This window comes from Pseudomonas sp. H1h (assembly GCF_000633255.1).
Taxonomy (GTDB): Bacteria; Pseudomonadota; Gammaproteobacteria; order Pseudomonadales; family Pseudomonadaceae; genus Aquipseudomonas.
Genome location: NZ_AYMJ01000031.1, coordinates 1 through 57,671, shown reverse-complemented (window position 1 = coordinate 57,671; position 57,671 = coordinate 1). Strand labels below are relative to the sequence as shown.

The 57,671-nt window shown below is 60.6% G+C and carries 36 protein-coding genes (1 of these 36 running past the window's edge); 20 read left to right on the top strand and 16 right to left on the bottom strand.

The genetic code is table 11. The features are described 5' to 3' along the window. Both U862_RS30950 and purU read right to left on the bottom strand, forming a co-directional pair. On the bottom strand, window positions 1–17 hold the start of the coding sequence (locus U862_RS30950) for a hypothetical protein (RefSeq protein WP_177327369.1). 160 nt of this gene lie to the left of the window's left edge; the window shows 17 of its 177 coding nt (coding positions 1–17); it begins with the start codon at window positions 15–17; its stop codon lies off the left edge, out of view. Window positions 18–104: 87 nt separating this feature from the next. Then, window positions 105–953 carry a formyltetrahydrofolate deformylase gene (gene purU, locus U862_RS0124165; RefSeq protein ID WP_025112763.1) on the bottom strand — a complete coding sequence of 283 codons (849 nt, stop codon included), beginning with the start codon at window positions 951–953 and terminating at the stop codon, window positions 105–107. 339 nt (window positions 954–1,292) lie between these two features. Between purU and mvaT the strand changes: the two genes are divergently transcribed. Then, window positions 1,293–1,670, top strand: a complete 378-nt coding sequence (gene mvaT / locus U862_RS0124160) for a histone-like nucleoid-structuring protein MvaT (protein ID WP_003227581.1) — start codon at window positions 1,293–1,295, stop codon at window positions 1,668–1,670. A 103-nt stretch (window positions 1,671–1,773) separates the two neighbouring features. Here mvaT and sbcB read toward each other — a convergent pair whose 3' ends face one another. Further along, window positions 1,774–3,204 (bottom strand): exodeoxyribonuclease I, encoded by a 1,431-nt coding sequence (gene sbcB, locus U862_RS0124155; protein ID WP_025112762.1) that lies wholly within the window; start codon window positions 3,202–3,204, stop codon window positions 1,774–1,776. Between the two features lie 181 nt (window positions 3,205–3,385). Between sbcB and U862_RS0124150 the strand changes: the two genes are divergently transcribed. From U862_RS0124150 to U862_RS0124125, 6 genes are read left to right on the top strand one after another with little or no spacing between them, the layout of a single operon-like run. Beyond that, a complete protein-coding gene (locus U862_RS0124150) occupies window positions 3,386–4,111 on the top strand; it encodes an RDD family protein (RefSeq protein WP_025112761.1) in 726 nt (241 codons plus the stop codon). Beyond that, entirely contained in the window at window positions 4,108–5,085 is a 978-nt protein-coding gene (locus tag U862_RS0124145; RefSeq protein ID WP_025112760.1) for a stage II sporulation protein M, read from the top strand. The genes U862_RS0124150 and U862_RS0124145 overlap by 4 nt, the downstream gene beginning before the upstream one ends. Then, window positions 5,072–6,619: a DUF4129 domain-containing protein gene (locus tag U862_RS0124140; protein WP_025112759.1), complete on the top strand. Its 1,548-nt coding sequence runs from the start codon at window positions 5,072–5,074 to the stop codon at window positions 6,617–6,619. Before U862_RS0124145 ends, U862_RS0124140 begins: the two co-directional genes overlap by 14 nt. Continuing rightward, entirely contained in the window at window positions 6,616–7,779 is a 1,164-nt protein-coding gene (locus tag U862_RS0124135; RefSeq protein ID WP_025112758.1) for a DUF4350 domain-containing protein, read from the top strand. The genes U862_RS0124140 and U862_RS0124135 overlap by 4 nt, the downstream gene beginning before the upstream one ends. Beyond that, window positions 7,776–8,777 (top strand): MoxR family ATPase, encoded by a 1,002-nt coding sequence (locus U862_RS0124130; protein ID WP_025112757.1) that lies wholly within the window; start codon window positions 7,776–7,778, stop codon window positions 8,775–8,777. Before U862_RS0124135 ends, U862_RS0124130 begins: the two co-directional genes overlap by 4 nt. After that, a complete protein-coding gene (locus tag U862_RS0124125; RefSeq protein ID WP_025112756.1) occupies window positions 8,774–10,105 on the top strand; it encodes a DUF58 domain-containing protein in 1,332 nt (443 codons plus the stop codon). The genes U862_RS0124130 and U862_RS0124125 overlap by 4 nt, the downstream gene beginning before the upstream one ends. 17 nt (window positions 10,106–10,122) lie before the next feature. On the opposite strand, the gene U862_RS0124120 is transcribed toward U862_RS0124125, so the two are convergent. From U862_RS0124120 to U862_RS0124090, 6 genes are all read right to left on the bottom strand, one after another. Beyond that, window positions 10,123–14,430: a hypothetical protein gene (locus tag U862_RS0124120; protein WP_025112755.1), complete on the bottom strand. Its 4,308-nt coding sequence runs from the start codon at window positions 14,428–14,430 to the stop codon at window positions 10,123–10,125. Then, window positions 14,423–18,490, bottom strand: a complete 4,068-nt coding sequence (locus tag U862_RS0124115; RefSeq protein ID WP_025112754.1) for a neuraminidase-like domain-containing protein — start codon at window positions 18,488–18,490, stop codon at window positions 14,423–14,425. The genes U862_RS0124120 and U862_RS0124115 overlap by 8 nt, the downstream gene beginning before the upstream one ends. Window positions 18,491–18,536: 46 nt before the next feature. After that, the gene (locus U862_RS0124110; RefSeq protein ID WP_025112753.1) at window positions 18,537–22,163 is read right to left on the bottom strand and encodes a Tc toxin subunit A; all 3,627 of its coding nucleotides are present in this window, start codon (window positions 22,161–22,163) and stop codon (window positions 18,537–18,539) included. Continuing rightward, window positions 22,160–25,519 (bottom strand): hypothetical protein, encoded by a 3,360-nt coding sequence (locus U862_RS0124105; RefSeq protein WP_157836084.1) that lies wholly within the window; start codon window positions 25,517–25,519, stop codon window positions 22,160–22,162. Before U862_RS0124105 ends, U862_RS0124110 begins: the two co-directional genes overlap by 4 nt. Before the next feature lie 636 nt (window positions 25,520–26,155). Then, entirely contained in the window at window positions 26,156–26,515 is a 360-nt protein-coding gene (locus U862_RS0124095) for a PilZ domain-containing protein (protein ID WP_025112749.1), read from the bottom strand. A 229-nt stretch (window positions 26,516–26,744) separates the two neighbouring features. After that, entirely contained in the window at window positions 26,745–27,131 is a 387-nt protein-coding gene (locus U862_RS0124090) for a tol-pal system YbgF family protein (RefSeq protein WP_025112748.1), read from the bottom strand. A gap of 188 nt (window positions 27,132–27,319) precedes the next feature. Here U862_RS0124090 and pyk point away from each other — a divergent pair, with 188 nt between their 5' ends. Together pyk and U862_RS0124080 are read left to right on the top strand one after the other, a co-directional pair. Then, complete coding sequence (gene pyk / locus U862_RS0124085) at window positions 27,320–28,771, top strand: pyruvate kinase (RefSeq protein WP_025112747.1); 1,452 nt, start codon at window positions 27,320–27,322, stop codon at window positions 28,769–28,771. A 197-nt stretch (window positions 28,772–28,968) separates the two neighbouring features. Beyond that, the gene (locus tag U862_RS0124080) at window positions 28,969–30,282 is read left to right on the top strand and encodes a hypothetical protein (RefSeq protein ID WP_025112746.1); all 1,314 of its coding nucleotides are present in this window, start codon (window positions 28,969–28,971) and stop codon (window positions 30,280–30,282) included. Between the two features lie 92 nt (window positions 30,283–30,374). On the opposite strand, the gene U862_RS0124075 is transcribed toward U862_RS0124080, so the two are convergent. The 3 genes from U862_RS0124075 to U862_RS0124065 are packed head-to-tail and all read right to left on the bottom strand — an operon-like array spanning window position 30,375 to window position 33,188. Further along, entirely contained in the window at window positions 30,375–31,124 is a 750-nt protein-coding gene (locus tag U862_RS0124075; RefSeq protein ID WP_025112745.1) for an enoyl-CoA hydratase-related protein, read from the bottom strand. A gap of 29 nt (window positions 31,125–31,153) precedes the next feature. After that, window positions 31,154–32,089 (bottom strand): iron-sulfur-binding ferredoxin reductase, encoded by a 936-nt coding sequence (locus U862_RS0124070; protein ID WP_025112744.1) that lies wholly within the window; start codon window positions 32,087–32,089, stop codon window positions 31,154–31,156. After that, window positions 32,082–33,188 carry a diguanylate cyclase gene (locus tag U862_RS0124065; RefSeq protein ID WP_025112743.1) on the bottom strand — a complete coding sequence of 369 codons (1,107 nt, stop codon included), beginning with the start codon at window positions 33,186–33,188 and terminating at the stop codon, window positions 32,082–32,084. The genes U862_RS0124070 and U862_RS0124065 overlap by 8 nt, the downstream gene beginning before the upstream one ends. 519 nt (window positions 33,189–33,707) lie before the next feature. Between U862_RS0124065 and U862_RS0124060 the strand changes: the two genes are divergently transcribed. The 8 genes from U862_RS0124060 to U862_RS0124025 all read left to right on the top strand — a co-directional run bounded on the left by U862_RS0124060 (window position 33,708) and on the right by U862_RS0124025 (window position 53,118). Further along, window positions 33,708–35,231: a fumarate hydratase gene (locus tag U862_RS0124060; RefSeq protein ID WP_025112742.1), complete on the top strand. Its 1,524-nt coding sequence runs from the start codon at window positions 33,708–33,710 to the stop codon at window positions 35,229–35,231. Between the two features lie 179 nt (window positions 35,232–35,410). Next, window positions 35,411–39,919, top strand: a complete 4,509-nt coding sequence (locus U862_RS0124055; RefSeq protein WP_025112741.1) for a SpvB/TcaC N-terminal domain-containing protein — start codon at window positions 35,411–35,413, stop codon at window positions 39,917–39,919. Next, window positions 39,916–42,687 (top strand): RHS repeat-associated core domain-containing protein, encoded by a 2,772-nt coding sequence (locus U862_RS0124050; protein WP_025112740.1) that lies wholly within the window; start codon window positions 39,916–39,918, stop codon window positions 42,685–42,687. The genes U862_RS0124055 and U862_RS0124050 overlap by 4 nt, the downstream gene beginning before the upstream one ends. 27 nt (window positions 42,688–42,714) lie before the next feature. Beyond that, window positions 42,715–45,438 carry an RHS repeat domain-containing protein gene (locus tag U862_RS0124045; protein WP_025112739.1) on the top strand — a complete coding sequence of 908 codons (2,724 nt, stop codon included), beginning with the start codon at window positions 42,715–42,717 and terminating at the stop codon, window positions 45,436–45,438. A 32-nt stretch (window positions 45,439–45,470) separates the two neighbouring features. After that, the gene (locus tag U862_RS0124040; protein WP_025112738.1) at window positions 45,471–48,311 is read left to right on the top strand and encodes an RHS repeat-associated core domain-containing protein; all 2,841 of its coding nucleotides are present in this window, start codon (window positions 45,471–45,473) and stop codon (window positions 48,309–48,311) included. Between the two features lie 78 nt (window positions 48,312–48,389). Then, entirely contained in the window at window positions 48,390–50,150 is a 1,761-nt protein-coding gene (locus U862_RS0124035; protein WP_025112737.1) for an ATP-binding protein, read from the top strand. Continuing rightward, window positions 50,150–51,481, top strand: coding sequence for a sigma-54 dependent transcriptional regulator (locus tag U862_RS0124030; protein ID WP_025112736.1), 1,332 nt, complete (start codon window positions 50,150–50,152; stop codon window positions 51,479–51,481). The genes U862_RS0124035 and U862_RS0124030 overlap by 1 nt, the downstream gene beginning before the upstream one ends. Window positions 51,482–51,798: 317 nt before the next feature. Continuing rightward, complete coding sequence (locus U862_RS0124025) at window positions 51,799–53,118, top strand: MFS transporter (protein ID WP_025112735.1); 1,320 nt, start codon at window positions 51,799–51,801, stop codon at window positions 53,116–53,118. Window positions 53,119–53,259: 141 nt separating this feature from the next. On the opposite strand, the gene U862_RS0124020 is transcribed toward U862_RS0124025, so the two are convergent. Beyond that, on the bottom strand, window positions 53,260–54,018 hold the full coding sequence (locus U862_RS0124020) for a membrane protein (protein WP_025112734.1): 759 nt from the start codon (window positions 54,016–54,018) through the stop codon (window positions 53,260–53,262). A 341-nt stretch (window positions 54,019–54,359) separates the two neighbouring features. Between U862_RS0124020 and U862_RS0124015 the strand changes: the two genes are divergently transcribed. Together U862_RS0124015 and U862_RS0124010 are read left to right on the top strand one after the other, a co-directional pair. After that, a complete protein-coding gene (locus U862_RS0124015; protein ID WP_025112733.1) occupies window positions 54,360–54,635 on the top strand; it encodes a hypothetical protein in 276 nt (91 codons plus the stop codon). A gap of 260 nt (window positions 54,636–54,895) precedes the next feature. After that, complete coding sequence (locus tag U862_RS0124010; RefSeq protein WP_025112732.1) at window positions 54,896–55,525, top strand: flavin reductase family protein; 630 nt, start codon at window positions 54,896–54,898, stop codon at window positions 55,523–55,525. A 6-nt stretch (window positions 55,526–55,531) separates the two neighbouring features. Here the strand turns inward: U862_RS0124010 and U862_RS0124005 are convergent, their stop codons facing one another. Together U862_RS0124005 and U862_RS0124000 are read right to left on the bottom strand one after the other, a co-directional pair. Further along, window positions 55,532–55,774, bottom strand: a complete 243-nt coding sequence (locus tag U862_RS0124005) for a hypothetical protein (RefSeq protein WP_025112731.1) — start codon at window positions 55,772–55,774, stop codon at window positions 55,532–55,534. A gap of 43 nt (window positions 55,775–55,817) precedes the next feature. After that, window positions 55,818–56,171 (bottom strand): antibiotic biosynthesis monooxygenase family protein, encoded by a 354-nt coding sequence (locus tag U862_RS0124000; RefSeq protein WP_025112730.1) that lies wholly within the window; start codon window positions 56,169–56,171, stop codon window positions 55,818–55,820. A 336-nt stretch (window positions 56,172–56,507) separates the two neighbouring features. On the opposite strand from U862_RS0124000, the gene U862_RS0123995 reads away from it, so the two are divergent. Continuing rightward, the gene (locus tag U862_RS0123995) at window positions 56,508–57,437 is read left to right on the top strand and encodes an AraC family transcriptional regulator (RefSeq protein WP_025112729.1); all 930 of its coding nucleotides are present in this window, start codon (window positions 56,508–56,510) and stop codon (window positions 57,435–57,437) included. 147 nt (window positions 57,438–57,584) lie between these two features. Here U862_RS0123995 and U862_RS31235 read toward each other — a convergent pair. Next, window positions 57,585–57,671 (bottom strand): hypothetical protein (locus U862_RS31235; RefSeq protein ID WP_256214753.1); only part of this gene is annotated, 87 nt, incomplete at its 5' end.

Genomic DNA, 57,671 nt, shown 5'->3' with positions numbered 1-57,671 from the left:
TCCAGTGGATCGCTCACGGGCAGTTCCTCAAGGATTGAAACGAAAAAGGGCCTGGGACGATTGAACGCCCAGGCCCTTCATTATTCAAGCATGCGTGGGTTCGATCAGAACACCACGGTCTTGTTGCCGTGCACCAGCACGCGATCTTCGAGGTGATAACGCAGGCCACGGGCCAGCACCATTTTCTCGACGTCACGGCCGAAACGCACCATGTCTTCAATGCTGTCGCTGTGGCTGACACGCACCACGTCCTGCTCGATGATCGGACCGGCGTCCAGCTCTTCGGTGACGTAGTGGCAGGTCGCGCCGATCAGCTTCACGCCGCGCAGCGACGCCTGATGGTACGGCTTGGCGCCAACGAACGACGGCAGGAAGCTGTGGTGAATGTTGATCACCTTGTGCGCGTATTCGCGGCACAGCGACGGCGGCAGGATCTGCATGTAGCGCGCCAGCACCACCACTTCGGCGTCGTGCTGTTTGACCAGACGCGACACTTCGGCGAATGCCGGTTCCTTGTCCTGCGGATTGACCGGGACATGGTAATAAGGAATGCCGTGCCACTCGACCATGCTGCGCAGGTCATTGTGGTTGGAAATCACGCAGGAGATTTCGCAGTCGAGCTCATCACTGTGCCAACGGTGCAGCAGGTCAGCCAGGCAGTGCGATTCGCGGCTGGCCATCAGCACCACGCGTTTTTTCTGCTCGGTGTCGGTGATGCGCCAGTCCATCGAGAACTCTTCGGCGATCGGCGCAAACTTCTCGCGCAGCACTTCAATACCGAACGGCAGCGAATCGGCACGAATTTCGTGACGCATGAAGAACCAGCCATTCTGATTGTCCGAATGGTGGCTCGCTTCGGTGATCCAGCCGTTGTGGGATGCCAGAAAGTTACTGACTTTGGCAACGATGCCAACGCGGTCAGGGCAGGAAATCACCAACCGAAAGGTGCGCATGGGGGGAAAACTCCAGAACTTCGCAAAGGCGGCCATTCTAGCGACTGCGCGCGCAAACTGCAGTATTGATGACCATATCCCTCCTGGAAGGCATGATTCAGCGCTTCTCGGCGTCACGCGCACCAAGGTCACGACGCTCAGTGGCACTGCCCGGACAGATAATTGTGAATATTCGTGATGACTGCATCACATTTATTTAAATGCGCATTCAATTTACCGGTTATTTCACGCAACTAATTCAAATAAAAAAACCGGTTAAATGTTTACTTGATGAAACAGCCTGACTATTATTGCGGCACTGTCCCCTGCCATTCAACACATCCGCATAAGGTAGTTACCATGTCCTTGATCAACGAATATCGTGCCACTGAAGAAGCAATCAAAGAGCTGCAAGCCCGTTTGAAGAACCTGTCGCAAGACGACAAATTGCAAGCCGAGCTGGAATTCGAAGGCAAACTGCGCACCCTGATGGGCGAATACTCCAAATCCCTGCGCGACATCATCGCCCTGCTGGATCCAGAATCGAAAACCAAGGGCACCCGTGGCGCCGCAGTAAAAACTACTGGCACCAAGCGCGCACGCAAAGTTAAACAATACAAAAACCCGCACAACGGCGAAGTCATCGAAACCAAAGGTGGCAACCACAAGACTCTGAAAGAGTGGAAAGCCAAGTGGGGCGGTGACGTGGTTGAAGGCTGGGCTACCCTGCTGGGCTAAGCCGCCACACCGGTCGCCGATTGATTCGGCGGCCCATGAAAAACGCCAGCATATGCTGGCGTTTTTTTATGCGCGGCCTTTCATGGGCACACTATGTTCGATTTCAAAGATTCAAACGTTTGCGCAATGCCTCGACATAATTCTGCCACTCATTGAGCACTTGACCCTGTATCGGCGTAGCACTAAGCGCCCATTGCTGCGCGGCGTCGGCAAAAGAGCTCAGGGTATTAGGTGCGCCCATTTGCGGGTCGGACAAACGCTGCTGGCAGAATATTCTCCAGCGCTCTTGCTCTGCAGAATTCAACGTATCGGGAAAGTTGCGTGCGCGATATCGAAAGAGTAATTCAGGCAAACGTTCATCATCGAACGGCCAGTGCTCTTGCGCTAATTGCGCCGGATCTGCCGTCCTCACTTGCTCGCATAGACGCCGATCGCGATCACCGATAAATCCATCGTACAACTGCTGTTCCGGGTCTTCACTCGGGGTGAAGTCTTCGCTGGCATAAATCGCCGCAACTTTATCTTTCCAAACTTGTTGTGCGTCACTTAGCCGCAGCGCGCGCGCCTGATAGAGCGCCATGTTCAGGCCCAGGCGCTGCTGATCGTCGGCGCGCAACACCGACAACGGTGCCACCACCGGGCAACGATTGATGTGGATCAGTTTGAGCGGCACCGGCAGTTCGCCCTCGGCCAACTCGTCACGACGGGTGTAAAGGCGCTGGCGCAGGGTCTCGGCGTCCAGATCCAGCAAGCCTTGCGGATCAAGGTGCAGGTCACAGACGATCAGGGCATTGCGATTGCGCGGATGCCAGGCCAATGGCAGCACCACACCGACATAGTGGCGAGCCGCCGAAAAGCGCCCGGAGATGTGCACCATCGGCTGCAACAGACGAATCTGGTCCATGACCTTCTGCTTGCTGCGCAGTTGAAACAGCCAGTCATACAACTTCGGCTGTTTCTCACGGATCAACCGCGCCAGAGCGATAGTGGCGCGCACGTCCGACAGTGCTTCGTGGGCATGCCCATGGTCGATATGGTTGGCGGCCGTCAGGCGTTCGAGCTTGAGGGTGACCTTGCCTTCATCATCGGTCGGCCAGACCAGACCATCCGGGCGCAGCGCATAAGCGGCGCGCACCACATCGATCAGATCCCAGCGACTGTTGCCGCCTTGCCACTCGCGTGCGTACGGGTCGAAAAAGTTGCGGTACAAACTGTAGCGGGTCATCTCGTCGTCGAAACGCAAGGTGTTGTAACCCGCGCCGCAAGTGCCGGGCGCCGCCAGTTGCGTGTGCACCCGGGTCATGAAGTCGGCTTCGCTCAGGCCCTGCTCGGCGAGACGGCTCGGGGTGATGCCGGTGATCGCGCACGCTGCGGGATGCGGCAGGATGTCTTCGCTGGGCTGGCAGTAGAGATTGACCGGCTCGTCGATTTCATTGAGGTCGTGGTCGGTGCGAATCCCCGCGACCTGCAGCGGGCGGTCACTGCGGGGATTGATGCCGGTGGTTTCGTAGTCGTACCAGAAGATTGAAGTCACGGGCGGTTCCTGAACTGAAGATCGGCGAAGTCTAGGCGTTGAACCGCCATCGCGGCCAGCGCTCTGTCATTCAACCATCGCGCATCACACGATGTGCAATACATAGTTATGTCGTTTCCCCCCAAGAGGCTGCTAGCATCGGGCAGACTTCGCATCCCGATCAGGCCCCATCAGGTAGCCCATGCTCGAGAACACAGCAGCGCCACGGAAAGCACCGCTGAACCCGCCACTCGATACCCGCTATCAAGTGGAAACCCCGGAGGGCATCGACCTGCCGTTGCGCCCGGCCGGTCTGATGGTACGTACCCTCGCCTTTGGCATCGACCTGGGCATTCGCGGCGCGCTCATCGGTGTGCTGTTCGTGGCGCTGGCATTTCTCGGCCAGCTCGGCATGGGCCTCGGGTCGCTGCTGCTGTTTGTCATCAACTGGTGGTACATGGTGCTGTCCGAAGTGCTGCGTCAGGGCCGCTCGCCGGGCAAACAATGGATGGGCCTGCGGGTGATTCACGATAACGGCACACCGATCGGCTGGTCGGCCTCACTGCTGCGCAACCTGTTGCGATTTGTCGACCTGCTGCCGTTCGGCTATTTCCTCGGTGCCATCAGTTGCCTGCACCACCCGACCTTCAAGCGCCTGGGCGACATCGCCGCCGGCACCCTGGTGGTCTACAGCGAGCGTCCCCTGCTCCGTCCGCAACTACCTGACGCCCAACCGCGCAGCTCGCCCGTACCGCTCAATCTCAGCGAGCAACGCGCGCTGCTTGCCTTCGCCGAACGCCAGGCCGAACTGTCGCCGGCGCGGGTCAATGAACTCGCCGCCCTGCTGGCCCAGCCGCTGCACCTCTCGGCACCCAAAGCGGTCAGCGAACTCAACGGCATCGCCCGCGGCTTGTTGGGGCCGACATGAAGCAGAGTCTTTTTGAAGCCCGCTACAAGGCCGAATGGGAGCGCTTCACGCTGGCCCTCGAACGCCTCGAACACGGCAAGGACACCTCGCAGGTGGCGGGCTTTCCCAAGGCTTATCGACGTCTGTGCCAGCACCTGGCGTTGGCCCAGGAACGCGGCTACAGCAGCTTTCTGATCGACTCGCTGCAGCAACAGGTGCTGCGCGGTCACCAGCAGCTGTATCGGCACCGCAGTCGATTCGGCGCCAACCTGTTGGGGTTCATCCTCGCTGATTTCCCCCGGCTGGTGCGCGCCGAATGGCCGTTCGTGCTGGCCGCCGGCCTGTTGTTTTTCGGCAGCCTGACCGGTTTTGCGCTGCTGGTGTATGGCTATCCCGAGCTGGTATACAACCTGATCCCCGCCGAACAGGTGCGCGAGATGCAGAGCATGTACGACCCGGTGGCCGGCCACCTCGGACGCTCGGCCGAACGCGCTGCCAGTGAAGACTGGGTGATGTTCGGGTACTACGTGATGCACAACATCGGGATCGCCTTCCAGACTTTCGCCAGTGGCTTGCTGCTGGGCCTGGGCAGTGCGTTTTTCCTGCTCTACAACGGGCTGATCATCGGCGCGGTGGCCGGGCATCTGACCGAGATCGGTTTTGGTCAGACGTTCTGGTCGTTCGTGATCGGCCACGGCGCTTTCGAACTGACGGCCATTGCCCTGGCGGGAGCTGCAGGGTTGAAACTGGGCTGGGCACTGATCGCTCCCGGACGCCTGACGCGCGGCGAAGCACTGCAACACGCCGCACGCAAAAGTGTCCTGCTGGTTTGCGGGGTCATGCTGTTCCTGCTGATCGCGGCGTTCATTGAAGCGTACTGGTCATCGAAGACCGGGATCGCCCCGCGGACCAAGTACGCGGTCGGTGCATCTTTATGGATTGCGGTGGCGGTCTACCTGCTGTTTGCCGGAAGGACCCGCCATGCGCCTGAGTGATGCCAGCGTAGCAATCCGCCCGCGCAGCACGTGGGAAGCCATGGACCTGGGTGTGCTCATGAGTCAGCAGCACCGGCGCCTGCTGATGACCAGTTGGGCCATCGTCACCCTGCCGCTGTTCGCCCTGCTGACGTTGTTGCTGTGGGATTCGCCGTCACTCGCCGTGTTCATTTTCTGGTGGCTTAAACCGGCCTGCGAACGCCTGCCGCTGTACATCCTGTCCAAGGCCCTGTTCGGTGAAACACCCACACTGAAACAGGCCTTGCGCGAATTTCCTCGGCTGCTCAAGCCGCAACTGCTGGCCAGCCTGACCTGGCGTCGTCTGAGCCTGAGCCGCAGTTTTCTGCTGCCGGTGCTGCAGCTCGAAGGCCTGGACGGCACGGCCCGCCAGCAACGCCTGCAGGTGCTGCTGCAACGCAATGCCGGCGCCGCGCAATGGCTGACGATCATCGGCGTGCATCTGGAAACCGCACTGTGGATCGGCCTGATGGTGCTGTTCTACATGCTGCTGCCACAGCAGATAGAAACCGACTGGGACTGGCAGTCCTTGATCCTCGATGCCGATTCCCATTGGCGCTGGCTGGAACACCTGACCAATGCCTTTTACGCGCTGGTGCTGGTGATCTGGGAACCGGTGTATGTCGCCTGCGGTTTCAGCCTGTATCTGAATCGGCGCACCACACTCGAAGCCTGGGACATCGAGCTGGTGTTCCGCCGTTTGCGCCAGCGCCTGAACAGCAGCGTTCTGGGTTGGCTGCTGGCCGTCTGCCTTTTGCTGCCGGCGGTGCCACCCGTATGGGCCGCAACCGATCCCGCCAGCGCCCCGCAGGCGCCACGCCTGCTGCACCAACCGCTGACCAGTCAGGCTTCACACGACAGCATCAAGGCGTTGCTTGAACAACCACCGTTCAAGAACAAGGAAACCGTGACCCGTTATCGCTTCGGCGACGACCCGGCCACCCCGGCCGAGGTCACGCCCGGTGAGGCGCCACCCTGGTTGAAAACGCTGCTCGGCTGGCTCGACGGTCAACGCTTCAATGCATTGGCCACCTTGATTGAGGTGTTGCTGTGGGCGGCGTTGATCGCTGCTGTCGGCTGGCTGATCTGGCGCTATCGCGAGTTTCTGCGCACCTTCGTCAGTCGCCGGACGAAGCTGCCCGCGCGCAGCAAGCCACCCGCGCCGCAGCAGCCATTCGGCCTCGACCTGAACCCGCAATCCCTGCCCGATGACATCGCCGCCAGCGCCGAACGACTTTGGCAAGACCAGCCACGCGCCGCGTTGGGGCTGCTCTATCGCGGCTTGCTCAGCCGCCTGCTGCACGACTTTGACCTGACGTTGAAACCCGCCGATACCGAGCATCAAGTGCTGCAGCGGGTCGAACAATTGCAGCGTCCTGAACTGCTGACGTTCAGCCGTACCCTGACGCTGCACTGGCAGAACATGGCCTACGGGCATCGCGTGCCGGCGGTGCATCTGCAACAGGAGCTGTGTGATGGCTGGCGCGCCCTGTTCGGCCATGGAGTGCGCAGTTGAACCGGCGCAACGCATGGCTGATCGGCGGGCTGATCGTCGCCCTGCTCGCGGCGTTGAGTGTCTATCTGTACCTCAAGGCCAGGCCTTATCAGGAAGTGATCGATCACGGCCCTTCGCCCCAGGCCCAGGCCAACCCGTATCTGGCGGCAGAATTGTTCCTGCGCGAGCGCGGCCTTAACGTCGGCCATGCCGAAACGCTGGCAGTGCTGCCCGACATCGATCCGCGCCGGCACACCTTGCTGTTGTTTGGTGAGCGCTCACGGATGACCCCGCGCCAGGTCGATCAGGTGCTGAACTGGGCCCGCGCCGGCGGACGCCTGGTGTTCGTCGCCGAAGCGCTGTGGGATGAGCAGGCCAGACAAAGCGATGACCTGTTGCTGGACCGGGTGCAACTGCACCAGTCACTGAGCAAAAACCTCAAGGAGCCACCGGCGGAGCTGGCCGATGATCCGTACCCGAACCTGACCAAACTCTACCTGGAAGACGAGGACGCCCCGGCCTACGCCGGTTTCGACACCGCGTTTCATCTGGAAGACCCGAAGAATCTCGCGCAAGCCTGGGCCAACAGCGCCAAGGCCACGCACATGATGCAACTGGCCTACGGCCTCGGCTCGATCACCGTGGTCACCGATGCCGAGCTGTGGAAGACCTCGGCCATCAGCCAACACGACAATGCCTGGCTGCTCTGGTACCTGAGCGCCGACACCGACGTCACGCTGATTTTCAACACCGCCCACGACGGCCTGCTGACCCTGCTCTGGCGCTATTTCCCGCAAGCCATCGTTGCCCTGCTGGGACTGATCGCCCTGGGTTTGTGGCACGTCGCTGTGCGCCACGGGCCACTGCTCGCGCCCGCCCCGCGTGGCCGTCGGCAGTTGCAGGAACACCTGCGTGCCAGCGCCGATTTCATCCTGCGCCACAACGGCCAGCACATGCTGTTGCAAGCCCTGCAACAGGACGTGCTGCGCCGCGCCCGACGCCGCCATCCCGGCTTCGACCAGTTGAACGTGGCCGAGCAATGGCTGGTGCTGTCGCGCCTGACCCGCCAGCCGACCCGCGCCATCAGCCAGGCCCTGAGCCCGGTGTCGAAACAGCGCATGAGCAGCGCTGATTTCAGCCGCCAGGTGGCCCACCTGCAAACCTTGAGGAACACGCTATGACTGAACACATCGAGCCCGGCAGCGCCAGCCACTCCGCACAGCAACGCCAGCGCGCCAGCCAGCTGGCGCAAGCGGTGCGCGGTGAATTGCAGAAGGCTCTGATCGGCCAGAACGCGGTGATCGACGACGTTCTGACGGCGCTGATTGCCGGCGGCCATGTGCTGCTCGAAGGCGTCCCCGGGCTGGGCAAAACCTTGCTGGTACGGGCGCTGGCGCGGTGCTTCGGCGGTGAGTTTGCGCGCATCCAGTTCACCCCGGACCTGATGCCCAGCGACGTCACCGGCCACGCGGTGTACGACCTGCACACCGAGCAGTTCAAACTGCGCAAGGGGCCGCTGTTCACCAACCTGCTACTGGCCGACGAGATCAACCGTGCACCGGCGAAAACTCAGGCGGCATTGCTCGAAGCCATGCAGGAGCGTCAGGTCACCCTCGAAGGGCGGGCGCTGCCCATCGCCCAGCCGTTCATGGTGCTCGCCACGCAAAACCCGATCGAGCAGGAAGGCACCTATCCTTTACCGGAAGCTGAGCTCGATCGCTTCATGCTCAAGGTGCGCATGGACTATCCGGACGCCGAGCAGGAATTGAGCATGGTGCGTCAGGTCAGCCGCTCGACCCGCGCCGACATGCTCGACGTGCAGCCGCTGCGCACGGTTCTGCAAGCCAAGGATGTGCAGGCTCTGCAACGCATTGCCAGTGATCTGCCACTGGACGATCAGGTGCTCGATTACGCCGTGAGGCTGGCGCGCAGCACCCGCTCCTGGCCCGGCCTGACCCTCGGCGCCGGGCCGCGAGCGTCCATCGCGCTGGTGCGTTGTGCCCGCGCCCGTGCATTGCTGCGCGGCGGCGAGTTCGTGATCCCCGATGACATCAAGGGCTGCGCGCTCTCGGTGCTGCGCCATCGGGTACGGGTGGCGCCCGAACTGGACATCGAAGGTCTGCAGGTCGATCAAGTGCTGCAGCAACTGCTCGACCAAGTACCGGCGCCGCGCCGGTGAAACCGTCACGCCTGCTGTTGATCTGGCTGGCAGTGCTGCTGGCCATCGGTACGCTGCTGGGCACCGTGCAGGCACTCGACATCCCGACCCCTGCCAGCCTGTCGGCGATCAGTTGGGGGTTGCTGCTGGCCCTGCTGGTGCTGGCGCTGCTCGACGCCATCCGCCTGCAGCGCCTGCCCTCGCCCCTCGTACGACGGCAGATGCCCGGCAGCCTCGCACTCGGCCGTTGGAGCGAAGTTCGGCTGCAGGTCAGTCACGACTTCAATGAGCCGGTAACACTGGAGATATTCGATCATGTGCCACCGGGGCTGAATTTCGAAAACCTGCCGCTGACGGTCGAGCTGCAACCCGGCCAGTTCAGCGAGGTCGGTTATCGCCTGCGCCCGCTCAATCGCGGTCACTTCACCTTCGGGCATTGCGAAATCAACCTGCCCAGCCCGCTGGGTCTGTGGTCAGGCAAACGCCTGCTCGAGGTGAGCGACGAGATTCGCGTCTACCCGGACTTCGCCAAGCTCTACGGCGGGCAGTTGCTGGCGGTGGACAACTGGCTCAGCCAGCTCGGTGTGCGCCAGCGCCAGCGTCGCGGGCAAGGCCTGGAATTTCATCAACTGCGCGAATTTCGCGAAGGCGACAGCTTGCGCCAGATCGACTGGAAGGCAACTGCCCGGCAGCGCACGCCGATTGCCCGCGAGTACCAGGACGAGCGTGATCAGCAGATCATTTTCCTCCTCGATTGCGGCCGGCAAATGCGCAGCCAGGATGGCGAGCTGTCGCATTTCGACCATGCGCTCAACGCCTGTCTGCTGCTGAGTTACGTCGCGCTGCGTCAGGGCGATGCGGTGGGATTGAGCACCTTTGCCGGCGATCAACCGCGATATCTAGCGCCGTCAAAAGGCGCCGGGCAACTCAACGTTTTGCTTAACGCCGTCTACGATCTGGCGAGTAGCCGACGTCCGGCGGACTACCAGACAGCTGTGCAGCAGCTACTGACCCGTCAGAAACGCCGAGCACTGGTCATCCTGGTGACCAATCTGCGCGATGAAGAGCAAGGCGAACTGACCAACGCAGTCCAACACCTGAACCGTCAGCATCAAGTGCTGGTGGTCAGCCTGCGCGAAGCAACGCTCGACCAGTTGCGTCAGACCCCGGTGCAAACCCTGCCTGAAGCACTGGCCTATTGCGGCATGGTCGACTATCTAAACGCCCGGGCCGAACTTCATGAGCGTTTGGGTGCTCATGGCGCCCGAGTGCTGGATGCCCAGCCGGGCGAGTTAAGCGCAGCGTTAGTCACCCAATACCTCTGCTGGAAGAAGGCCGGTACGCTCTGAACTCATTTGCCGTGCCCTCATGGGGATTCGGTTACGCTAATGAACAATTCTTTGTAAGCCACAATTGATTGAGCAGTAATTTTATCGTGACCTGCTCGCGGGAAGATGAACTTGACGTATGCGATCCCGTTAGCGTCCGATCTCATCGAGGCAAGCGACAAATTCAAATAGAACCACGTAACCCTTCTATTGGCTAAAGGCAGTCGTGTCTGCTGGTCAATAATTCTGACTTCGACATGAGCCTCGCTACCGACAACGTTCCGCGGTGAAAGATTCGTGATGCGTTCGAACATGGGGACATCCGCTGGATCGAATACGTAAAACACCCAGGCTTTGGAGCTTCCGAGACGGACGGTCGCTACAAGTCTGTTCGGTCCCAGTTCATTCGGGCCAAGGACCAATGTCGATTTGCCATCCGCGTTCGTGGTCGTGACAGGTAACTCCTGGCCGGGGATCTGCCACACGACTCTAATCCCTTCCAACGGTTTCCCATCAGCTCGAGAAACAACCCGAACGACAGCGTTGACTGACTGCCCCAATTGGATGTCGGTATGCAAGCTGGTCAACGACTCAATCACCGGCACCAGCCCGCCATACACCAACTGCGCCACATCCCAACCAGCCATCCCCCCCCGAACCGTGGCTGACAAGATGCCATCCCCATCAGCGGAAAAGGCAAAGGTCAACCGAGCAATCCCCTCCTCATCCGTGACCGATGGCGTCAAGGCACTGCCCGCAAAATCCCACCACACCTGCACCCCCACCAATGGTAATCCGGTACGTGCAGAAACCACCTTGGCATGGGCTTGCGCCCGCTCCTCGTCTGGAGGCAATCGAGATCCTTCAGGCTCGTACAGTTCACTGATTTCCCGCGGTTCCTCAAGTGTAAACGGCAACTCAATCGACTCCAGATACGCCGCATCCTCCAACGTCGCCGTCACCACCGCCGCGCCTGGTGTCTGCGGTTTGAACCGCACACGGGCCACCCCATAAAAGTCGGTCAGGCTGGTCACCGTGCCCAGATCCACGTTGCGCCATGTCACCACCACCCCGGCGATGCCTTTACCAGTGATGGATGACACCACGGTCACCTGCTCGACGAGCTCCTGCTCCCACTCCAGCACCTGCTGAACGCTGCCACTGGCGAGGACTTTCAACACTTGCGCGCCCACGCCCAACGACATCGCGTTAGCCGGTGACAGGCGCGCCAATCGCTCAGCGCCCAGGCGTAGCGCGAAACCGCCGTCCTTCACATCATCACAGCGCAAGGAATACCGCAGGCCGAAGGCCGAGGGCCGGCGCACAGCGCCGAGCGCGGGTTCGAAGCGCAGACCCAGCTCCGCAGGGCCGCTACCGGTCAATCCCAAGGCCAGATTTTGCTCGAACAATGGACTGTCATCCTCGAACAGCACTTCGAGGACATGTGTGCCTCGGCGCCGCGGGAAGAAAGTTTGGCTGCCCCACGGCTGTTCGTCGTGCCCATCGAAACGAACCCGCACCCCCTCCCAAGGGTCACGGGCGAGAGCGATAAAAGGCAAGGCGCGCTGCTCTTCGTAGCCGTCGAACGGGCTGCGCACATTGGCTACCACCTCTTGCTGACCGGCGGTGCCCGGCGTCAAGCCAAAGCCCGACCAGCCAAGGTCATCGCTGGCAACTGTTTCGAGGCCGGCCGCCGTCTTCCACTGCACCGCCACCTGCGCCACCGCCTGGCCGGTAAATGCCGAAACCACCCTGACCCAGCTCCAGGCCTTATCCTTGCCGATGACGGCATCAACCGCAGGCTCGCGCCAGTCGTCCATTCGCAATTTATTGTGGGCGAGCTGCACAGGATTGGCGCTCAAGGACAGATTCAATGCCGGCAAAAAAAGCTCGAGCATAAAATCGCCGGAGACCTTGCTCGCAGTGAAGTCCAGCCCCCATCCAACGCCACCGTCGCTGAGTGCCTGGGAAATATCGAGCGGCGGCTCAACGCCTGCATCCAGGTCGTCGGCTGGTGTTCCCAGCCACATCAACGTTCCCTGCAACCCCACCAACGGACTCAACGCATTGGGCAAATAGCGCACGTTGTGTCTGGCACCGATGCATGGAAACAATCTCTGGCTGGCTTGTGTCGCGGTCACCTGATCCAGCATCACCGTCAACTCGTCAAACAGCTGCGTAGCGACCAGCCGACCGAACAACTCTCGGGGTGACGCCAGCACCGGGCTGCTCAACGCCAGGCTGAACAGGCTGCTGGCACTCGATGCAACCTGTGAACTGAACGTCCATTCCAGCCCCTTCGATTCCAGCTTCAAGGGCACGCCGATACCTGCGACGGTCAGCCCGTTTTCTGGCGGTTCACCACGCCATTGCAGCATTACCAGTTGATCGAGCAACGAACTGCCTGGCGTCGCTTCAATGCGCAGGGTGTGCGAATCCCCCCGCCAGCACAACAGCCCCAGCTCGACCAGATCCACTTCAGTGTTGTCGAACAAGATCCTGATCTGATTCTTCCAGGGACTGCTCGGCAGTGCCTTGACCGCAAACGGGCGCTCCATTGCCACCGCATCAGCGTGCGCCCTGACGCGGGCAGTCACCACCAGGTCGCCGCCACGAGAAGGCTGGTAAAGCACGCTGGCCCAACCACCGTTGCCCGATTGGGTCGAGATCGTGCCTTCGGGCGTCAGCCAGTCGACCAATGCATTGTTGACCGGATCGCCGTCACCACTGGTGACCACGTGCACCACTTGCACCCGCAGCAGGACGCTTTCGCGTTCATCCACCACCGGAAACTTGTTGGCCTCCTGAACATCGCCGATGCGCACCAGATTGCGTGCCAATGACATCGGCTTCCTGTCTGAAGGCAGCAGGAGCTTCGAAGATGACAATTGCAACCGGAAGCGACCATCGAGCTCGTCCCGGCAAATCAACTCCCAGGTCAGATCCACCAGGCCGACGGGTATCGGCGCTTCCAGCTCCGGGCGTACCTGCACGCCCAACTGTGCCGCAGAATCGCCTTCCCAGCGCATGGCCAACTCAGTGCCGCGCAACACCTCGGGTACTCGAACACTCACCTGATAGGTCGAACCTCGATTGGGGTATCCGGTCTTTTGCGCCCAAGGCAAGGCGTTACCCTCGACCACCGCCAGAACGTCCTTCCAGGGATCGGTCGCGAGCACCCGAACATCCAGCGTTGTAGTCTCGACCCCGCTGGCATAGTAGGGACTCGTTACCGAGGCGACGACGCTGAAGTCGCCTGCCGCCGTGGGCAGATAATCGAAATACGCCCACCCCTCAGGATCGGTGGGTGTCGTGCTCAAAACCCCCTGTCCGTCGATCGCCCAGGTCACCGTGCGCCCGGCCAGAAACTGACCGGTGTACCAAGAGGCCACTCGTACGCCCAGCCGCACTGATTGCGCCAACTCCAGCACCGGGTAATACGCAGCCTGCTGCTCCTCGCGAAACACCAGCCGGTGATGGCCCAGCGAGACCTGCACCGGATAAGGCGCAGCGGTGTACTGGTTCAGCAGTTTGACCGTGAACAGATACGGATCCTGATCACCGATCAACGGGCACTGCAGGAGCCACGGTGAATCCAGCGGTTGATCGACGCCCCAGTCAGGCGTCACGGTAACGGCGCCTTGCGGGTTGTCGTCGCTGATCAGCGCAGCCTTGGTGTAGAGCCAGGGACTGTCGGGTTCGGGAACACATTCAAGCCGATGCTGAAATCCACCGTCCGCGCCAAGGCACAGGTAGAGCGGGCCGCCGGCCGGCAATTGCTCCTCGTCCAGCTTCAGCGTCTGCAGCACCACTGGCTCAAGGTGCAGCGCCAGATGAATGCGCGTGATCAGGACCTTCAGGTGATAGTCCTCGGGATCAGCATTGGCCGGAGCGACCACCGTGACGCGGATCTTGTCCAGGCGCTGCAGCGGCAGATCGAACGGAGCGTCGTACTGAATCGGCTTGAATACCAGCGGCTGTCCGCTGGCGATCCGTGCCTGGTCCTCTGCAAGGTCGCGAGGGCTGCCCGGCGGCAACAGGATTTCGCTCAACACGGTTCCATCTTCAGCCGTGATGAGCATGCGGCCCGCGTCGGTATGCCGCGTTTCATGGAGAAAGCTCAGCACATACCTGGCGCTGGCACCCGGCTCTACAGGTACAGTGACCTGCTGCCAGGCAGAGCCAAGGTTCCCCGCAGAAAGCAGCCTGACCTGTATACCGTCATACTCCTCGCCGACGACTGCGACCTCGCGCGGGTTGGCCCCCCGCGTCCAGTCGCTCATGCCTTGGCTGAAATCGCCATTGAGTACCAGACTGTCATTGGCCTGAACGACTGGATCAAACATGATTACCGGCTCCTTTGACATCGCGTGACTGATGGGTAGTCATTGACCGCGTCACCAGGTCTTTGACGGCAAGGGTGAAGGTCGGCTCACCGGCCTTGGCCGTGTAACGGATGCGCACAATGACGTCGGTAAGCGATTCGAGCATCGAGGTTTGCCGCTCACTCTTGGGCCAGGGAAAGTGCAACTGCCAACGCGATACCGCCCCGGTGTTCTCGAACGGGTTGAGCAAGCCTTCATCCGGCTTGCCGGCGCTCATGCCGGTATCGGAAATCCCCACCGACAAGCCGATCTGCTGACCACTGCGCAGATTGAACTGAACATCAGGTGGCGCCACTGCGCCTGTCGGCTGGTGCAAGTACTCAACCGAACGCGCCGTTGCCCGGGTGGCGGTCATGCTGCCGATCTGATGCAGCGTCGCCTGTACATCCTGATAAGGGCCAACCAGCGCCGGCAGATCGACTTCCACCAGATTGATCAGCCGACAGTATTCCCCCGGATGATCGCGATCGAACGACAACTGCGTCAGCTGGAACTCCAGCGTGCCCTTGTCGATCAGGTCTGCCAGTGCCCGGCTCCAGTCGGAGAACCCCGTCTGCGGATCAACCGTGTCATCGAACAGGCGTCGCAGTGAAATGGTCTTGATCCGTTCCAGGCGACGTTCATGGCTTTGCAGGTACAGGCGATCCATGCGCAGCAGGTATTCGCGCAGATGTTCACCCGCCGTCAGCCCGTGACGGTTGTCCAGCCATACCTGCGGTAACGAATCAGCGCTTTCGTAATCACCGGTTTCTGCGCTCAACGAAGCACGGGCACTGAGGCACAGGCTGACCACTGCGTCGTAAGCCTGATAGTGCAAGGCTTTGAGTTGCCCCAGCAGCCAGCCGAACAACTCGGCGCCGGAGGCACGTTTTTTCAGGTAGTTATAGAGCGCCAACGCCTGACTGTTGGCGCGCAGGGTTTGCTCAAGACTGGTTCTGGCAGCCTGGAGCGCGAACGTTTGCGCGGTGATCTGCTCCTCGATCGCGCCGACTTCGGCCAAGGCCTGATCACGTTGCAACTCCCACTCTCGGCGACGCAAACGGTAGCTTTCGGTGAGCGCTTGTTTATCCGCGTCGATCTGCAAAACCATCGCACCGATTTCCATGCCGAAGACCACGGCATCGGCTATTTTTTCCACACGATGCCCACCGTTGGCCAAACCGAAAATGTTCGGTAGCGAGGCCACCACCGCCCCCCCCGTCTTGATCGCGTGCGTTCCCACATTCATCCATTTGGCTGTCTGCAGCTTTTCCATGACCTGATATTCGGCATCGCTCACGTTTTCGTCGTACCAGGCCTTGAACCGGTCGGCCCGTTGCTGAGCCACGGCGCGGCTCTGGCTCAACGCAGTGACATTCGCTTGCAGTTGGGCAATCGACTGTTCTTGAACGGTACGTGCGTAAACACCCAGCTCCTTGAGATGCTCCTGTTGCAACTCTTCCTGCTCGGCCCGGTCACGCTGTTCAATCAGGCGCAATACCTGGCTGCCGTACTCCTGCAGAGTCTGCACCGCCCGCAACGCCGCCTCGTAGGTGACACGCCAACGAAACGCACCCACCACCAGACGCCCGCCCATTGGCCTCGGCGTACCGACGCCGCCAGCGGCCAGGTCGCGCAACAATTGATCGGGATCGGTCGGCGGGCTGAACAATGGAACGTTCAGCGGTTTACCGTCCAGCGTCAGGTTATTGCGCAAGTTGTTCAGGCGTTGCCCCGGCCAGTCGAACAGGTCGAGCAACTGTTGATTGATGGGCAATTTGAACGGCTCATTCGCCAGCAGGCCCATCAACGGTGAAGCTGGTGCGGCCGGAGGAATGTCGGCCAGGGAAAACACCAGTTCCTGCTCAAACTGCTCGAGCGCCGGCCGTGTTGCGCTCTGTTTCAACAAGTCTTCTACCGTCTGCGTTTGCCAGTGGACCACCGCCCGAGCAGCAGGCGGCTTGCCCATCAGAAACTCGGCTTGTACGTAACACAGTTTTGCCGCCACCAATGCATCGCGGGTGAGTTGGCGGTAATACCAGTCACCCCAGGCGACCAGATTCTTCACGTATTCGGTGAACACCAGAATCTGGTAGTGCCGTGGCGCGGCGTAGGCGATTGCATCCGGATCGGTCGGCATCTTTGTTTCGTGCCCCATATTCCCCACACCCGCCAGCGGGCGGCAACGCCAATAGCGAGGTTTCTTCGGCTCGACGAAGGTTTCAATAGCCTGCGGATCGAACAGGTAATGCCACCAGTTCTGCGCTTCCAGATAGCGATCCTCGGCCCGCAGGCGGGTCGCCACCAGATGCGGCAGATGAAAAAACAGTTCCCAGAAATACAAGCCGTTGGCGCCGTCGAATGCCCCGTTCGGCTCTGTGATCGGGCCTGAGGCTGGCGGCGGCTCCGCCAGGAACTGGGTGTCCCAGTCCAGTACGGCATCCACGGAGATATTGCTACGCTGCACCAGCTCCGGGCCGAACAGTGAGTTCAGGCGCGCACGGGGTAACATTCCGGTCTGCCGAAACCCGATGAACTGCGCGGCATCCAGCGCGTTTTTTTCCAGCGCGGGCGGCACGAAACGGGTGATATCGGTCAGCGATACGGTAAAGGTCTTGCTGCCTTCAGTGGCGTTGCTCAAGGAAATTTCGAGCGGGAGGGTAAAGCCTCCTTTCGTGCGTCTGAACTCCATCCAACCGGTGGCCCACCCTCCGGCAAGGGGTTTTGATGCTTTGAGAGGGGGCGGGTCGTATTCCGTGCCATTATTGATTTCCAGCACAAACTCCTCGATCTCGGTGATGACCTCGCGCCTCGCCCGGCACAGCCCCCTGACCCACAAAAAGTCCTCTCCCTCCACTTCCGAGAACACCGCCTGCAAGGCGTAGTAGGGCGTCAGCGCTCCCGAGGTTTCACCCTTGATCGCAACCGTTGGCTGATTCTTCGGCGTCAGCGGATGTTGTACGACCAAAGCATCGGTGAAGCGATTCTCAGCCAGATGCTCAAGCCAGCTGCCGTCGTCTTCGGCCATCGGACGAAAGAGCACATCACGGGATGCAAGAACATTCAGGCCTTCGGCGTCAGTCTTGTCGTTGGTGAGCAATACGCCCAAACGGCCCTTGGGGTGAATGGCATCAGCCAAGGTCGTCGCGACCAACCGGGCACCGTCGCTGGTGTCGCTGCCCTGGTCGGCGCTATACAGGCTCAGCGGTGCCGACCATTCCGAGTTCTGACTCATGAACGCCAGATTGATGTCCAGCCGGTGCGGCGAGTGAGTCTCGTCTTTCGTGCTGCCCACCTGGTCACGCCATTCGGCCCATACCAGGCATAAACGTCCGGCCCAGAACAGCGGCCGCAGGTCCAGAACCTTGTTCCCTGCTGGAATATCCACCGGCTGCCACTCGCCCCACGCCGCCGGGTTGACCGGATTACCGGCAGATGTGAGTTCAATCTCGGTCTTGCGCCAGAAATACTGAAACGGCTGTACTCGCTGACGACCGACAAAATAGTAAGTCGCGCGCGTTGCCGAATCGCCGTCCAGAAAGGCGCTGATGACATCCAGGTTGCAGGTCTGCTCAAACACCTTGAGGTACCCTTGCAAGGCTCGTTGCACCGAATCGCCATTCAAGCGCGTCTGATTCAAGTCATTCTCAAGCGCTTTGAACAGCCGGGTCTTGCGTTGTCGCACAAAGGGATTGATGAAGTTTTCCGGGTAGACCGCGATCAACGAGAGCGCCGCCCAGTCAGGATAATTGCTGTAGAGCTCCCAGAGTTTCAGATCCGCCTGGTCAAACTCGACCCTCTCGTAGCCAGGCTCAAGCTTGCGATAGGCCGCATGAATGAATTGCTGCGCGCAGCTGGTCGCTTCGGCCACCCACGAACTTTGCACCGGGTAGTTGTCCAGCGGGTCCATGCGCAGCAATTCGAATAGATCCTGTGCCGTTTTCACGAAAGGATATTTCTCGCTGGAAACCTGGCCGATGCAGTACTCGACCAATGCTGTACGGCGTTTTTCCAACAGTTGAGCCAGATTGCGTTGAGTCATGGTCTTCTCCAGCATTCTGAAACGCACACACCATCAATGAGGACCTTCATTGGGGCGTCGACGCATTGGCAAACGTGATGGGATCAAAAAGCGTTTCAGCGTCGTTGGCCTCGCAGCGCACGCTGATCGTGAACGTGCCGCCGGACGGGCTGGACACGAACACCCGCGTAATACCCTCGCCATCGGTGGAACTTTGCTCGGGGCGGATCACTACCGAATCATCGTTGCCGCCCGCAGCGGTGGAGAACCAGCGCACCAGACGGTTACGCCCAGGGTTTCGATAGTTATCGCGCAACGTGGCGTACAGCTCGACCTCCTGTCCCAATGGAACCGGCCCCAGTGGGACCTGGGCCATCAGCGGCCCCGGGAAGAACAGCGACAGCGGGTCGTCGGTGACGCTGATCGCCGGGGCCTGCTGTGCGTCGATCAGGTCCAGCCAGAACAGCGGAATTTCCCGCCCCATGACCTTGCCGGGCAGGTACTCGACCGTTACCGTACCGTCGACTTCGGTGGCTTTTGTCTGAATCGTGCCCAGACTGGCCGACCAGTACACATTGACGCCGCTCAATGGCTTGCCGTCGGCATCCTTGAGGGACACGGTAAAGATGATTTTCTCGTCCGGCTTGTTGGCCACCACCTCGGTCTTGTCCACGACACAGGTCATGGTGACAAGCGGTTGCACAACTTCATCGGCGAAAGAAACCAGCGGCGCATGCGCATCCGAAAGGCTGAGCACAGCGCGCTCGGCGGCGATTCGATAAGCATCCTTCTCAACGGTTTCCGGCAGGTTGCCCACCAGAAAAATCGTCAAGGCGTCCATGCCGCTGTGTCGGGCGAGTACACGGATGCGCATCAACAAGTCGAGCTGGGACAGGTTCTTCAGAATCTTCAGGGTCGGGTCGATGCGGCTGACGCATTCACGTACTTCATGCACGCTCCAGTCGAAAAACGCTGCGAGCCGCACCGATGCCGCCTGCTGCGCCAACCGTAGTGCGTCACCTGTCAGAGGGCTCGGCAAGGCATTGACCTGACGCAGGTAATCCAGCAGGTTGGCGGCGGGCTGCTCACTCAATTCAAACGCCCGGCTCAGCGAACTCAGGTAATACAGCACGCGTATCGACAACAGATGCCGATCCTCCTGATCCATCCATGCCTTGTGGCCGTATTGCAGAAAGTCTTCGAGCAGCAAAGCGCTCAAGTCCAGTTTGTTGGTTACAGCGCTACGCCGCCGGACATCGACCAACAGGCTCAGCAACGGGTCTGGTTTTTCAGAGGCGCGCGCTCCGGGCCGGATGTCTTCAAGTGCATCGCGCTCGGCCCTTTCACTGACATGAAACAACAACTGATAGACGGTGAACTGCGCCCACGTCAGCATCTGTAACCCGCGTTCGGCATCAAGGCCGGTGTAAACCGCCAGACACTCCCTGGCGACCGAGACCTGCGCCTCACAGGCCTCCAACAGCACGCCCAGCATTCGCTCGACGATGATTCCCCGTACACTGACATCGTTCTCGCCAAGTCCTTCCCTGACAGCCTGATCGAGCTTTTCCCGGGCAAAATTCAGGTACTGGGACTCAGACAACTGCAGGTTGATGACCAACCCTGTGCTATCCACCAGCTCGCTCAACAATTGCAGCCAGTCCAGGCCTTCCAGCGAGGGCACGCCGGCCATCGCCAACCCGGCATTGTTGAACAGCGCGGCAGGCAGCAAATTACGGATCTGATCAAACAAGCGACGCTCGGCCTGCGTGGCAACCGCCAATGCCTGCGGCGGTGATACCTGTTGCAACATCCACAGCACGGGGAGTTCGCGGTCCTTGCACCAGGATACGCAGGAGTGCAGCGCATAAATCAGGTTGAGCACATCCGGTGTGCTCTCACTGTTACGGCGTTCCTGAATGCGCGGAGGACCTGCCAGCCCGTCGACCCAGATCTCCCCGCCTAGCAGGGTCAGCATCAACAGGCCTTCGACCGGGGTAATACCCAGCAACCGCGGCAGCTTCACCAGCCGGTAGAAACTCGAAATGATCGCCGGTGTACGCGCAAGCGTGCCGGTTTGCCCATGTGCGCGCTCGATCGCCGTCGCCAGATAGCTGTAAGTCTGTAGATCGATGTTTAAACCGCTGCACAATTGAGTGACCGTCAACTCGGGCACACCCTGCACCGGCATCGTCGCAAACGTTGCGCCGTCCAGCTTCAGCGGTTGGCGATAATTGCCCGAACTGTTGAACGTGCGGTCAAACAGTGACAACACCTCGGCGCGACCATAAATCGACATTTCATCGATGAATGCCGCAAAGTCTTCTGCCGCGCAGCCATAACGTTCACGCAGTGACTGGAACAAGCCCAGGGCATGCACCTGATGGGAGGAAATCCACCACGGGTCTGGCGGCTCAGCACCCCGTGCCTGGGCCTTGATCGCTGCTGCCAGCAACGCATCCACCTGCTCGGTGGGCAACTCCAGCCATTGATCCAGACGTAGCTTGCGATTCATTCGCTCGTAGCGGTCAATGGTGCTCGGGTCCTGCGTCAGACGATGCAGGAAGGCTGCGCCCTCGTTCTTGTAATCAATATCGAGTGCCGGACTCGCGGCGGCATTGAGATACACCGAGCCGCAGCGCTGACTCTCGTCAGCTCCCGGTTGCACGGGTTCATACACGGTGACGTTGGCCGAACGCGTCGGGGCGAACTCACGTATCGACAACAACGCCTCGATGCCCCGGGCGTCCAGCCGGGTGCGCTCGCCAAAGAACTGCACCTGATTGAGGTTCAGCCATTCCAATCCATGCGCACCGAAATTGCGCGCGTAATAGGCATCGCGGTCTTTCGCAGTTGTAGGCGCCTCGGTCAACAACTCACGCTGATAAGGCCCCAGTCGCGAAGCATGGGTAAAAGCACGCCCCGCATCGTTATCCCACGCCTCGGGCTGCAGGAAATAGGGATAGGCCAAATCCACCATGTGGGCGAAATTGCCCACCGACAGGCCATGCTGGCGGGCAACAAAATCGAGGGTGACCCAATGCTGATAGTAAGGGAGGCCGTTGGGATAGCGGGCCTGGATCAGCGCCTCTTCCAGATCCGGCTGGCCACTGCTGTTTTTCTCGATAAATGTTTCGAGCACCGGGACGATAATGTCCACCGCCGACACCGCCTGATGCACCGCGTTGAAGTCGACCAGCAGCTTTTTCAGATCCTGGCGCCGGTCGTGCAAATCCAGTTTCTCGGCGCTGCCAACGTTGTAGATCCGTTCATCGATCCAGCGTAACAATTCAATCAGATAAGCCACCGGCGAGGTGAACGACTCCAGTGCTTGCGGAGGACACAGGGTATCGAACTTCGGTTCGAATAACTGCTCGTAGCTCGGTCCCTGAACGATCGACAGCAGACCGCTTTTGCAGCGAGTGACCTGCGCCGCAGAGCCACTCAACGAGTGCTCGATGAACTGGCGCCGGATGAAAATCGCCAGACTGTTCGCAGCACGCAGAAAGGCCCGCGCATCGTCGGGGGTCATCCGGTAAGCCCTGACCAGTCCCTGCACGCCGTGCTCGACCAGAGGAAAAATCGAGCCACCGTTTTCAAGATAAGCGCAAAACCCGGTATAGGTCTGGCGTTGTTCATGGCTGAACACTTGTGTCAGCAACTGCAGCGCGGGGCGCGTCACAGGATCGGTCATGGTCGGGCTCCCGGTGGGATCGAAGTCATGTCAAAGCGCTCGCTTTCAACCCAATCGGACAAGCTCGCGCCATCCGCCCCGTCGGTGAGGGTCTGTTGGAAGCGGCACCAGTGGCCGCCTGGAAGCACGGCTTGCGTCGCCTCGCCATGCCACCCTTGAGCAGTGACGGCAAGGCTGGCGCTCAGGGCTTGCTCAGGGTCGTACCAGGTCACCACACGCCCGACGCCGACGCGGCCTTTACCGACGAAACGAAGCGGATTTTCGACCCAGCGTCCCGGCGCCGGCTCGTCAATGCCGGGCAGGTAAGTGCCGAGCATCACAGGGTGCGCGGCTGAAGCGGCAGATTCGAAGCCGTCACGCGAGGACACCGCCACCACATCGCAGGCGCCGGCGGGCTGATCCGCTTCAAGCGTCAATGACCAGGTACGATCCCCAAGCACCGGACTACGCCCGGAGAGCGCGCCCTTGCTGCCCGTCAGCGTGACCGTAACGGTATCCCCCGGGTAGCCGAATCCGGACACGACAACCGATCGACCGATATGCACGCCTTGGCCGGGGCTTTCGATGAACGGCGCTGCCGGCACCACTTTATAAATGCGTGACAGGGTGTCCTTCGATTCATGGGTCTGAAAGATTTGCCGAGCCTTCACGGTGTAGTTGCCAATCGGTAGCGTCACCTCGGCCGCCCATTTACCCTCGGCACTGACCGGTACTTTTTCGAGCAGGATCTCGCTCGGGTTTTCACGCCAGAGCGTCACCTGACCATAGGGTTCTCCGGTACCGGAAAACCTGGAGGTTCGCGCCAGTGACTGATTGTGTGCCGGCACCTCGATGACCGGCGGCAACAGCACCACAAAATAGCTGCGCACATCACTGCGCAGGGACTCCCTGCCGGCGATGGTTTGCGTGGCGTCGATCTGGTATTTGCGAAACTCGAGTTTTTCCAGTTCGATGAACCAGGCACCATGCGCCGTCAGCCGTTTCGGCTGGCCCAATGCCCGGCCGAATTGCGCGTCGCGCAGTTGCAGCGTGGCACCATTGAACCCGTTGGTACCGCGCACGATCAGGTCGTAGTGGGCATCTGCGTTTTCATTCGGTTCGGTGATCACCGGTTTCTCCGGATTGACCGAAAATGCTCGCGATGCCGGGGGCGATGCGCGCCCTGCAACGGTCTGAATCACCGTGACGGTATGTTCCCTGTCCGGCGCAAACCCAGCCTCGCGCTTGAAGGTCCAGGTGCCGCTGCTGCCACTGGGTGTGTGCTCGTTCGTACTGTCGCTGTATTTCAGGCTGAGCGTCGCGCCGGGCCAGCAGGTACCGGAGATTTTTGGTGACAGGCCGTCATTCTCGACAGCAGTGATCTGCGGTGCCAGCAGCGGCACGCTGATGGTCATTTCCACAGAGTCGGAGGCCAGAGAACCGTCTTTTTGCACCAACAGCACAACCTTGGTGGTGTTCGGCTCCCAACGTGCTGAAGCCTGTACCCGCCAGCCCTGGGCCGTTACCGGTGCCATCGGTGCAATCGGCGCGCCGGTCGTCCTGTCTGTCACATGCACCGTGGCTCCGATCACACCTTTGCCGGTCAGGATCGGCGTGTAATCGACCACGGTATAAGCCAGATCAGTCGGTGGCGGAAAACGGTCGATGTTGACGATCCGTTCAACCGCTTGCGACACCGCATCACCCAGTTTCTGCAGTACACGCACTGTGCGTGTCGAACCCGGTGCCCAGGCCTGCGACGCCCGGGTCGACCAGCCCTGCGCCGTGACGGTTGCCAGCGGGGCGACCGCGCTGTTGTCCGCCTTGTCCGTAATCTCGACCGACGCGCCAGTAACGCCCTTGCCGCTGAACGTCGGGGTGTAACTGGTAATGGTGTGGGTCACATCCGTGGGCGGCGGCAGTGTTGATGACGCCTTGAACAGGTACTCCTGCGAAGGAATCCAGCCACCCGCGTTATCGGAGACTTTCTGGACAGCCTTCAGATCGTAATCGCCGATGGGCCAGTTTTGTGAGCGGGCCGTCCAGCGCCCACCCTGCACGATCCCGCCAGACGGCGGTGTTGCGCCGGCCGGGCCTTTCACGATCGTGATCTCGACCGTGGCGCCGGTGAAGCCATCGCCGGAAAACTCGATTGTGGTAAGGGTCGGGTAGACAACACTGACTGTGGTCAAGGATGGGGGGCGGATTTTAAACAACCGCGGCATACTCCGGCCCGACTCCAGACCTCCTTTGATCTGCTTGGCAACCAGAGAAGCAGGCCCGGGGGGCAGCGTGACGGACGCGCTCCATTGCGCTCCAGTCAAAACATTGCTCTGGCCCACTTGAGCAGAACCCAAGTCTTTTAACAGAATAACTATAGCCCCTGCTTCGCCCTCGTTACCTGACACCGTAAAGGTCATTGCCTGCTGCGAGGCATTTGCAGGGGAGGTAATTGCAGGTGTGGCCGGCCGCAAGTAAACCGTCACGGGCACCTGATTTGAATACCCGATGTGCGTGCCCTGGAAACTTGAACCCGCATGAAAAACAAAGGGCCCCTCGGGTAAATCCTGGCTAAGGTTTACCTTCCATAAGCCGTTTCTGACGGTTGCTTGCCCGTAGGATCCCCCGCTCCCGCCCTCTCTGTATATCGTGACCGTTACACCGTCGTTCGGCCCGGTACCAGAGACTTCCGGTCTAAGTTCACGTATCACATCATTTGTTTTAGGGAGAGTGATCTGCGCCGGGGCGTAAACAACTGTGAAGGGATAATCTGTACGTCCCTTGTCCTGCCCCCCCCAAGGGATGTAGTACTCGACAGAGAAAATATGCGGCCCCGGAGTGAGGTCCGACGCATGTTGATAGCTCCATTTACCTGGAGCTGGCACGGTTACGCTGGAACTCGAACCGTGATCAAAAAATACTCTAACAACCGCCGACGCCCTGGCATCTTTAGTACCGCTGATAATCGGCCTGGCACCCAATTGGGCACCACTCTGGAAGGAGGTCATAAGCGGCTTGGCTGCGAGGATAAAATCCACATAACCCCAGCTCTGCCATTCACCTCTCAATTTTGCCCGGAAACCGAAACGGCCATGACCGTTAATATCGGTGGCGGGCACACTTCTGAACAACACGCCAAGGTCATTGGTATTTCCCGTATAGCCCTGACCTCCATACTGGTCTACCAACTGATATTCGTGAACGCCATGTTCACCCGCCTCAATATGAAAATACACGGGTGATACCAGCGCGTAACTCATGGGCGTCGGCTTATAAACAAGGGGCGCCGGCCGCGCTATCGATTGTTCATCTACAGTAACCGCAGGCGTAATTTCGGGGTTATTGTCAGAGCCGGATTGTTCATTATCGTCTGCCATGAGAGATCTCTCGGGTGATGCCAGGATTGATACGGCACAATGAGTTGATACCCCTGAAGCACCTGGTTGCCTACCTGTAAAATCTGACAGTACTGACGAACGGTAACGAGTATTTTGCGGCGCTTCCCCAGCTCGCCGGGAGGCTACAACGCCATTCGCCTTTACCTACAGATCAGCCAGAATCCGCTGGCTTGTGCGCTTTGCTGATGACCCGTAACGTGGTCCGTGCCGCTGCCAATCAGTGGTCGGGTTTGGTCGCCCGGGGGGTAGACGAATGTGCATAAGCGTCATCAAGTCGGGTACTCCCTATCCCCGCACTCGATGGTGGCTGTTCGCAGGGCGCCCCTCGGGCGCGCCGGTATTTCGTATGCCTCCCGGTCGACTGACCTGCTTGCAGCCGCCACCCTCGCGATGGCGATTTATCAATTGAGCGAGATGGGTTTGTTGCTGGCGGAGAAGGCGCTGGACAGTGAGCGGGCGATTGCTGCGGCCCGGGCGTTAGTGATGGGTCTTCTGTGTGACGCTTTCGCGAGCAGGCTCGCTCCCACACTGGATCTGCTTTGAACACATGATTCGTGATCAACACCGATCAACTGTGGGAGCGGGCTTGCCCGCGAAGCTTTTGGCGGTATGAAGTCAGGCCGAGGCCGGCAATGGCTGAAAACTGAAGTACTGACGCAACGCCTCAATCAGTTGCCCATACTCCGGTGGCGGACGCTGCAGGCTGAAGCCGGCGTCGTAATGCATCGGAGTCGCGTCTTCATGGCACCACAGGCAGCACGCGGTGAGGTCGATCACCTGCTGAAGGCCATCGCCGCACGGGAGCTTGAGACGCAGACTGAAATCGACACCAGTCATCATCGGCAACTGGCTGATGAGCATCAGCCCGTCCTCGGACACATTGCCCAGAAAACCGATGGGTTTGTCGGTGACGCTGTTGAACACCCGGAGGAAGTACGGCAACTGGTGCCGTTCGATTCGACGGTCGGTAAACATGCGCATTACGCCATGCAAGGCTCCATCACAGAGCCGCACCTTTGCTTCGGAACACGCCTGTATCGCAGACGTGCTCTCCCCGCTTCCGGTGGGATGGTCGCCAATACGCCATCACCTCAACAACGACCAGTCGCAGGTGTTGCCCCGTTCAGACGCCAGGCGTCTGAACGGGATCACTGGACTATAGCTCACCTTATACAGTCAGCCAGCGTTTGTATGACAACCAGCATCAGAAGCGTTGCGGACTCGGCACTGCCGCTGCACTGCGCGTCGGGTAGTGGCCCAGGCTCTGCAGGGTTTCCAGGCGCGCACGGGCGCGGAAGGCATATTCGCTGTTGGGGTAGGAGGCGATGATGAACTGGTAGGTCTGCGCCGCGTCGATGTACATTTTTTGCCGTTCCAGGCACTGACCGCGCATCATCGACACTTCCGGCCACACATAAGGGCGGGCCCGGCTGTCGCGCTCGACCTTGGACAGTTCGAGCATCACCTGCTCGCAATTGCCTCGGTCATAGGCGCTGTAGGCGTTGTTCAGATGGTGGTTCATCGCCCAACGGGTACATCCCGTGGCAGCGAGGGCGCTGAGGGCAAGGGCGGCAATGGGCAACAATCGCATGAGGGTTCTCCTGTCTTGAGCAGTGTATCGACCCGCTGCCAAAAATCTTCAGAAGCGTTTGCGCCGATTGTCGCGTTCAATAAAGAAAACAATAACGAAGCTCTTCACAAAAAGTAGTGCAAACGAACAATGACTACACCCCAAGAGCATAGTAGCCTCTGCTAGCGCTTGAACTCAGGAGTCTTTGCATGTCCGTCCGTCGTACCAAAATCGTCGCTACCCTTGGCCCGGCCAGTAACTCGCCGGAAGTTCTCGAACAGCTGATTCTGGCTGGTCTGGACGTCGCCCGTCTGAACTTCTCCCACGGCACCCCCGACGAGCACAAGGCTCGCGCGAAGCTGGTGCGTGACCTGGCTGCCAAGCACGGTCGCTTCGTCGCCCTGCTGGGTGACCTGCAAGGCCCGAAAATCCGTATCGCCAAATTTGCCAACAAGCGCATCGAGCTGAAGATCGGTGACAAGTTCACCTTCTCCACCAGCCATCCGCTGACCGAAGGCAACCAGCAAGTGGTCGGCATCGACTACCCGGATCTGGTGAAAGACTGCGGCGTGGGCGACGAGCTGCTGCTCGACGACGGCCGTGTGGTGATGCGCGTCGACACCGCTACCGCCACCGAACTGCACTGCACCGTGACCATCGGCGGCCCGCTGTCCGACCACAAAGGCATCAACCGTCGCGGTGGCGGCCTGACCGCACCGGCCCTGACTGAAAAAGACAAGGCCGACATCAAGCTCGCCGCTGAAATGGAAGTCGACTACCTCGCGGTGTCCTTCCCGCGTGACGCTGCCGACATGAACTACGCCCGTCAATTGCGAGACGAAGCCGGCGGTACTGCCTGGCTGGTGGCGAAGATCGAACGCGCCGAAGCCGTGGCCGATGATGAAACCCTCGACGGCCTGATCAAGGCGTCCGACGCAGTGATGGTTGCCCGTGGTGACCTCGGTGTGGAAATCGGCGACGCCGAACTTGTGGGCATTCAGAAGAAAATCATTCTGCACGCACGCCGCCACAACAAGGCAGTGATCGTCGCGACCCAGATGATGGAGTCGATGATCCAGAACCCGATGCCGACCCGCGCCGAAGTGTCCGACGTGGCCAACGCCGTGCTCGACTACACCGACGCCGTGATGCTCTCGGCCGAATCCGCTGCCGGTCTGTACCCGCTGGAAGCTGTTCAGGCGATGGCGCGTATCTGCGTCGGCGCTGAAAAGCACCCGACCAGCAAGACCTCCAGCCACCGTATCGGCAAGGAATTCGAGCGCTGCGACGAAAGCATCGCCCTGGCGACCATGTACACCGCCAACCACTTCCCGGGCGTGAAAGCGATCATCGCGCTGACTGAAAGCGGCTACACCCCGCTGATCATGTCGCGTATCCGCTCCTCGGTGCCGATCTACGCCTTCACCCCGCACCGCGAAGCCCAGGCTCGCGCAGCGATGTTCCGTGGCGTGTACACCGTGCCGTTCGACCCGGCGTCGCTGGCACCGAACGAAGTCAGCCAGAAAGCGATCGACGAGCTGGTCAAGCGCGGCGTCGTGGAAAAAGGCGACTGGGTGATCCTGACCAAGGGCGACAGCTACCACACCACCGGCGGCACCAACGGCATGAAAATCCTGCACGTTGGCGACAAGATGGTCTGAGTCGTCCCGCGCTGAAAAACAAAAGCCCCGCCATGAGAATGGCGGGGCTTTTGCGTTTCCAAATGGCCGTTTTCAGCGGTCACTGATGCCATTACCGCTCGTCGTAACTGTCAACTCTGACAGTAGAACCACCGTTCATTCCCGCATCCACTCACCCTGACACCAACGAGTGAATACGCTGACGAAGGAGTGACACAATGGCAATTCCGCTCACGAACCTCGCACAACTGGACAAGACCTTTGCAGAGGACGGGATTTTTACTGCGCCTCCCTCTGAAGGCATCAAAAACATTATTCCGCGGTTCCTTACGCTTGCCCCCTCCGGAGATGCTTACTTTTTATGCAGCGTACAAGACCTTGAAAACCGGAGCCTGTATGCATGTTTTCATCTAAATGAACATGGCCAGTTCGATAAAGACTTCGGAGGAAATGGCTACGTCGTGGGGTCGTTTGACGGGAGTGAAAGCTCTACAAGCAATAGTTCGCAGCAGATCCTGCTGGTGGATATCGACGGGAGCAAGAGGATTTTACTTGTCGGATTTTTTTCAGCCCCGGGGGCTGAGTGGAGGAGTTCTCTGGTACGCCTTCATTTGAATGGAGAAATGGATACGGCGTTCGGGGAGGGAGGGATAAGAATCATTGATCTGCCGCCCGACAATGCACAAGGCATCCCCGCACTTACGAGTGCTCAGACTCCACACAGCACAGACACCGGTCGCACACAACTTTCGATTTTGCCTGACAACCGCATTTTGTTGATTCAAGAAGGGAAAAATTTCGACTACATCAATGTTTTAAACAGCGATGGTTCACCCGACACAAACTTCAATGGAAGCGGTTTTTTTGAAGCCAAACCTAAAGATGCCAGAAATGTCTTTCTGTGGTCCCTCATGCGAACGGCGAAGGGCAAGTTCGTTGGCGCGGGGGTCGTCGAAACGCTCCCCATCTCTACCCAAAAGGCACTGTTCGTTCAGCTGGATGATAAAGGCGAGCTCGATACCTCATTTGGGGACGGGGGTTATGTGCTCATCGGCGGGGAATATGCTGACTATCAGATCCGTGACTTGGTCACTCAGCCCAACGAACGCATCCTGGGCATTGGCATCAGTGTCGGCGTCAGAGGTTTGTTGATCAGTCGAGAGCCGGACGGTACACCAAACATTCAATTTAATGGAGGCCAGCCGCTTGATACCATCCTGGATCAAGGAAAGACAAACTGGCTGTCGGGTAAGGTCCTCGGAAACGGCACGTTTCTAGTGGCGGGAAGGGCGGGCGACGAATTAGATCCACTCATCAGCGGTAACGTCGTAGTTGCGCGTTTTCTGAACAATGGCGCGCTGGACACTTCATTCGGTAACGGTACCGGATATTGGCGTTTCGCCGACACTACCGGTCTCGCCGTGCTGCCCCTTGCCTTTATGGAGGGTAAGGTTTTGTTCATAACCTGGACAAAAAGCAACTTCGTCAGGGTCATGCGTGGGTTGATACCAGACGCTGGCCCGGCTCAGTGAGCGCGACGGCCGAGAAACAAAAGCCCTGCCCTGTGAATGGCAGGGCTTTTTGCTTTCCAACTCAATGATTGCGGGACCGGGGCCGACCCCGGTCACCCCCGGTTGATAAACCCCATCAGTGCCGCAATTGCTTCCGGCGAGCGCAAGCGCTGGACGAACAGCTTGCCTTCCTCCTCGACCACCTTGCGCAATAAATCCCTGTCCGGCGCCTTCATCAGCTGTTTGCTGATGCGCACCGCTTCGGGTGGCAGTTTGTCGAAGCGCAGCGCCATCTCCCGCGCCTTGGCAAAGGCCGCTTCGCCGCTGGGCAATGCCTGGGTGGCAATGCCCCAGGCCGCCGCCTGTTCACCGTTGAACCCTTCACCCAGCAGCAACAACTCGGCAGCCTTGGCCTGGCCAAGCAAGCGCGGCAGGATCAGGCTGGAACCAAACTCCGGGCACAGCCCCAGGTTGACGAACGGCATGCGCAACCGCGCATCGCGGCTGACGTACACCAGATCGCAGTGCAGCAGCAACGTGGTGCCGATGCCCACCGCTGCACCGGCCACGGCGGCGATCACCGGTTTGCGGCATTCGAGCAGATTGAGCATGAAGTGGAACACCGGGCTGTCGAGGTCGCTCGGCGGTTGCTGGACGAAATCGGCGATGTCGTTGCCGGCGGTGAAGCATTCGGCGCTGCCGGTGATCAGCACGGCGTTGATTTCAGGATCGCTGTCGGCCTGCTTCAGGGCCTCGGCAAGACGACTGTACATCGCGCGGGTCAGGGCGTTTTTCTTGTCCGGGCGATTCAGGCGCAGGGTCAACAGGCCGCGTTCACGTTCTACTTGGATAGCATCGGTCATGGCAGGTCTCGCGTCTGAAAAGTCAGCGCTCAACCACGGCTCAGAAAGACGTCCGCCAGCAGTTGATTGCGCGGCAATCCGGCCAGGTACAGACGCCTGGCAAAGGCATCGACGCTGGTCGGTGAGCCGCAGACTAAGGCCAGGGTTTGCCGGGAAACAAGGCGCAGTTGCGCCAAAGCGGCGGCTGACTCGGCCGCCGTCCACAGCTCGATACTGAGGTTTTCGCGCTGCGCAGCCAGCGCCGCAAGGGGTTTGGCCAGATAGTGCTCGCGCTCGTCATGGGCCAGGTGAATGACACGGATGGCGCCCTGATGATCCTGGCGCAACGCTTCGCGCAGCACGCCGAACAATGGCCCCAACCCGGTGCCGGCCGCCAGCAGCCACAGCGGTCGGGTATGCCAGTCGGGGTCGTAATGCAGCGCGCCGCCGCGCAGCTCACCGAGACGGATCGGGTCGCCGATCTGCAGGCGCCGCGCTGCATCGCTGAATTCACCGGGCTGGCGACAGTCGAGGTGAAACTCAAGAAAGCGCTCTTCCTGCGGCAGGCTCGCCAGCGAATACGGCCTGGCGATATGGTTGATCCACAGCACCAGATGTTGCCCGGCACTGTAGCGCAGCGGTCGTTGCGGGGTCAGGCGCAAGCGCAGCACGTTGTCGCTGAGCCAGTCCAGCGCCTCGACCTCCGCCGGTCGACCGTCCGCAACCGGGTCGAAGGTGTGCACTTGCAAGTCTTCGGTCACTTGGCACTGGCAGGCCAGGCGCCAGCCCTGCTGACGCTGTTCAGCGCTCAGGGCATCCGGCCGATTGTCGACAGGCAAGCCGTTCACGCACTGCACCAGACACGCATGGCAACTGCCGGCGCGGCAGCTGTAAGGCACCGCAACGCCGTGTTGATTCAGGGCATCGAGCAGGTTGCTGCCTACTGCCACCGACCACTGCTGTTCACCCACACGAAGTTCAGGCATCCACATTCTCCCACGCGGCTGCGCAGCGATTGCGCCCGTCGCGCTTGGCCCGATACAGCGCCTGATCGGCACGCTGCAGGGCATCGTCCAGATCGTCGCCCAACTCCAGCAGGGTCATGCCCGCCGAAAGGCTGAGGTTGCGCACGTTCAGGCCCATCAGTTCGACGTCCGTGAAGGCAATGCGCAGGCGTTCGCAACAGGCGGTCAGGCGCTCGGCATCGCAGTCGGGCAGCAACACCACAAATTCCTCACCACCGTAACGCGCCAGCACATCGCCGTCACGCAGGCAGGCGCCGGCCACTCCAGCGAACGCCTGCAACACCTGATCGCCGGCAGCATGGCCGTGCAAATCGTTGATGCGTTTGAAGTGATCGAGATCAATCAGCGCCAGGCCATGGACCACGCCGGGGTCCATCGCACCGAGTTCGCGGGAAGCCAGGCGCAAAAAATGCCGACGGTTGAACAACCCGGTCAGCTCATCGGTGGCCACCAGGTCTTCGAGCTGACGCATCATGCCGCGCAGGGTGTCCTGATGCGCCTGCAGGGCAAACCGGCGCTGCCGCTGACGCTGCCGCGATACCTGGACAAACCGCGCGTAGATCACCAGCCACGCCAGCACCATCGCCAGAATGCATACCTGCAAGGCTGCCAGCGCCGGATCCGGCAGGCGGAAGTGGTAGCCATCCCAGAGGGTGATCGCACAGAAACTGAAGAACACCAGCAGCGCGCAGCGAATGAACGCACGCCGGGATAAATGAAACAGGCCGAACAGCAGGATCAGCACGTAGAACACCAGAAACGCGCCGCGGGCCTCGTCCAGATGGGCGATCAGCCAGGTCTGCCAGCCGAGCCCGAGCAGCACTTGCGCCTCGGTCAGGCTGGGATCGGCAAAACGCAGGTTGCGCCCGGACCAGAACAGCGCGAACAGCGTCGCCTGACTGATGACCACCAGGGCGCTGCCGATGGTCACACTGTTCAATGACTGCGGGTAATGACCGGTGAAAAACGCCAGCCACAGCAGCAGCAAAGCCAATCCGTAGGTGGCTGCAGCGAGGGCAAAGCGTTTGAGCAAAAGACGTTGTATGGCGTTATGGGTCAATCGTTGACTCACCGTGCGATAGGAGGCTGACCGAGTGTCCTACTCTACAGACCGGATGCCACTTTAGAGGGGCGGTCGATAAATGACCACCGATTTTCGGGCTCGAAAATTGACGTCAAAAGTGTGGCTTCAAAAGGCCCTCACTAGCCCTCTCCCCGAGGGAGAGGGAACTGACTGCATTGTTTATTTGCGATACGCCGACCTGATACATCAAGCCGGACTCAGGTTTTGAATTCGCCACAAATCGGTTCCCTTCCCCCCTCGCCACCTTGGGGGAGAGGGCTGGGGTGAGGGGGTGGGTATTGAAGTGCACACCCGATGTTCGATATTCGCCCAACCATGCGACCAACGAATGACTGCCGGCGCGTGTATGCCCTGAAGAGGCGCGGTATACTGCCGCGCCTTTTTAGCGTCGCGCCAGCAGCCCCGGCGTGCCTTGAAAGGTGCTTGCGACCGACCGATGCACCCAAGCCGCAGGCACCTTATTGAATGTTCCCGTCTTTTAGAGGAGCGCGACTCATGACCGTGATCAAGCAAGATGACCTGATTCAGAGCGTTGCCGACGCCCTGCAATTCATTTCCTACTACCACCCCGTGGACTTCATCCAGGCGATGCACGAAGCCTACCTGCGCGAAGAATCGCCAGCGGCCCGTGATTCGATCGCGCAGATCCTGATCAACTCGCGCATGTGCGCCACCGGCCACCGGCCGATCTGCCAGGACACCGGCATCGTGACCGTGTTCGTGCGCGTGGGCATGGACGTGCGTTGGGATGGCGCGACCATGAGCCTGGACGACATGATCAACGAAGGCGTGCGCCGCGCCTACAACCTGCCGGAAAACGTGCTGCGTGCCTCGATCCTCGCCGACCCGGCGGGCGCTCGTAAAAACACCAAGGACAACACCCCGGCGGTCATCCACTACTCCATCGTCCCGGGCAACACCGTGGAGGTGGACGTGGCGGCCAAGGGCGGCGGTTCCGAGAACAAGTCGAAAATGGCCATGCTCAACCCGTCCGACTCGATCGTTGACTGGGTGCTCAAGACCGTTCCGACCATGGGTGCCGGCTGGTGCCCACCGGGCATGCTCGGAATCGGTATCGGCGGCACCGCCGAGAAAGCCGCGGTCATGGCTAAAGAAGTGTTGATGGAATCCATCGACATCCACGAGCTCAAGGCCCGTGGCCCGCAGAACCGCATCGAAGAGATCCGTCTGGAGCTGTTCGAGAAGGTCAACCAGCTGGGCATCGGCGCCCAGGGCCTCGGTGGTCTGACCACCGTGCTCGACGTGAAGATCATGGACTACCCGACCCACGCCGCTTCGTTGCCGGTGTGCATGATCCCGAACTGCGCCGCCACCCGTCACGCACACTTCGTGCTCGACGGCACCGGCCCGGCCTCGCTGGAAGCACCATCGCTGGACGCCTACCCGGAAATCGTCTGGGAAGCCGGTCCGTCGGCCCGTCGCGTCAACCTCGACACCCTGACCCCGGAAGACGTGCAGAGCTGGAAGCCGGGCGAAACCGTCCTGCTCAACGGCAAGATGCTCACCGGTCGCGACGCTGCGCACAAGCGCATGGTCGAGATGCTGAACAAGGGCGAAACCCTGCCGGTAGACCTCAAGGGTCGCTTCATCTACTACGTCGGCCCGGTTGATCCGGTCGGTGACGAAGTGGTTGGCCCGGCTGGCCCGACCACCGCCACGCGGATGGACAAGTTCACCCGTCAGATCCTCGAGCAGACCGGCCTGCTGGGCATGATCGGCAAATCCGAGCGCGGCCCGACCGCGATCGAAGCGATCAAGGACAACAAGGCCGTGTACCTGATGGCCGTGGGCGGCGCCGCTTACCTGGTGGCCCAGGCCATCAAGAAGTCCAAGGTGCTGGCATTCGCCGAGCTGGGCATGGAAGCGATCTACGAGTTCGAGGTCAAGGACATGCCGGTCACCGTCGCGGTGGACAGCAACGGTGAGTCGGTACACATCACCGGCCCGGCGATCTGGCAACAGAAGATCGCCGAAAGCCTGGCGGTAGAAGTGCAGTAAGCGTTCCGCAGCTGTTGAAAAGGCCGGCCCGTCACACGACGGGCCGGCCTTTTTTCTGCCTGAGAGAAAAACTCACACCTTTGGCCCGATCGCACCTGTCAGATCTGACAGGTGCCCGCTTTCGCGATTATTGCTAGCGTCAATCCACCCGCGTCTTCACGTGTGCAATGGATATGACCATGGCTGATCAAGACCTCAGTATCACTACACCGTCCATTGCCAAGAGCTCGACGATTGCCACCATCGGCAAGAGCTGGGGGGCCGTGGGGCCGACGGGCGCGGCGTCTTTCGAGTTGCCATTGCCGCTGTCAGCCGGTCGCGGTTGGGATCCGCAACTGTCGCTGGCCTACAGCAGTCAGGCCGGCAACGGCCCGTTCGGTGTCGGCTGGAGCCTGGGCCTCGGCGCTATCAGCCGTCGCACCCACAAAGGCGTGCCGCACTACACCGCCCATGACGAGATCATCGGCCATGACGGCCAGGTGTGGATGCCGGAACTCGACGACAACCGCCAGATCCTGTCCCGCCGCGAGAATCGCTACAACAATGTGGACATCGGCCCACATGACGTGGTGCGTTACTGGCCACGTGTGGAAAGCGATTTTGCCCTGCGCGAGTACTGGCAGCCGCAGACCGGCGTACAGCCCGGATTCTGGCTGATCCACGGTGCCGATGGTTCGCTGCACCTGTATGGCAAGTCCGCTGCCGCACGCCGGGCCGATCCCGATGACCCGCTACGAGTGATCAACTGGCTGCTGTGCGAAAGCATGAACACCCACGGTGAACACATCGGTTTCGATTACAAGGCTGACGATCAGGCCGACGAACAGGCCTGCGACCCGGACCGCGACTGTCGCGCCCAGCGCTACTTGCGTGCAGTGTTCTACGGCAATGCCAGCGCCAGCCAGCACCTGTACGGCTGGACGCAGGAAAGTCCGGCCGAGGGCGACTGGCATTTTCATTTGTTGTTCGACTATGGCGAACGCAGCACTTCGCTGACCGAAATGCCCGAGTACGCCGAGAATCCCTCGCAACCCTGGAAGCCGCGACCCGACCCTTTTTCGACCTTTGGCCAGGGCTTTGAACTGGGCACCCGACGCCTGTGCCGACAGGTGTTGATGTTCCATCATTTTGCCAAAGAGCCCGACGCCACCCCGGTGCTGGTGCGCCGTCTGTTGTTTGAGTATTCGCCGGTCGCGCCGCAATCGCCATTCAGTCAACTCACGGCTGCGCACTATCAGGCGCGGGATGCCGACGGTTTCGTGGAAGACACCCCGCCGATCGAGTTCGAGCATTCGCCCTTCACCCTTGACCCGACACCGCGTCGCTTGCTCGAACTGGAGACGCAACCGGGCATCGATGACCAGCCTTACCACTGCGTCGATCTGTTCGGCGAGGGCTTGCCGGGTTTTCTCTGCCGCTATGACCAATGCTGGTATTACCGCGAGCCGTTACGTGCCAGCGCCGGGGCGGATGCAATCACCTATGACGCATGGACATCCCTGAAGCAATTGCCGGTGGCCAACCGCAACAAAGCCGCGCAGCAGCTGTTGACCGACCTGACCGGTGACGGGCGCCTGGACTGGATCATCGCGATGCCGGGCATGAGCGGTTTTCGTACGCTGAACGCGGATCGCAGCTGGGAACCGTTTACTGAGTTTGATGGATTCCCCCTCGAGTTTTTTCACAACCTGTCGCAACTGGGCGACTTCTCTGGCGATGGGCTCAATTCTCTGGCGATGATCGGCCCGCAGGCCGTGCGTTTGTATGCCAACCGTCGCGAAGCAGGGTTCAGCGCGGCGACCGAGGTTGACCACCTGCCGGTCGATGACCGCTTGCCGCTGTTGAGCAACGCTCGTCACGAACTGGTTTTCCTCGGCAACCTGCTGGGCAGCGACATGACCGAGCTGTGCCGCATCCGTCAAGACGAGATCCGCTGCTGGCCGAACCTGGGCCACGGCCGGTTCGGCAAGGGCCGACGAATCAGCGGCCCGGTGTTCTCTGACACACCATTCGATGCGGCACGGGTGCGGATCGCCGACCTCGATGGATCCGGCGCACCAGCGTTGATCTATCTGAATTCGGACGCTTTCGACATTTACCTGAACCGCGGCGGCGACGGCCTGCAGACGGAGGCGGTGCGCGTCCCGTGGCCTGCGGGCGTGCGCTACGACGGCCTGTGCCAGGTCACCTTCGCCGACCTGCAAGGCCTGGGTTGCGCCAGCCTGATACTGACCATACCGCACATGACACCGCGGCACTGGCGTTATGACTTCGTATCGGCCAAGCCCTATCTGCTGACGGCCAGCAATAACAACATGGGCTGTAGCTCACAGGTGCACTATCGCAGCTCGGCACAGGCGTGGCTCGACGAAAAATACGAGCAGCTCGCCCAAGACCCGGGCCGGATCCCGGCGTGCCATTTGCCGTTCCCCATGCAACTGGTCAGCCAGCAGTTGCAACTGGACGAAGTGACCGGCAACCGCCTGACGCAGGGATTCGAATACCGTGAGGGCAACTACGACGGTCGGGAGCGCGAGTTCCGCGGCTTCGGCCGACTGCAGCAGTTCGACAGTGAATCAGCCGCCGGTGACGACGACAGCGGTTTCACCGCGCCGGTGCGGGTGTGCACCTGGTTCCATACCGGGCAGGCCATGGAACGCTCACGCGAAGGCTATTTCAATCGCGACGCCGATGCGGTTGCGTTGGGCAACACCCTGTTCAGCCGCTATCACCCGGCAGACGAATGTGATGAACCAATGACACCACCCGACGCCGCCACCGAATACGAAATTGCCCGGGCGCTGGCCGGCTCCGTCGCCCGCAGCGAAACCTGGGCTGGCGCTGATGACCCGGCCACGGCCTGTCCCTATGCGGTAGTCGAACACCGTTATCGGGTGCGTGAAGTGCGACCGCGCGGCGACTACTCCGACACGGTGCTGCTGCCGCTGCCACTGGAGAATATCAGCTACGCCTACGAACGTCTGGCGGACGATCCGATGTGCGCCCATGACATCACACTGTGTGCCAACCCCTACGGCATGCCGACCCACACCATGACCCTCAACTACCCACGTCGGCGCAAGGTCTCGGACACCCCGCCCTACAGCGATCCGGACGAACAACAGTGGTGGCGCGACGCCCACGATGAGGCGCAGCAATCGTGGTATCTGAGCGAAACTCGCAGCCGCTACATTGACCTGGACCAGGACCCGCAACATTGGCGCCTGGGACTTCCCTGGCAGCAGCGCGGCAATGCCCTGAACCTTGCCAACGGTTCGTTGCCGGACGGCCTCACCCCTGAGCAGGTCTGCCACGAGCAACTGACGCAGCATCAGGATTCGCCCGAGTGGAATGCTCTGCGCGTGCTCACCCTGCAGTCGGTGCAGCGTTATCTCGAGAGTGCCGACCAGTCGGCGCTGCCGGATGGCGAGGCCGCTTTTGAAGCGCTGGCCGGGCCGCTGGAGATCGCGCAACTGGACAAGACTGCACTGGAGGCCTACGCCAACCTGCCACCCCCATTCGACATCCGGGTGGAGTTGAAAAATATCGGTTATACGCCGATGTCGTTTTTGTTCGAAACGACGCCCGCCGCAAACGCCGAACAGAACCTCTGGTCATCGTTTTACAACTTTGCGCAATACGCCGGAGCCGAAGGTTTCCACAGGGTGCTCGAACACCACCAGACCCCCAGTCATGGCGTGACCAAGGCGCAATACGATCCTTACAGCCTGGCGCTCATCCGCGTCGAACTGCCGGACGGCTGCACTACGCGTGTCGAATACGACTATCACGCACTGCAACCGCTGCGCATCATCGATGCCAATGACAACGTACAAGAGGCGATCTACGAGCCTTCCGGACAACCTCTGACCACCACGTTTTATGGCACTGAAAACGCTCAGGACGCAGGTTTCAGACCGCTGAGCGAATACCGGCGACCGGAAGATCATCGCCCGGACCCGGCCATCGCGGACCCGGCGCAGGCCGTGCAGAAAGCCGCCAGCACGCTGCGCAAGGACGTGTTCAGCTGGATGGGGCAATTGCCGCTGATGCTGCGCGAGGCCAGCGGCTTTTTCCGTGAATGGATCGATGCCGGTCTGGTCCTGCCCAGCGGCCATATCCGCGCCAGCGCCCGACGGCAACTGGCGCAGAACAGCGCACCGAGCACGATGCAGCAGGCACTGCAGGCGGCAATCGCCAGCAGTACGCGCGAGCCGGTGCACAGCGTCTTGCTCAGTGCCGACCGCTATCCCGATGACCCGATAGCCGCCCAGTTTCAAATTATCAAGCTCTGCTTCGATGGCTTCGGACGATCATTGCAAACCCAGCAACTGGTCGAACCCGCAGAGGCTTACGTGGTTGATGAAAACGGTGCGCTGGTCGTCGAGGGCGGCAAGCTGCTGGTGCGACACGCCGACCCGCGCTGGCGCATCAGCGAACGGGTCGAATACAACAACAAAGGCCTGCCGGTACGTCAATTCCGTCCGTTCTTTGCCGACAGTCATCACTACGTCAACGACGTCTCCCTGCGTGAACACGGGTATTTCGATCAATTGTTCTACGACGTGCTCGGCCGCCCGATCAGGCTGATCAATGCCAAAGGCTATTTTTCTCGCGAGACGTATCACCCCTGGTACCACATCAGTGAAGACTTCAACGACACCGACGAATCGGAACCACAGCCATGAACGTCCATTGGCGCACACCGGCACTGACGGCGCATGACAGCCGCGGCCTGGCGGTACGTCAGGTCGCTTACCTGCGCACCGTCGCCGCAGACACGCCAGTGTCACTGCTGAGCCGACAACAGCATGACGTCGCGGGACGCAGGGTCGCGCAATGGGATCCGCGCTTGCCGGTCGCCAATCGGGTGACGCTGTATGGGTTGAGCGGCCAGCCGCTGAAAATCGACAGTATCGACGCCGGCATGCGCCTGACCTTGCCTGGCCTTGCCGGCGAAGCGCTCGAGCGCTGGGACGCACGTGGCAACCATTGGCGTAACAGGTTCGACGAGCAGTTGCGGCCAACAACGAGCGAGAACACCACGCAGCCGGAACACGAAACCTGGCTCTACGCCGACGCCACGGCCAGTGCGGCGTTCAACCTTCGCGGACGACTGCTCGCGCTGCAGGACTCGACGGGATTGCTGCAGTTCGACAGCTTCGCACTGGCCGGCCAGCCTTTGCAGGAGACGCGCCGACTCGACGACCACGAAACCTTTCTCACCCGTCGCTCGTACAGTCCACTGGGTACCTTGCTGGAACAGATCGATGCTGGCGGACACCGGCAGCAGTTGCGCTACGACATCGCCGGACAACTGCGTTTCAGCCAGCTTCGACTGAGCAGCAACCCCGACTGGCGAACGCTGTTGCAGGACGCGCAGTACAACGCCGCCGGGCAGATCATTGAACAGCGCACCGACAATCGCGTCGTCAGTCGCTGGGGCTACGACCCGGCCGATGGTCGCCTGCACAGGCAATCCTCGGACACAGGCACGCAACCTGCCCTGCAGGATTTCGAATACCTCTTCGACCCCAGCGGCAACATCACGCGCATCATTGACCATGCGTTCAGCGTCAGCCATTTCGCCAACCAGCGGGTCGACGGTGAACGCCGGTTCAGCTACGACTCGCTATACCGGCTGCACAGTGCCAGCGGTTACGACGACGGCCCGCTGACCGACGTCCCCGGTTTGCCGCAACTCACCGATCCGCGCAACCGGCTCAATTACAGCCAGACCTACACGTACGATCCAGGCAACAACCTGACCGAGCTCATCCATGTACGTGACGGTGCCAGCCATACCCGCCAGATGGTCATCGACCCGCTCAGCAATCGCGGCGTGCGCTGGCAGCCAGGCGACCCGCCTCCGGACTTCGCCAGCCTGTTCGATCGCCACGGCAACCTCCTCGCCCTGCAACCCGGCCAGCCCCTGCTGTGGAATGTCCGAGACCAGTTGGCGCAAGTGACGCTGGTACAGCGCGATGACGGCGCCCATGACCGGGAATACTACCGTTACAGCCAGGGTGCCCGACTCTACAAACGCCATGAGCGACACACCGCGACCGTCAGCCACTTCGAGGAAGTACGCTACCTGCCGGGGCTGGAAATCCGCCGACGCGACAACGGTGAAGAACTGCACATCATCTCTATCGCGGCCGGTTCGAGCAGTGTCCGCTGTCTGCACTGGGTGGCGGGCCAGCCAACCGATGTCGAGGCCGATCAACTGCGCTATACCCTCGGCGATCACCTGGGCTCCTGCGTGATGGAACTCGATCAGCAGGCGCGCCTGATCAGTCACGAGGGGTATTACCCGTTTGGCGCTACCGCATGGATGGTCGGCCGATCGGCGCAGGAAGTCAGTTACAGAACCGTGCGCTATTCAGGCAAGGAAATGGATGTCAGCGGACTCTATGCCTACGGTGCCCGGTATTACGCGCCCTGGTTGCAGCGCTGGGTCAGCGCCGATCCGGCGGGGGATGCCGACGGGCTCAATCCGTACGGTTTTGTCGGGAACAACCCGTTGCGCTATGTCGACCCTGACGGCAACACCCGGGCAGAGGGGGTGATCATGCTGTATGCGGCGTTTATTTCAGCGGTCCAGGGACACGCCACGCAGGTGATCGGGCAAATCCACAACATTCTCCATGATGAAGGCGTGGCAAAGAATCTGGCACTGAACCTGGCAGGCGAAGTCGTCAGAGGGGTCGTCGGCTACGAGGGTGGTGTTGCGGGCAGCGGTCAAGTTGATCTCGCGTTTCCCAATGTGCCTTTCACCACGCCCTACACCACCAGTGGCGGGCTGGTTGGCGGCAACATCGGCGGCGATGTGGTCACGGCCATGGTGGACCCGGTAGCGAATAGCCTGAGGATCGGCATGGGCCCCCTGATTCCGCAGACCTCGCAGATATCCGTCAGCGCGATTGATGAGGGGCTGGGAATCAAGGGTTCCGTCAAGGAGATCAAGTCCTGGCGAGACATGAAGGATGAGCTGATTCATCCGGGGCTGAATGCGGTGTTCAACCCTTCATTCGTGATGGGCCGGCTCATGGCCTCGTGGATATCGATTATTCCCGGAGCCATCAACATGTTTGCCCGGGCGATCGAAGCCGAGGACATCAAGAACCGGCTCGACCCCGTGAAAATCCAGAAAATCGAGACCGTGCTTAGCGACTGGAAAGCGGCAGTCGAACAGCGTGCCGGCTGGGCTGAAAATGCGTTCGATGCATTGGGCACGGACACCGTTTACCCGGCTGACTCGCTGCCAAACATCAACCACATGACCTCCGCAGAGACCCTGGCGCCCATCAACCGCACTGCCCTGCGACGCCAGACCCTTTTGACGCTGTCCCATATCGAGCGCACCCAGGCCATGATGACGTTGTACAAAGAAATGGGCACGACCGACAATCAGTTCCTGCTCGCGCAGCGGCGAGCCCAGAAGAATGCTGCCTGACATGAGCCACTGCGCGGATGTGCGGATATGACATATTCCGTTCACTGGCGAACGCCTGCCCTGTCGGCTCACGACCCCAGGGGATTGCCGGCCAGGAAGGTGGCTTACCTGCGCACCGTGGCAGGCGCCGAAGTCGAATGCCAGATCACCCGTCAACGGCACGACACGAGCGGACGCCTGATCGAGCAATGGGACCCGCGCCTTGATATGCCGTGCCTGACCACGGTTTACCGGCTGAATGGCGAGGCATTGAAATTCGACAGCGTCGACGCCGGCTGGCGCCTGAGCCTGCCAGAACCTGCCAGTCAACCACTGCAGCGCTGGGATGCCCGTGGCAGCCACTGGCGCATGAGCTATGACCAGCAACTGCGCTTGATGACGGTCGAGGAAAACGGAGTCGATGTCGAGGTCCTGACTTACGCCGACGCCTCGGCCGATGCCGGGCACAATCTGCGCGGCCAGTTGCTCGAACACAATGACTGCGCCGGTATTCTGCGTACCGACAGCTATGCCCTGGCCGGTCAGCCTCAAATGGAAACACGCACCTTTCATGACGGCGAAGCGTTCACCAGCCAACGTGTGTTCAGTCCGCTGGGCGCCGTGCTGGAGCTGATGGATGCTGGTCAGCATCGACAACAATCACGTTACGGCCTGGCCGGGCAACTCAGTCAGGTTCGCCTGCAACTCAACGGACACACCGACTGGCAATCGGTATTGGTCCAGGCGCAATACAACGCAGCCAGTCAGATCATCGAACAGGTGCTCGGTAACCGGGTGCGCAGCCTCTGGACGTATGACCCGGCCGACGGTCGACTACAAACCCATAGCAGCCACAAGGACGCCGGTCCTGTGTTGCAGAACTTCGAATACGTCCACGACCGGGTCGGCAACATCCTGCGTATCCACGACCATGGCTTTCAGCCGGTCTACTTTGCCAATCAGTTGATCGACGGCCACCGCACCTTCGGCTATGACTCGCTATACCGTTTGGTCCGCGCGACCGGGCATGACGAAGCCCCGCCCTCCGACATTCCAGGACTGCCGCAGCCGAGCGATCCGAACAACCGAAGCAACTACACGCAGACCTACGAGTACAACGCCGGCGGCAGCCTGATCAAGCTGCAACATGTTCGGGCCGATGCCTGCCACACGCGCCAGATGCATATTGATCCGCAGAGCAACCGCGGGGTGCGCTGGACGCCTGGCGATCCCGATCCGGTATTCGACCGGTTGTTCGACCGTCACGGCAACCTGCAATCGCTGCAGCCGGGGCAAACCTTGCACTGGAATGCTCGTGACGAGCTGGCGAGCGTCATTCTGATCCAGCGCGAGGACGGTCGGCACGATGCCGAGCATTACCGTTACAGCCAGGGTGAGCGGGTGTTCAAGCGCCACGAAACCTTCACCGCCCATGGCGAACACTTCCAACAGGCGCGTTACTTGCCCGGGCTGCAAATCCGCTCGAACAACAACGGTGAAGTGCTGCACGTCATTCAACTGGACATTGGTATCGGCGATGTGCGGTGCCTGCATTGGGCACAGCAAAAACCCGACGAGATCCGCTACAACCTCAACGATCATCTGGGCTCCTGTACGCTGGAGCTCGATCAACAGGCGCAAGTGATCAGCCACGAAGGTTACTACCCGTTTGGCGCCACGGCGTGGATGGCCGCGCGTTCGGCAATCGAAGTGAGTTACCGGTTCATCCGCTATTCAGGCAAGGAAATGGACGTCAGCGGCCTGTACTACTACGGCGCCCGTTACTACGCCGCGTGGCTGCAGCGCTGGATCAGCGCCGATCCCGCAGGCGATGTCGACGGGCTGAATCTGTACGCGATGGTCAGCAACAATCCGTTGCGCTACATCGATAACGGCGGCACCGAACAGACGCCCAGCGAAGCGCAGCAGAAAGTCAGCGAGTTTTCCAACGTGCTGACACACATGACCCGTGAGTTGCAGAAGGTCAACTACCAGCTCTACAACCTCACGCGTACTCGCGACATCTACAAGACCGCCTTTAAAAAACTCGCGTTCACCGTGGCAACGTTTGCCGTGGCGATCAAGGCCGGGGCACTGGGTAGCACCGTCGGCGCCGGCGTCGGTAGCCTCAGCGGCCCCGCTGCCCCCTTTGTGGTGCCGGTGACATCTGCGGTGGGGGCTATTTTCACCGCAGAGGCGTCGGTCAGGATCATGGACAAGATCGGCGAAGAAACCAAGCTCGGCTATTCGATCATGCCGGATCAGGCCGCGCTCTCGGTGAAAAACCTGCAAGGCAAGGCCAAGGCTTCGCCGAACTCGTTCAGGAGCACCCTTGAAAGTTTCAATCCGCAGCACTCCGGGGGCCTGGTGAAGATCGGTCTGGAAACCACGGCCCGGGTTCTGGGCAAACACCTGAAGATTCCCTATCTGAAACAGTCACTGAACATCGCCCGCCAGATGGCCCAACTCACCGAAGCACTCAACGATTCTTTGGGGCAGGGAGACCTGGACCGTCTCAACGCGCGGCTGGATGAGTTGACCGGTTACCTCGACAGCCAGCAGGCTAGCCTCCAGGAACACTTCGACACGCTGGCTGGTGCAGCGCCGGCGCCAGTAACACTGGTCGGCATCGCCCTGATGCCGGAGCGTACCGACAACGATCTGGCACACCTGCAACAGCAAATGACGGTTGCGCGCGGCACCATCAAGCACGCCAGAGATTTGCTGGGGCGGGTATCAGCCTATCTGGCGCAAAAACAGCAGGCGGCATAACGCCGGATTCACAGAGCAACCGAGAGTGAACAATGGCAGCGTCGCTGTTTCACCACACCCCTATCCTGCGCAGCCATGACCCTCGGCAGTTGCTGGTGCGCCAGGTGGACTATCTGCGTCAGGTCGCAGGTGAGCCGGCGCAGGCCCTCGTCAGCCGGCATCAGCATGATCCCGCTGGCCGGGTGGTGACACAGCGCGACCCGCGCCGGTTCGACAATACGTCGCCGCCCAATCTGCAAACGATCTATACGCTGGATGCTCAACCGTTATGCGTCGACAGCGTGGATGCCGGCTGGCGACTTTCGTTGCCGGGCCTCGCGGGTGAAGAACGGCAACGCTGGGACCAACGCGGCAACCATTGGCGGTATGACCATGACTTGTTGCTGCGGGTGATCGCCGTCACTGAAAACTCGCAGATCGGGATCGAGCGCTACACCTATGCCGACCACAACGCGAACGCCGGGTTTAACCTGCGCGGCGCATTGACCACACAAACAGATCCGTCCGGCAACGTGGTCTTCAGCAGCTATAGCCTGCTTGGCCACGGTGTGAGGGAAACCCGCACCTTCATCGACGCAACCGACACCTTCACCACCCATCGACATTACGACCCGCAGGGCAATGTGTTGCAGCTCACCGACTCCGGCGGCCACCGGCAACAGTCGCAATACGACCTCGCAGGACAATTGCTACAACTGTCGTTACAGCTGGCGGGCGCCAGTACAGCGCAAACGGTGGTCAGCGAAACACGCTACAACGCCGAGGGTCGGCTGATCGGGCAACTGGCCGGCAACGGTGTTCGCCGCAGCCAGCATTACGATCCGGTCGACGGACGGCTGCTCCATTCACTGGCGTGCAAGGATCAGGCAGCCCCGCTCCAGGATCTGCATTATGTGTACGACCCCGCAGGCAACATCCTGCGCATCGAAGACCACAGCCTGGCCACGGTGTACTTTGCCAATCAACGGGTCGACGGCAATCGCCACTTCGTCTACGACTCGTTGTATCGGCTGATCGAAAGCCGTGGCATGGAGGGTGAAATCCCCCAGCAATCACCCGGGCTGCCACAGCCGATTTCCCCCATCGATCCCGGGCGACGCTTCAACTACAGCGAATATTACCGGTACGACGAGGGCAACAATCTTGTCGAGTTGCAGCACGTGCGTGCAGGCCATCATTTCACCCAACACATGATCATCGATCCCCACAGCAACCGGGCCGTTCGCTGCGAAAGCGGTGATCCCGATCCGGTCTTCGCCGAACACTTCGACCTGCACGGCAATCAATTGCGGCTACAACCCGGCACCCTGCCACTGGTGTGGGACAGCCGCGATCAACTGGCACGCGTGACCTTGCTGCAACACAGCAATGGCCTGCCCGACGATGAGGAAAGCTATCGCTACAGCCAGGGTGAGCGCGTCCATAAATGCTGGCTGAGCCATACCTTGTCCGCCACTCATCGTCGTGAAGTACGCTACTTGCCCGGCCTGGAAATTCACACCCGTAGCGACGGCCAGCAACTGCACGTCATCGTCCTGTCCGGCGCTCGGTGTCTGCACTGGCTCAACGGCCGACCACCCGGACTGGAAGACGACCAACTGCGTTACAGCCTCGACGATCACCTCGGCTCCTGCACGCTGGAACTGGACCACCGCGCCGGCGTCATCAGTCTGGAGCACTACTACCCGTTCGGCGGCACTGCATGGTGGGCCGCCCGTTCGGCGCTCGAAGCCAGTTACAAAACCATCCGTTACTCGGGTCAGGAGATGGACGCCAGTGGTCTCTATTATTACGGCGCCCGCTATTACGCACCGTGGCTGCAACGCTGGGTCAGTGCCGACCCGGCGGGGGATATCGATGGACTGAATCTGTATGCCTTTGTCGGTAACAATCCGGCAGGTTTCATCGACACCGACGGCCAGGCTCTGAGCGGTTTTTTTCAGCCCGAAACCCGCGAGGAACGTGACCTGAGAAAAGCGCAAAGTGCCGTGCAGAGTAGTCAACACCGAGCGCGACGGGAGTTGTCATTTCAGGTTGATCGACACTTGAACATTCTGGCCCTGTCGTTACGCCGTGGTCTGGATGCTCAACAGCAGATTCTCAATCACCGCTCGACATCTGACTTCGCCGGTTCGACTCTGCGCCGCGGTACAACGCATATCGCCGGACAGGTGGTCGCCTATGGTGGCGCAATCGCAGTGGGTATCGGCGCCCAGGCGTTGGCCATTGCCGCCCCGGGCGTAGGCAATTTAGCCGGGGTTGCGATCGGATTCGCCGCTAAAAAAACCATCAGTACGCTGTGGGACTATGCAACCGAACGCACCGGCGCCAGTGCCTCGATCAAATTCAAGGCGAGTCGGGTCTCGGCGGAAAAAATCATCAAGAAGGCCGAATACAAGACCATGTCGCCCTTGAGCTACATGGAGCAGAAGTACGCAAAAATGCTCCCCAGCACACAAAAAGGCGCCCTGAAGGGCTTGAAAGAAGGCACCAGCACCGCCATCAGTCTGGGGGCCAAACAGCTCGCGCCGACGAGGGCCAGCGAAGTCAGTGCTACCGCCAGCGCCCTGTTGGGCGCCGTGGAAATCGGCCATGAAATCACCGGTGCCATGGGAGACTTGTCAACGGAAAAGATCGCCAAGGGCGAGCGCAACCTGACGGGCTTGATCGACGCCCTGCAAGGCAATCTGTCCGATGTCGCCAATCAATTCAACACAAGTGGCATCAATGCCGTTCACACCTTTGGTCTGTTCAAGGACAGCCTCGGCGACAGCGTCGAAAGCCTTACACAGGCAACGCAAGCCGTGATCACCGAACTGACCTACGCCAGAACCATGTTGCTCTCACATTCGCACAAGTTCAGCCATGTCTGATGAGCTGATGCGTCAGGCAAACAGGACGGGCGGGCGCATGCTATCGTGCCCGCCCGTCCCTTTATCCATTAGCCCAGCATGCTGCCGACTTCCCGTACCCTGCGTCTGTCGTTGTACACCCTGCTGATCATCGCCGGTGCAGCCATCGCCGCCACGCTCGCGATCCGCCACGCTGAACATAAGGCGCTGGAGGAAGACGCCACCCGCGCCAGCCAGCAATTGGCGCTGTACGCCAATTCGTTGCACACCCTGATCGACCGCTACCGCGCCCTCCCCGCCGTGCTGGCGCTGGACCCGCAACTGCGCGGCGCGCTGGCCGGGCCGGTCGGGGCCGAGCAGCAGAACGTGCTGAATCTGAAACTGGAAAAGATCAACGGCGCGGCGCAGTCCTCGACCCTCGAACTGCTTGATCACACCGGTCTCGCGGTGGCGGCGAGCAACTGGCGCCTGCCCAGCAGTTATGTCGGCCACAACTATGGTTTTCGTCCGTACTTCAGCCAGACCCGCACCCAAGGCAGCGGGCGGTTTTATGCGGTGGGCGTGACCAGTGGCATCCCCGGCTATTTTCTCTCCAGCGCGGTGCTGGGTGACAACGACGAGTTCCTCGGGGCGATGGTGGTCAAGCTGGAGTTTCCGGAGCTGGAGCGCGAATGGAGCCAAGGCAGCGACACGCTGTTGGTCAGCGATGCACGCGGAATCGTTTTCATCGCCAACCAGCCCGGCTGGCGCTATCGCTCGCTGCGGGCGCTGGACAGCCGCGACATGGCCGAGATCAAGCGCACGCGTCAGTACGACAAGCAGTCGCTGAGCCCGCTGACGCATCTGTCGCTGCGCCACTTCGACGACAACAGTGACCTGCGCCGTGTCGAAGGCCCGCAAGGCACGGCGGACTATCTGTGGGAATCGCTGCCGCTCGCCGCTGAAGGCTGGACCCTGCACTTGTTGCGCCGCCCGCAAGTAGCCTTCGAAGATTTACGCAACGCCGGGCTGGCCGCTGCCGGGGTGTGGCTGGCGCTGGTGTTTCTGCTGCTGTTTCTCAACCAGCGCTGGCGCCTGTCGAAAGTCCGCCAACGCAATCGTGAAGAACTCGAACAACTGGTCGAAGAACGCACCCGCGACCTGCGCACGGCTCAGGACGGTCTGGTGCAGTCGGCCAAGCTCGCGGCGCTGGGGCAGATGTCTGCGGCGCTGGCCCACGAGATCAATCAGCCACTGACTGCGCAACGCATGCAACTGGCAACGCTGCGCCTGCTGCTCGACCATGGCCGTGTCGATGACGCCTACAAGGCGCTCAAACCGGTGGATGAGATGCTCACGCGCATGGCGTCGCTCACCGGTCACCTGAAGACCTTCGCCCGCAAGAGCCCCAGCGGCCTTCGCGAGCGGCTGGATCTGGCGACCGTGATCGACCAGTCGCTGCAATTGCTCGACGCCCGTCTGCGTGATGAACAGGTGAGTCTGGTGCTGCACCTGACGCGTCCCGCCTGGGTGCGTGGCGATGCGATCCGCCTCGAACAGGTGCTGATCAACCTGTTGCGCAACGCCCTCGACGCGATGCAGGGCAAACCGTGCAAGCGCCTGGAAATTCGCCTGGAGGTGGACGAACAACTGTGGCGCCTGAGCGTGATCGACAATGGCGGCGGGATTGCCGAAGAACACCTGAACCAGGTGTTCGATCCGTTCTTCACCACAAAACCTGTGGGTGACGGTCTGGGGCTGGGGCTGGCGGTATCCTTCGCAATCGTGCATGAATCCGGCGGGCGCCTGAGCGTCGAAAATGGCGAGGCCGGCGCGGTGTTCACCCTGACCTTGCCGATCGATCTGGAGGCGCATATCTGATGCTCAACTCAGTGATAGTGGTCGATGACGAAGGCAGCATCCGCAACGCTGTCGAACAGTGGCTGAGCCTGTCGGGGTTCGAGGTGCAGTTGTTCAGCCGCGCCGAAGATTGCCTGGCGGCGCTGCCCGCGCACTTCCCCGGGGTGATCCTCAGCGATGTGCGCATGCCCGGACTCAGTGGTCTGGCGTTATTGGCCGAAGTGCAGCGGCGTGATGCCGATCTGCCGGTGATTCTGCTGACCGGTCACGGCGATGTGCCGATGGCGGTCGAAGCCATGCGCGACGGCGCCTACGACTTCCTTGAAAAACCGTTCAGCCCGCAAACCCTGCTCGGCAGCCTGCGCCGGGCGCTCGACAAGCGTCGTCTGGTATTGGAAAACCGCGCCCTGCACGAGCAGGCCGACCACCGCGCCAGACTCGATGCCACGCTGCTCGGCGTGTCTCGTGGCATGCAGACCTTGCGCCGGCAGGTGCTGGAGCTGGCGGCTCTGCCGGTCAACGTATTGATCCGCGGCGAAACCGGCAGCGGCAAGGAACTGATCGCGCGCTGCCTGCACGACTTCGGCCCGCGCGCGGACAAGCCGTTTGTGGCGCTCAACTGTGCAGCAATTCCCGAGCAGTTGTTCGAGGCCGAGTTGTTCGGCCACGAGAGCGGCGCGTTCACCGGTGCCTCCGGCAAGCGCATCGGCAAGCTGGAGTACGCCGACGGCGGCACGCTGTTTCTCGATGAAATCGAAAGCATGCCGCTGGCCCAGCAGGTGAAACTGCTGCGGGTATTGCAGGAGCAGAAGCTGGAGCGCCTGGGCTCGAACCAGAGTATTCGCGTCGACTTGCGGATCGTTGCTGCGACCAAGCCCGACCTGCTCGACGAAGCCCGGGCCGGACGCTTTCGTGAAGACCTGGCCTATCGCCTGAACGTCGCCGAGCTGCGCCTGCCGCCGCTGCGTGATCGTCGCGAAGACATTCCGCTGCTGTTCGAGTCCTTTGCCTTCAGCGCCGCCCAGCGCCTGGGGCGCACCTTCCCGCCATTGAGCGGCACGCAATTGAGCCACCTGCTCAGCCACGACTGGCCGGGCAACGTGCGTGAGCTGGCGAACGTCGCCGAGCGCCAGGTGCTGGGGCTCGATGAGCCGGTGCAAGGCATCGACCCCGGCCAGTCCCTCGCGGCGCAGCAGGAAGCCTTCGAAGCCCAGTGCCTGCGCGCTGCGCTGACCCGGCACAAGGGCGATGTGAAAGCGGTGCTGGAAGAGTTGCAACTGCCGCGCCGCACGTTCAATGAAAAGCTGCAGCGGCATGGGTTGAGCCGGGAGATGTTTGTGCCGGACAGCTAATGTTGACTGCGCCGGTCCCGGCCCCTTCGCGAGCCAGCCCGCTCCCACAGGGTTTTGTGCTGAGCACAGAATTTGTGAACACCACCGACCATTGTGGGAGCGGGCTGGCTCGCGAAGAGGCCAGAACTGACACCCCCCCCTGTGCCAGATAAGCAGTTTTCCGCTCACCAATCACAATCAATAAGCGGATTTCCGCTCATCCAATCTCCCCGCCCCCTCTAAACCGGCACTCTTCCCGTTGGCATAGCTCCTGCTATAGCCCCGGCAGGCTGCGTTTTAACGCGCTCCACAAAAACAATTAAACGAAGGATCCTTCAATGGATAACTCCAACGCCCTGCCTCTTGGGTCGGCTGCTGCGCCTGCCAAGACAAGAACCACCGCCAGCCGGATCAAATCGATCTTCAGCGGTTCTGTCGGCAACATGGTCGAGTGGTACGACTGGTACGTCTACGCCGCCTTCTCGCTGTACTTCGCCAAGACCTTCTTCCCCGCCGGTTCCACCACTGCCCAACTGATGAACACCGCCGCGATCTTCGCCGTGGGCTTCCTGATGCGCCCGATCGGTGGCTGGCTGATGGGCCTGTACGCGGACAAGGTCGGTCGCAAGAAAGCCTTGATGGCCTCGGTGTACCTGATGTGCTTCGGCTCCTTGCTGATCGCCCTCAGCCCCAACTATGAAACCATCGGCATCGGCGCGCCGATCCTGCTGGTGTTCGCGCGACTGCTGCAAGGCCTGTCGGTCGGCGGCGAGTACGGCACTTCGGCCACCTATCTGTCGGAGATGGCGACCAAGGAGCGTCGCGGCTTCTTCTCCAGCTTCCAGTACGTGACCCTGATCTCCGGCCAGCTCATCGCGCTGGGCGTGTTGATCGTGCTGCAGAACCTGCTGACCACTGAACAGCTGTACGCGTGGGGCTGGCGTATTCCGTTTGCCATCGGTGCATTGTGCGCAGTCGTCGCGCTGTACCTGCGTCGCGGCATGGAAGAAACCGAGTCGTTTACCAAGAAAGAGAAGTCCAAGGAAAGCGCAATGCGCACCTTGATGCGCCATCCAAAGGAACTGCTGACCGTGGTCGGCCTGACCATGGGCGGTACGCTGGCGTTCTACACCTACACCACCTACATGCAGAAATACCTGGTGAACACCGTCGGCATGAGCATCTCCGATTCGACCACCATTTCTGCCGCCACACTGTTCCTGTTCATGTGCCTGCAACCGATCATCGGTGGCCTGTCCGATAAAATCGGTCGTCGTCCGATCCTGATCGCCTTCGGCGTGCTGGGGACGATCTTCACCGTGCCGATCCTGATGACCCTGCACACCATCCAGACCTGGTGGGGTGCGTTCTTCCTGATCATGGCGGCGCTGATCATCGTCAGCGGCTACACCTCGATCAACGCGGTGGTGAAGGCCGAGCTGTTCCCGACCGAAATCCGCGCCCTGGGCGTCGGCCTGCCGTACGCACTCACCGTGTCGATCTTCGGCGGTACCGCCGAATACATCGCGCTGTGGTTCAAGAGCATCGGCATGGAAACCGGTTACTACTGGTACGTGACCGCGTGCATTGCGGTGTCGCTGCTGGTTTACGTGACCATGAAGGACACGCAGAAACACTCGCGGATCGTGACTGACTGATCGGGTTTATGCAGCCACTGCAACGGTGGCTGTCATGGCCCCATCGCGAGCAGGCTCGCTCCCACATTGGATCTGTGATCAACACAAATCCTCTGTGGGAGCGAGCCTGCTCGCGAATGCCTCAATCCGGTTTCAGATCCATCAGGACAATTCGGCAGCCACGCCCTGCTTGCCATAACGCTTCTGCGCATACGACGCGCCGACAATCATCACCAGCAGAATCCCCGCCAGCACCGCCGACGAACCGATGGTCCCGAAGTCCAGGCCACCCTTCTCGTGAGACTTGGTCATCAAGTCGCCCAAGGTCGCACCGAACGGCCGGGTCAGCACGAATGCCACCCAGAACAGCAGCACCGACGAAATCTTCGTGAAGTATTTGAGCAGCACGACCACGGCAATGGTCGAGCCGATCAGCAGCGCGCCACCGGCAAAGCCCAGGCCCGAATCATCCGCCAGGTAGTCGCCGAGCGCGGTGCCCAGGGTGTTGGAAAACAGAATCGCCATCCAGTAGAACATCTCGCCCCGGAAGGTCTGCACCTTGCTGACGTTCAGCGAATCGCCGCTCAGGCGCCAGGCCGCAAAGATCGCCAGCAGAATCGCAATCAGGATCATCGACCCGGTGGCGTAACCCAGCCCGAGAGTGCGGTCCATGAAGTCGGACATGGTGGTGCCGGCAGTGCTGGTCGACAGAATCACGATCCAGTACAGCAGCGGCTTGTAAGTCTTGGCCATCAATTGGCTGATCAGCGTCAGCACGAACACACTGATCAGGATCAGCGAGCTGAGGGCGTACCCGACGTTGAGGGTCATCGACAGCAAATCCCCGGCGGTTTCCCCCAGGGTCGTCGCGCAGATTTTCATGACCCAGAACGCCAGGGTAATTTGAGGCAGTTTATTCATTGCAAGCAAAACTCCAGTGTATGACGGCCGGTTCTTGGTTTTCTGGCCGTGGGCAGACTGGCGTTGCGCCGGTGAAAAACCGGTCGGCAGTAGATGAAAAATCTGTCATATCGCGAAAATCAGCGATTAATCCCCCATTAATGCTGCCCTTGCATCCTGCATTCACCTGATCGATTACCTGCGCGACGTTCGCTCCCGGCATGGGAAGCCAATTAATGCGCCGCCCTTAACATCAAGTTAATCGATTGTTTTTAGCATTAATTTGCGCTTTTTAATCAATTTATTTGGCGTAGCATTCGATCCAAGCAAGACACATCGCCAACGAATCCGGAGTAACCAACATGAAAACCAAACTGATCCTCGCCCTGACCCTGTCCGTACTGGCCGCTAACACCTTCGCCGCCGATGGCTCGGACAAAACCAAATCGGCCGACTTCATTTCCGGCGCCAGTGCCGCCATCGAAACCAGCCATTCGGGCACTTACGCCGCTGACGGTTTCGACAAAACCAACATCGGCAAAACCGTGGCTGCCGATGGCTTTGACAAGACTGGCACCGCAGCCGCCATTGCCTCTGACGGTTTCGACAAAACCGGTACTGCTGCAGCCATCAGCTGATCATCGGCAGTCTCCCCACAGCCCGGCTTCGGCCGGGCTTAGTCATTTCTGGGGCATCACAAATATCCCCAGTGGGAGCGGGCTTGCTCGCGAAAGCGGTGGGTCAGTCAACCACTGTGGCAACTGAAAGATTGCATTCGCGAGCAAGCCCGCTCCCACAAGGGAAATTGCATCAACTGGAATATCTTTGCGTGACTGGAAAATGCTGTTTCAGACTTGCACTATTAGCCGTCTACGAACGCCCTCCAGGAACCCCAGCCATGTCCGATGACATCCACTTCTACGAACCCGCCCACGGCCACGGCCTGCCCCACGATCCGTTCAACGCCATCGTCGGCCCGCGTCCCATCGGCTGGATCTCTTCGCAGGATGCCCATGGCCGGTTGAACCTGGCGCCTTACAGCTTCTTCAACGCGTTCAACTACATTCCGCCGATCATTGGTTTTTCCAGTGTCGGGCGCAAAGACAGCCTGAACAACATCGAGCAGACCGGTGAGTTCGCCTGGAACCTCGCCACCCGGCCACTGGCCGAGCAGATGAACCAGAGCTGCGCAATGGTCGCACCTGAGGTCAACGAGTTTGAATTGGCGGGACTGACGCCCGTGGCGTCGAAGGTGATTGCGGTGCCACGGGTGGCCGAAAGCCCGGTGTCCTTCGAGTGCAAGGTCACGCAGATCATTCAGTTGCAGCGCGCCAATGGCGAAACCGTGCCGAGCTGGCTGATACTCGGCGAAGTGGTCGCCGTGCATATCGCCAAGTGGCTGTTGAAGGACGGGATCTACGACACCGCCGCGGCAGAACCGATTCTGCGCGGCGGCGGGCCGGCGGATTATTTCCAGTTGGGGCCAGAGGCCTTGTTCAAGATGTGGCGCCCGGGCGCCGGCAAATAAGCGCAGTTACCAGATCAGCTCGGCGTCATCAGTGACGCCCTGCAGACGGTCCAGCTCTTGGGTAGCTGCCTCATCGGCAGCGATGGCGCCAGGGAACACCTGATCACCCAGCAGTTTGTGAAAGCGTGGCGCACCGCCATCGACCAGGGCCTTGACCGCGATTGCCGCGTGATAACCCTTGTTGCCGCCCAACTCGACGGGGACGACTGCGGAGACTGCTTCGAAGTGTTCGAACTCTTTACGTGCCATGGCACACATCCCGGCTCAGATGAATAAGCCGGACATTAAACCCTCAACCGGCGAGTTTGTGTATCGGTGCAGGGCATTGTCCCAACGCCTGGGCCGCCGACACCTCTTTGAACGTGTGGAAATCCAGGCTGTTGACCACCAGGTCCTGGACCAGTTCGGCAAAGACCTGCATCGACGGACTGTTGAAATACGCCGTCATCGCCTGTTGATGGCTCCAGAAACCGGAGACCAGCCACAAGTCCGGATCACATTGCGAATGCTGCAGGGCAAAGTTCAGGCAACCGGGGGCGGTGCGCGACGGTTCGATCAAGGCACTGAGGCGTACACCCAGTTCGGCGGAGCGTCCGGCGCGCGCTCGAACGAAGGCCATATGACTGACGGGAATCTGCTTGGACATGTTCAACCCTCCCAGGGAGTCGCGTGGCAGCCGGGGACGGGCTGCGACAGGATCCAAGGTTAAGGGCCGAACACACTGCGCCGTTAGTCGATTCCTGCCTCTGCGTTGCACAATCCTGCGAGACTGCAGACACACCCTGCTACTCCGGGTAAAAACCTGTCACACGGCTGTCATACCGGTTTCAAGCAAGTTTAATGGCCCGCGTCCTGCTATGGCTGAGCACGCCGGCAAGCCGATGCAGAATCAGGCAAGCATTTGACAGGATGTGTCTACCGCTTGCGCTTGCACAAACTTATGCTCTGCCCCATTCCACCTCCCTTGCCGAGGATGCCGTGCATGACGTCATTCGATCGTTTCCAAACCCCGCCCGATGCCGACATGGAGAAACAGCGTGCAGAACTGGCGGCGATCATCCGCCGCAACACCACGGACGACGGCAGTTACCAGACCGCCATCGGCTCGCTGTTCATGTCGCGCCACACCCAGTCCCACGACTTTGCCCCGGTGCTGGCGCAACCGGCGCTGTGCATCATGGCTCAGGGCCGCAAAGAGGTGCGGCTGGCGGATGAATACTTCAATTACGACCCGTTGAATTACCTGGTGGTCTCGGTCTCGATGCCCCTCAGCGGACGGGTCGTGAATGTCTCGCCAGAGGATCCGATCCTCGCCGTGCGCCTGGACATCGACCCGGCCGAAATCACCGCGCTGATCGCCGATGCCGGCCCGATGGGAGTGCCAACCCGACCGACCGGGCGTGGCCTGTATGTCGAGCAGATCGACAGCGCGATGCTCGATGCAGTGCTGCGCCTGGCGCGGCTGCTCGACTCCCCGAAAGACATCGCCATGCTCGCGCCGCTGATTCGCCGGGAGATTCTCTACCGCCTGCTGCGCAGTCCGCAGGGCCATCGATTGTATGAGATCGCGATTGCCAACAGCCAGAGCCACCGCATCAGCCAGGCGATCAAATGGCTCAACGGCAACTTCGAGCAACCGCTGCGCATCGATGATCTGGCGAAGGAAGTGAACCTCAGCGTCTCGACCCTGCATCACCGTTTCAAGGCAATGACCGCGATGAGTCCGCTGCAATATCAGAAGCAGTTGCGCCTGCAGGAAGCGCGACGCCTGATGCTGACCGAAGGGCTGGAAGCGTCGGCCGCGGGGTATCGAGTGGGGTATGAAAGCCCGTCGCAGTTCAGCCGCGAGTACAGCCGCTTGTTTGGTGCGCCGCCGTTAAGGGATCTGGCGCGGTTGCGGCTTTCTGTCTGATCCGGATATTGCGCTGTATCGACTGACGCTTTCGCGAGCAAGCCCGCTCCCACATTGGATCTGTGTGATACCCCAATTCTGTATTCACCGAAGATCGAATGTGGGAGCGGGCTTGCTCGCGAAGAGGCCATCAGCGGCACCGCAGGATCAGGAATCGCGGCGCAGATCCGGCGGGATCGGCAAGTCGTCCTTGAGCGGATCCGGGCGCTTGCCCTTGCCGGCACGGTACTGGCG

Bases quoted from the DNA above. Each gene is read 5' to 3' on its own strand.
- U862_RS0124040 (WP_025112738.1), top strand. From the start codon at position 45,471: ATGGCAGCGTCGCTGTTTCACCACACCCCTATCCTGCGCAGCCATGAC.
- U862_RS0124115 (WP_025112754.1), bottom strand. From the start codon at position 18,490: ATGACTCAACGCAATCTGGCTCAACTGTTGGAAAAACGCCGTACAGCA.
- U862_RS0124025 (WP_025112735.1), top strand. From the start codon at position 51,799: ATGGATAACTCCAACGCCCTGCCTCTTGGGTCGGCTGCTGCGCCTGCC.
- U862_RS0124000 (WP_025112730.1), bottom strand. From the start codon at position 56,171: ATGTCCAAGCAGATTCCCGTCAGTCATATGGCCTTCGTTCGAGCGCGC.
- U862_RS0124055 (WP_025112741.1), top strand. From the start codon at position 35,411: ATGGCTGATCAAGACCTCAGTATCACTACACCGTCCATTGCCAAGAGC.
- U862_RS0124075 (WP_025112745.1), bottom strand. From the start codon at position 31,124: ATGACCGATGCTATCCAAGTAGAACGTGAACGCGGCCTGTTGACCCTG.
- U862_RS0124110 (WP_025112753.1), bottom strand. From the start codon at position 22,163: ATGACCGATCCTGTGACGCGCCCCGCGCTGCAGTTGCTGACACAAGTG.
- U862_RS0124005 (WP_025112731.1), bottom strand. From the start codon at position 55,774: ATGGCACGTAAAGAGTTCGAACACTTCGAAGCAGTCTCCGCAGTCGTC.
- U862_RS0124035 (WP_025112737.1), top strand. From the start codon at position 48,390: ATGCTGCCGACTTCCCGTACCCTGCGTCTGTCGTTGTACACCCTGCTG.
- U862_RS0124030 (WP_025112736.1), top strand. From the start codon at position 50,150: ATGCTCAACTCAGTGATAGTGGTCGATGACGAAGGCAGCATCCGCAAC.
- U862_RS0124095 (WP_025112749.1), bottom strand. From the start codon at position 26,515: ATGTTTACCGACCGTCGAATCGAACGGCACCAGTTGCCGTACTTCCTC.
- mvaT (WP_003227581.1), top strand. From the start codon at position 1,293: ATGTCCTTGATCAACGAATATCGTGCCACTGAAGAAGCAATCAAAGAG.
- U862_RS0124050 (WP_025112740.1), top strand. From the start codon at position 39,916: ATGAACGTCCATTGGCGCACACCGGCACTGACGGCGCATGACAGCCGC.
- U862_RS0124070 (WP_025112744.1), bottom strand. From the start codon at position 32,089: ATGCCTGAACTTCGTGTGGGTGAACAGCAGTGGTCGGTGGCAGTAGGC.
- U862_RS0124145 (WP_025112760.1), top strand. From the start codon at position 4,108: ATGAAGCAGAGTCTTTTTGAAGCCCGCTACAAGGCCGAATGGGAGCGC.
- U862_RS0123995 (WP_025112729.1), top strand. From the start codon at position 56,508: ATGACGTCATTCGATCGTTTCCAAACCCCGCCCGATGCCGACATGGAG.
- U862_RS0124020 (WP_025112734.1), bottom strand. From the start codon at position 54,018: ATGAATAAACTGCCTCAAATTACCCTGGCGTTCTGGGTCATGAAAATC.
- U862_RS0124105 (WP_157836084.1), bottom strand. From the start codon at position 25,519: ATGGCAGACGATAATGAACAATCCGGCTCTGACAATAACCCCGAAATT.
- U862_RS0124140 (WP_025112759.1), top strand. From the start codon at position 5,072: ATGCGCCTGAGTGATGCCAGCGTAGCAATCCGCCCGCGCAGCACGTGG.
- purU (WP_025112763.1), bottom strand. From the start codon at position 953: ATGCGCACCTTTCGGTTGGTGATTTCCTGCCCTGACCGCGTTGGCATC.
- U862_RS0124015 (WP_025112733.1), top strand. From the start codon at position 54,360: ATGAAAACCAAACTGATCCTCGCCCTGACCCTGTCCGTACTGGCCGCT.
- U862_RS0124090 (WP_025112748.1), bottom strand. From the start codon at position 27,131: ATGCGATTGTTGCCCATTGCCGCCCTTGCCCTCAGCGCCCTCGCTGCC.
- U862_RS0124010 (WP_025112732.1), top strand. From the start codon at position 54,896: ATGTCCGATGACATCCACTTCTACGAACCCGCCCACGGCCACGGCCTG.
- U862_RS0124060 (WP_025112742.1), top strand. From the start codon at position 33,708: ATGACCGTGATCAAGCAAGATGACCTGATTCAGAGCGTTGCCGACGCC.
- U862_RS0124120 (WP_025112755.1), bottom strand. From the start codon at position 14,430: ATGTTTGATCCAGTCGTTCAGGCCAATGACAGTCTGGTACTCAATGGC.
- U862_RS0124080 (WP_025112746.1), top strand. From the start codon at position 28,969: ATGGCAATTCCGCTCACGAACCTCGCACAACTGGACAAGACCTTTGCA.
- U862_RS0124150 (WP_025112761.1), top strand. From the start codon at position 3,386: ATGCTCGAGAACACAGCAGCGCCACGGAAAGCACCGCTGAACCCGCCA.
- U862_RS0124045 (WP_025112739.1), top strand. From the start codon at position 42,715: ATGACATATTCCGTTCACTGGCGAACGCCTGCCCTGTCGGCTCACGAC.
- pyk (WP_025112747.1), top strand. From the start codon at position 27,320: ATGTCCGTCCGTCGTACCAAAATCGTCGCTACCCTTGGCCCGGCCAGT.
- U862_RS0124130 (WP_025112757.1), top strand. From the start codon at position 7,776: ATGACTGAACACATCGAGCCCGGCAGCGCCAGCCACTCCGCACAGCAA.